Origin of the sequence: Luteimonas panaciterrae, from assembly GCF_020511115.1 — a bacterium.
GTDB classification, from domain to species: domain Bacteria; phylum Pseudomonadota; class Gammaproteobacteria; order Xanthomonadales; family Xanthomonadaceae; genus Luteimonas; species Luteimonas panaciterrae.
Map to the genome: position 1 here is coordinate 1 of NZ_JAJAVH010000016.1, position 56223 is coordinate 56223.

General features: G+C 64.9%; 53 protein-coding genes, 4 tRNA genes and 1 pseudogene (1 of these 58 only partly in view). 25 read left to right on the forward strand and 33 right to left on the reverse strand.

Translation table 11 applies throughout. The features are described 5' to 3' along the window. Positions 1-118: 118 nt before the first annotated feature. From LG367_RS16185 to LG367_RS16240, 12 genes are all read right to left on the reverse strand, one after another. A tRNA-Thr gene (locus tag LG367_RS16185) sits at positions 119-194 on the reverse strand. Between the two features lie 80 nt (positions 195-274). Next, positions 275-348 (reverse strand) — tRNA-Gly (locus tag LG367_RS16190). A gap of 39 nt (positions 349-387) precedes the next feature. Continuing rightward, positions 388-473: transfer RNA gene (locus LG367_RS16195), tRNA-Tyr, on the reverse strand. 78 nt (positions 474-551) lie between these two features. Beyond that, the gene (locus LG367_RS16200) at positions 552-1622 is read right to left on the reverse strand and encodes an isoaspartyl peptidase/L-asparaginase family protein (protein ID WP_264179956.1); all 1071 of its coding nucleotides are present in this window, start codon (positions 1620-1622) and stop codon (positions 552-554) included. A 77-nt stretch (positions 1623-1699) separates the two neighbouring features. Further along, positions 1700-2791 (reverse strand): redox-regulated ATPase YchF, encoded by a 1092-nt coding sequence (gene ychF / locus LG367_RS16205; protein WP_226470308.1) that lies wholly within the window; start codon positions 2789-2791, stop codon positions 1700-1702. An 84-nt stretch (positions 2792-2875) separates the two neighbouring features. Then, the gene (pth, locus tag LG367_RS16210) at positions 2876-3499 is read right to left on the reverse strand and encodes an aminoacyl-tRNA hydrolase (RefSeq protein WP_226470309.1); all 624 of its coding nucleotides are present in this window, start codon (positions 3497-3499) and stop codon (positions 2876-2878) included. 48 nt (positions 3500-3547) lie between these two features. Further along, positions 3548-4198: a 50S ribosomal protein L25/general stress protein Ctc gene (locus LG367_RS16215; protein ID WP_226470310.1), complete on the reverse strand. Its 651-nt coding sequence runs from the start codon at positions 4196-4198 to the stop codon at positions 3548-3550. Positions 4199-4326: 128 nt separating this feature from the next. Next, positions 4327-5286, reverse strand: a complete 960-nt coding sequence (locus LG367_RS16220) for a ribose-phosphate diphosphokinase (protein WP_226470311.1) — start codon at positions 5284-5286, stop codon at positions 4327-4329. A 161-nt stretch (positions 5287-5447) separates the two neighbouring features. Beyond that, positions 5448-5524: transfer RNA gene (locus LG367_RS16225), tRNA-Gln, on the reverse strand. A 57-nt stretch (positions 5525-5581) separates the two neighbouring features. Next, a complete protein-coding gene (gene ispE / locus LG367_RS16230; protein ID WP_226470312.1) occupies positions 5582-6481 on the reverse strand; it encodes a 4-(cytidine 5'-diphospho)-2-C-methyl-D-erythritol kinase in 900 nt (299 codons plus the stop codon). Next, positions 6478-7101, reverse strand: coding sequence for a lipoprotein insertase outer membrane protein LolB (lolB, locus tag LG367_RS16235; RefSeq protein WP_226470313.1), 624 nt, complete (start codon positions 7099-7101; stop codon positions 6478-6480). The genes ispE and lolB overlap by 4 nt, the downstream gene beginning before the upstream one ends. Continuing rightward, positions 7098-8804, reverse strand: a complete 1707-nt coding sequence (locus LG367_RS16240) for a tetratricopeptide repeat protein (protein ID WP_226470314.1) — start codon at positions 8802-8804, stop codon at positions 7098-7100. Before LG367_RS16240 ends, lolB begins: the two co-directional genes overlap by 4 nt. Before the next feature lie 211 nt (positions 8805-9015). Between LG367_RS16240 and hemA the strand changes: the two genes are divergently transcribed. The 4 genes from hemA to LG367_RS16260 all read left to right on the forward strand — a co-directional run bounded on the left by hemA (position 9016) and on the right by LG367_RS16260 (position 13776). Beyond that, positions 9016-10323, forward strand: a complete 1308-nt coding sequence (hemA, locus tag LG367_RS16245) for a glutamyl-tRNA reductase (protein ID WP_226470315.1) — start codon at positions 9016-9018, stop codon at positions 10321-10323. A 64-nt stretch (positions 10324-10387) separates the two neighbouring features. Beyond that, positions 10388-11491 carry a peptide chain release factor 1 gene (gene prfA / locus LG367_RS16250; RefSeq protein ID WP_226470316.1) on the forward strand — a complete coding sequence of 368 codons (1104 nt, stop codon included), beginning with the start codon at positions 10388-10390 and terminating at the stop codon, positions 11489-11491. A 69-nt stretch (positions 11492-11560) separates the two neighbouring features. Beyond that, a complete protein-coding gene (locus tag LG367_RS16255) occupies positions 11561-12013 on the forward strand; it encodes a GNAT family N-acetyltransferase (RefSeq protein ID WP_226470317.1) in 453 nt (150 codons plus the stop codon). 14 nt (positions 12014-12027) lie between these two features. Beyond that, a complete protein-coding gene (locus tag LG367_RS16260; protein ID WP_226470318.1) occupies positions 12028-13776 on the forward strand; it encodes an O-linked N-acetylglucosamine transferase, SPINDLY family protein in 1749 nt (582 codons plus the stop codon). A gap of 1 nt (position 13777) precedes the next feature. Here LG367_RS16260 and LG367_RS16265 read toward each other — a convergent pair whose 3' ends face one another. Further along, positions 13778-15139 (reverse strand): amidohydrolase family protein, encoded by a 1362-nt coding sequence (locus tag LG367_RS16265; protein WP_226470319.1) that lies wholly within the window; start codon positions 15137-15139, stop codon positions 13778-13780. A gap of 154 nt (positions 15140-15293) precedes the next feature. Here LG367_RS16265 and moaB point away from each other — a divergent pair, with 154 nt between their 5' ends. The 3 genes from moaB to ppk2 are packed head-to-tail and all read left to right on the forward strand — an operon-like array spanning position 15294 to position 16994. Next, on the forward strand, positions 15294-15866 hold the full coding sequence (moaB, locus tag LG367_RS16270; RefSeq protein ID WP_226470320.1) for a molybdenum cofactor biosynthesis protein B: 573 nt from the start codon (positions 15294-15296) through the stop codon (positions 15864-15866). Positions 15867-15868: 2 nt separating this feature from the next. Continuing rightward, positions 15869-16204, forward strand: a complete 336-nt coding sequence (locus LG367_RS16275; protein ID WP_226470321.1) for a helix-turn-helix domain-containing protein — start codon at positions 15869-15871, stop codon at positions 16202-16204. Positions 16205-16214: 10 nt separating this feature from the next. Beyond that, complete coding sequence (gene ppk2, locus LG367_RS16280; protein ID WP_226470322.1) at positions 16215-16994, forward strand: polyphosphate kinase 2; 780 nt, start codon at positions 16215-16217, stop codon at positions 16992-16994. 27 nt (positions 16995-17021) lie between these two features. On the opposite strand, the gene LG367_RS16285 is transcribed toward ppk2, so the two are convergent. Further along, entirely contained in the window at positions 17022-17768 is a 747-nt protein-coding gene (locus LG367_RS16285) for a helix-turn-helix domain-containing protein (protein WP_226470323.1), read from the reverse strand. A gap of 114 nt (positions 17769-17882) precedes the next feature. Here LG367_RS16285 and LG367_RS16290 point away from each other — a divergent pair, with 114 nt between their 5' ends. Genes LG367_RS16290 through LG367_RS16300 form a run of 3 tightly spaced genes read left to right on the forward strand, consistent with a single transcriptional unit; the run spans position 17883 to position 19659 of the window. Then, a complete protein-coding gene (locus LG367_RS16290) occupies positions 17883-18314 on the forward strand; it encodes a hypothetical protein (protein ID WP_226470324.1) in 432 nt (143 codons plus the stop codon). Next, complete coding sequence (locus LG367_RS16295; RefSeq protein ID WP_226470325.1) at positions 18311-19189, forward strand: DUF2145 domain-containing protein; 879 nt, start codon at positions 18311-18313, stop codon at positions 19187-19189. Before LG367_RS16290 ends, LG367_RS16295 begins: the two co-directional genes overlap by 4 nt. Positions 19190-19236: 47 nt before the next feature. After that, positions 19237-19659: a hypothetical protein gene (locus tag LG367_RS16300; protein ID WP_226470326.1), complete on the forward strand. Its 423-nt coding sequence runs from the start codon at positions 19237-19239 to the stop codon at positions 19657-19659. Between the two features lie 4 nt (positions 19660-19663). Here LG367_RS16300 and LG367_RS16305 read toward each other — a convergent pair whose 3' ends face one another. The 3 genes from LG367_RS16305 to LG367_RS16315 are packed head-to-tail and all read right to left on the reverse strand — an operon-like array spanning position 19664 to position 21820. Beyond that, on the reverse strand, positions 19664-19948 hold the full coding sequence (locus LG367_RS16305; RefSeq protein WP_226470327.1) for an acylphosphatase: 285 nt from the start codon (positions 19946-19948) through the stop codon (positions 19664-19666). Next, a complete protein-coding gene (locus LG367_RS16310) occupies positions 19941-20549 on the reverse strand; it encodes a TlpA disulfide reductase family protein (protein ID WP_226470328.1) in 609 nt (202 codons plus the stop codon). The genes LG367_RS16305 and LG367_RS16310 overlap by 8 nt, the downstream gene beginning before the upstream one ends. Next, a complete protein-coding gene (locus LG367_RS16315; RefSeq protein ID WP_226470329.1) occupies positions 20546-21820 on the reverse strand; it encodes a YihY family inner membrane protein in 1275 nt (424 codons plus the stop codon). Before LG367_RS16315 ends, LG367_RS16310 begins: the two co-directional genes overlap by 4 nt. Positions 21821-21904: 84 nt before the next feature. Between LG367_RS16315 and wrbA the strand changes: the two genes are divergently transcribed. Genes wrbA through LG367_RS16335 form a run of 4 tightly spaced genes read left to right on the forward strand, consistent with a single transcriptional unit; the run spans position 21905 to position 24978 of the window. Further along, the gene (gene wrbA / locus LG367_RS16320) at positions 21905-22498 is read left to right on the forward strand and encodes an NAD(P)H:quinone oxidoreductase (RefSeq protein WP_226470330.1); all 594 of its coding nucleotides are present in this window, start codon (positions 21905-21907) and stop codon (positions 22496-22498) included. A gap of 10 nt (positions 22499-22508) precedes the next feature. After that, positions 22509-22862, forward strand: coding sequence for a DUF2069 domain-containing protein (locus LG367_RS16325; RefSeq protein ID WP_226470331.1), 354 nt, complete (start codon positions 22509-22511; stop codon positions 22860-22862). 48 nt (positions 22863-22910) lie between these two features. Next, on the forward strand, positions 22911-23399 hold the full coding sequence (locus tag LG367_RS16330) for an asparaginase domain-containing protein (RefSeq protein ID WP_226470332.1): 489 nt from the start codon (positions 22911-22913) through the stop codon (positions 23397-23399). 28 nt (positions 23400-23427) lie between these two features. Continuing rightward, complete coding sequence (locus tag LG367_RS16335) at positions 23428-24978, forward strand: tetratricopeptide repeat-containing sulfotransferase family protein (RefSeq protein WP_226470333.1); 1551 nt, start codon at positions 23428-23430, stop codon at positions 24976-24978. Between the two features lie 84 nt (positions 24979-25062). On the opposite strand, the gene LG367_RS16340 is transcribed toward LG367_RS16335, so the two are convergent. The 6 genes and pseudogenes from LG367_RS16340 to sufT form a co-directional block, all read right to left on the reverse strand. Continuing rightward, entirely contained in the window at positions 25063-26946 is a 1884-nt protein-coding gene (locus LG367_RS16340; protein ID WP_226470334.1) for a M4 family metallopeptidase, read from the reverse strand. 984 nt (positions 26947-27930) lie between these two features. Then, positions 27931-28221, reverse strand: a complete 291-nt coding sequence (locus tag LG367_RS16345) for a proprotein convertase P-domain-containing protein (RefSeq protein ID WP_226470399.1) — start codon at positions 28219-28221, stop codon at positions 27931-27933. 66 nt (positions 28222-28287) lie between these two features. Continuing rightward, a pseudogene (locus tag LG367_RS16350) lies at positions 28288-30054 on the reverse strand (S8 family peptidase); the annotation flags it as partial. 312 nt (positions 30055-30366) lie between these two features. Beyond that, complete coding sequence (locus LG367_RS16355; protein WP_226470335.1) at positions 30367-31884, reverse strand: M20/M25/M40 family metallo-hydrolase; 1518 nt, start codon at positions 31882-31884, stop codon at positions 30367-30369. Between the two features lie 384 nt (positions 31885-32268). After that, on the reverse strand, positions 32269-34521 hold the full coding sequence (locus LG367_RS16360) for a M4 family metallopeptidase (RefSeq protein ID WP_226470336.1): 2253 nt from the start codon (positions 34519-34521) through the stop codon (positions 32269-32271). Between the two features lie 583 nt (positions 34522-35104). Further along, positions 35105-35656 carry a putative Fe-S cluster assembly protein SufT gene (gene sufT / locus LG367_RS16365; RefSeq protein WP_226470337.1) on the reverse strand — a complete coding sequence of 184 codons (552 nt, stop codon included), beginning with the start codon at positions 35654-35656 and terminating at the stop codon, positions 35105-35107. A gap of 99 nt (positions 35657-35755) precedes the next feature. Between sufT and LG367_RS16370 the strand changes: the two genes are divergently transcribed. Then, entirely contained in the window at positions 35756-36199 is a 444-nt protein-coding gene (locus LG367_RS16370; protein WP_226470338.1) for a hypothetical protein, read from the forward strand. Positions 36200-36216: 17 nt separating this feature from the next. Here LG367_RS16370 and LG367_RS16375 read toward each other — a convergent pair whose 3' ends face one another. Beyond that, positions 36217-36945: a helix-turn-helix transcriptional regulator gene (locus tag LG367_RS16375; protein WP_226470339.1), complete on the reverse strand. Its 729-nt coding sequence runs from the start codon at positions 36943-36945 to the stop codon at positions 36217-36219. Next, on the reverse strand, positions 36942-37397 hold the full coding sequence (locus tag LG367_RS16380) for a cupin domain-containing protein (RefSeq protein WP_226470340.1): 456 nt from the start codon (positions 37395-37397) through the stop codon (positions 36942-36944). The genes LG367_RS16375 and LG367_RS16380 overlap by 4 nt, the downstream gene beginning before the upstream one ends. A gap of 633 nt (positions 37398-38030) precedes the next feature. Between LG367_RS16380 and LG367_RS16385 the strand changes: the two genes are divergently transcribed. After that, a complete protein-coding gene (locus LG367_RS16385) occupies positions 38031-38510 on the forward strand; it encodes a hypothetical protein (protein ID WP_226470341.1) in 480 nt (159 codons plus the stop codon). Positions 38511-38528: 18 nt separating this feature from the next. Here the strand turns inward: LG367_RS16385 and LG367_RS16390 are convergent, their stop codons facing one another. Together LG367_RS16390 and LG367_RS16395 are read right to left on the reverse strand one after the other, a co-directional pair. After that, on the reverse strand, positions 38529-39968 hold the full coding sequence (locus LG367_RS16390; protein WP_226470342.1) for an NAD(P)(+) transhydrogenase (Re/Si-specific) subunit beta: 1440 nt from the start codon (positions 39966-39968) through the stop codon (positions 38529-38531). Then, entirely contained in the window at positions 39968-40264 is a 297-nt protein-coding gene (locus tag LG367_RS16395) for an NAD(P) transhydrogenase subunit alpha part 2 (RefSeq protein ID WP_226470343.1), read from the reverse strand. Before LG367_RS16395 ends, LG367_RS16390 begins: the two co-directional genes overlap by 1 nt. A gap of 288 nt (positions 40265-40552) precedes the next feature. Between LG367_RS16395 and LG367_RS16400 the strand changes: the two genes are divergently transcribed. From LG367_RS16400 to LG367_RS16410, 3 genes are read left to right on the forward strand one after another with little or no spacing between them, the layout of a single operon-like run. Next, positions 40553-41119: an RNA polymerase sigma factor gene (locus tag LG367_RS16400; protein WP_425490998.1), complete on the forward strand. Its 567-nt coding sequence runs from the start codon at positions 40553-40555 to the stop codon at positions 41117-41119. Beyond that, positions 41116-41538 (forward strand): hypothetical protein, encoded by a 423-nt coding sequence (locus LG367_RS16405; RefSeq protein WP_226470345.1) that lies wholly within the window; start codon positions 41116-41118, stop codon positions 41536-41538. The genes LG367_RS16400 and LG367_RS16405 overlap by 4 nt, the downstream gene beginning before the upstream one ends. 7 nt (positions 41539-41545) lie before the next feature. Continuing rightward, positions 41546-42004 carry a DUF3106 domain-containing protein gene (locus LG367_RS16410; RefSeq protein WP_226470346.1) on the forward strand — a complete coding sequence of 153 codons (459 nt, stop codon included), beginning with the start codon at positions 41546-41548 and terminating at the stop codon, positions 42002-42004. A gap of 264 nt (positions 42005-42268) precedes the next feature. On the opposite strand, the gene LG367_RS16415 is transcribed toward LG367_RS16410, so the two are convergent. Further along, the gene (locus LG367_RS16415) at positions 42269-43423 is read right to left on the reverse strand and encodes an NAD(P) transhydrogenase subunit alpha (protein WP_226470347.1); all 1155 of its coding nucleotides are present in this window, start codon (positions 43421-43423) and stop codon (positions 42269-42271) included. 124 nt (positions 43424-43547) lie between these two features. On the opposite strand from LG367_RS16415, the gene LG367_RS16420 reads away from it, so the two are divergent. From LG367_RS16420 to LG367_RS16430, 3 genes are all read left to right on the forward strand, one after another. Next, positions 43548-44126 carry a nitroreductase family protein gene (locus LG367_RS16420; RefSeq protein WP_226470348.1) on the forward strand — a complete coding sequence of 193 codons (579 nt, stop codon included), beginning with the start codon at positions 43548-43550 and terminating at the stop codon, positions 44124-44126. A gap of 110 nt (positions 44127-44236) precedes the next feature. Continuing rightward, positions 44237-45154 (forward strand): 5'-3' exonuclease, encoded by a 918-nt coding sequence (locus LG367_RS16425; protein ID WP_226470349.1) that lies wholly within the window; start codon positions 44237-44239, stop codon positions 45152-45154. A 31-nt stretch (positions 45155-45185) separates the two neighbouring features. Beyond that, a complete protein-coding gene (locus LG367_RS16430) occupies positions 45186-45731 on the forward strand; it encodes an NUDIX hydrolase (protein WP_226470350.1) in 546 nt (181 codons plus the stop codon). Positions 45732-45806: 75 nt separating this feature from the next. Here LG367_RS16430 and LG367_RS16435 read toward each other — a convergent pair whose 3' ends face one another. The 4 genes from LG367_RS16435 to LG367_RS16450 all read right to left on the reverse strand — a co-directional run bounded on the left by LG367_RS16435 (position 45807) and on the right by LG367_RS16450 (position 51952). Beyond that, positions 45807-47222, reverse strand: a complete 1416-nt coding sequence (locus tag LG367_RS16435) for a sugar porter family MFS transporter (protein ID WP_425490996.1) — start codon at positions 47220-47222, stop codon at positions 45807-45809. Between the two features lie 112 nt (positions 47223-47334). Next, positions 47335-48276: a prolyl aminopeptidase gene (gene pip / locus LG367_RS16440; protein WP_226470351.1), complete on the reverse strand. Its 942-nt coding sequence runs from the start codon at positions 48274-48276 to the stop codon at positions 47335-47337. 131 nt (positions 48277-48407) lie between these two features. After that, positions 48408-49241 (reverse strand): peptide chain release factor N(5)-glutamine methyltransferase, encoded by an 834-nt coding sequence (gene prmC / locus LG367_RS16445; protein ID WP_226470401.1) that lies wholly within the window; start codon positions 49239-49241, stop codon positions 48408-48410. 14 nt (positions 49242-49255) lie between these two features. Next, a complete protein-coding gene (locus LG367_RS16450; protein ID WP_226470352.1) occupies positions 49256-51952 on the reverse strand; it encodes a M1 family metallopeptidase in 2697 nt (898 codons plus the stop codon). A gap of 485 nt (positions 51953-52437) precedes the next feature. Between LG367_RS16450 and ahpC the strand changes: the two genes are divergently transcribed. The 3 genes from ahpC to LG367_RS16465 all read left to right on the forward strand — a co-directional run bounded on the left by ahpC (position 52438) and on the right by LG367_RS16465 (position 55749). After that, a complete protein-coding gene (gene ahpC, locus LG367_RS16455; RefSeq protein WP_226470353.1) occupies positions 52438-53001 on the forward strand; it encodes an alkyl hydroperoxide reductase subunit C in 564 nt (187 codons plus the stop codon). 206 nt (positions 53002-53207) lie between these two features. Continuing rightward, positions 53208-54788: an alkyl hydroperoxide reductase subunit F gene (gene ahpF / locus LG367_RS16460; protein ID WP_226470402.1), complete on the forward strand. Its 1581-nt coding sequence runs from the start codon at positions 53208-53210 to the stop codon at positions 54786-54788. 28 nt (positions 54789-54816) lie between these two features. Next, positions 54817-55749 (forward strand): LysR substrate-binding domain-containing protein, encoded by a 933-nt coding sequence (locus LG367_RS16465; RefSeq protein ID WP_226470354.1) that lies wholly within the window; start codon positions 54817-54819, stop codon positions 55747-55749. A 91-nt stretch (positions 55750-55840) separates the two neighbouring features. Here LG367_RS16465 and msrA read toward each other — a convergent pair whose 3' ends face one another. Next, positions 55841-56223: the 3' portion of a peptide-methionine (S)-S-oxide reductase MsrA gene (gene msrA, locus LG367_RS16470; protein ID WP_226470355.1), read on the reverse strand. Its footprint extends 268 nt past the window's final position; only the last 383 of its 651 coding nucleotides appear in the window; its start codon lies beyond the right edge, outside the window; the stop codon is at positions 55841-55843.

Below are 56223 nucleotides of genomic sequence, written 5' to 3' on the forward strand. Positions count from 1 at the left end.
CGTTCACGTGGGGCTTGGTGCGCTCGAACTTACCCTTGGCCATGGTTGCTTCTCGTTGAACAGTTGGATGACTGGAATGTTGCGTTGGTGGCCCCGCGCGCAGGGCGCGGGCTTTGTATGGTGCTCACGAATGGAATCGAACCATCGACCTCCTCCTTACCAAGGAGGTGCTCTACCGACTGAGCTACGTGAGCGATGAAATGTGTCCGTGTTGCAGAAAAATCAATGCTTGAAACTGCAATGTCTCAAAGGCAGCAACGCCAAGGAGCAGCAATGGAGCGGGAGACGGGAATCGAACCCGCACTAGTAGCTTGGAAGGCTACAGTTCTACCATTGAACTACTCCCGCGCCGTGATGCTTGACCTGGTTGCTGAAACGCATCGGGCTTGGTGGAGGGAGGTGGATTCGAACCACCGAAGGCGTAAGCCAGCAGATTTACAGTCTGCCCCCGTTGGCCGCTTGGGTATCCCTCCGGTCGTTGCGTAAACCCGTGAAACAGCCCGCGATTTTGACGCTGAGCCGTTTTGATGTCAACGGCTGTTGACGGATTTCTAATTGTCGGACGGGCGTGCCGGGGCTTCCGTCCGCGCCTGCCGCGCCCCGACGGGCATGGGCAGCTTCTCTTCCGCGTAGATCGCCACGTGCGGGATCCCGTCGGCGCCGATCCAGCCCCGGAACATGCCGTCGGTGTTGAAAGGCATGGCAACGCTTCCGTCGGCGGCCAGCACGATGGCGCCGCCGTCCCCGCCCAGGGCGGGAATCTGCCGGTTGATGACCGCCTCGCCGGCCTGCGCCGCGGTTTCGCCACGGTAGGCCATGCGCGCGCAAATCTCATGAGCTGCCGAGACGCGGAGGTAGAACTCGCCCCAACCCGTCCCCGAGACCGCGCAGACGGCGTTGGCGTAGGTCCCGGCGCCAATGATCGGGGAATCCCCGACCCGGCCGTAGCGCTTGTTGGTCATCCCGCCAGTGGACGTGCCCGCGGCCAGGTGGCCCTGGGTGTCGCGGGCGACGGCGCCGACGGTTCCGAAATGTTTCGCGGTGTCCGGATCTGAATAGGCCCGCCCGGCCTTCTCTTCCTTGAGGGCCTTCTGCAACTGCCGCCAACGCTCCTCGGTGCGGAAATAGCCCGGATCGACCAGTTCCACCCCCTGCGCCTTGGCGAAGGCTTCGGCGCCCTCGCCCGTCAGCATCACGTGCGGGGAATGCTCCATGACCGCCCGCGCCAGCAGGATCGGATTCTTGACCCGGCGCACGCCCGCGACGGCTCCCGCCTTCAGCGTGGCGCCGTCCATCAGCGAGGCATCCAGCTCGTTGCGGCCCTCATGGGTGAAGACCGCGCCCTTGCCGGCGTTGAAGTGGGGATCGTCCTCCAGGACGGTGATCGCGGCCGTGACCGCGTCCAGGGCCGGCTTGCCGGCGGCCAGCTGCTCGTGGCCCTTGCGCAGAGCCAACGCCAGGGCCGCCCGAACCTGTTTCTCGGACTCCGGCGTCATGCCCTTGCGGATGACTCCGGCACCACCGTGGATGGCGAGGACCGTGTCGCCGGCAGGCTCGCCCGCGAACGCCGGCAGGCACAGCAGCGCCACGGAGACGGCCAGAAACCCGCGCACCGCCTTCATCGTGCCCTTCCTCCGGAGCGATCTTCCGGAGTCGATTCTAAGGGCTGACCGCCGCTCTAAGACTGGCGATTCCCGCCTCAGACGTTGAAGCGGAAATGCAGGATGTCGCCTTCCTGCACCCGGTATTCCTTGCCTTCCAGACGCAGACGACCGGCATCGCGCGCGCCGGCTTCGCCCTTGTACTTGATGAAGTCGTCGTAGCCAATGGTCTCGGCGCGGATGAAGCCCTTCTCGAAATCGGTGTGGATCACGGCCGCTGCCTGCGGCGCGGTGGCGCCGGCCCTCACGGTCCAGGCGCGCACTTCTTTTACGCCGGCGGTGAAATAGGTCTGCAGACCGAGCAGCTTGTAGGCGGCGCGGATCACGCGGTTCAGGCCGGGCTCGTCGAGACCGAGATCGGTCAGGAAGGCGTCGCGATCGGCGTCGTCGAGCTGCGAGAGTTCTTCCTCGATCGCCGCCGACACCGGCACCACTTCCGCGCCCTCGCCCACGGCGCGCGCGCGCACGGCGTCCAGGTGCGGATTGTTCTCGAAGCCATCTTCCAGCACGTTGGCCACGTACATCACCGGCTTGAGGGTGAGCAGGAACAGATCGCGCACGATCGCCTTGTCGTCGTCGGACAAGCCCAGCGCGCGCGCCGGCTTGCCGGCGTCCAGGCCCGCGCGCACGCGGGCGAGCACATCGACGCGCGCCTTCGCATCCTTGTCGCCGGTCTTGGCCGAGCGTTCGGCGCGCTGCAGGGCCTTGTCCACCGATTCCAGGTCGGCCAGTGCCAACTCGGTATCGATCGTGTCGATGTCAGCGATCGGATCGACTTTGTTGTTGACGTGGATGACGTCAGGGTTCTCGAAGCAGCGCACCACGTGCGTGATCGCATCGACCTCGCGGATGTGCGCGAGGAATTTGTTGCCAAGCCCTTCACCGCTGGCCGCGCCGGCGACAAGGCCGGCGATGTCGACGAATTCGACCGCCGTCGGCACCACCTTCTGCGGCTTGACGATCTCCGACAGCGCGTTGAGGCGCGGGTCCGGCACTGGCACCACGCCGACGTTCGGCTCGATGGTGCAGAACGGGAAATTGGCCGCGGCGATGCCCGCCTTGGTCAGCGCGTTGAAAAGCGTCGACTTGCCGACGTTCGGCAGGCCGACGATGCCGCATTTGATGCCCATGAGAATCCGGGTAGTGAGAAACGGGAGACGGGAGACGTCGCAAGGCAATAGCTCCCGTATCGCGTCTGATGACGCCGGTGATGATCAGTCGTTGTTCTTGCTTTTTCCTCCCGCCTCCCGCTTCCCGTCTCCCGGAACCGTGTGCAACCGCTTCATCGCTTCGTTGATATCGCCCTGCACCGCCAGCGGCAGCACGTCGAGCGCATCGTCGATGGCGCGGGCGATCTCGATGTCGTCGCCGCTCGATGCGCGGCCCAGCACCCAACCGGTGACTTTGTCCTTGTGGCCGGGATGGCCGATGCCGATGCGCAGACGATGGAACTTGCCGTGCCCGAGCAGGCGGATGGTGTCGCGCAGGCCGTTCTGGCCGCCGTGGCCGCCATCGAACTTCAGGCGCGCGACGCCGGGCGGCAGATCGAGTTCGTCATGCACCAGCAATGCTTCTTCCGGCTCGATCTTCCAGAAGCGCAGCGCCGCCAGCACCGACTTGCCGCTCAGGTTCATGAAAGTCGCCGGCTTGAGCAGCCACACCGAACGACCGCCGATCTCGGCCTTGGCGCTTTCGCCGAACAGCTTGCTGTCGATGTTGAAACGCGCGCCGGTCTTGTCCGCGAGCGCGTCGACAAAACGGAACCCGGCGTTGTGCCGGGTCCGTGCATGTTCGGGACCGGGATTGCCCAGCCCGACGATGAGTCGCAAGCCTGCCATCGAGAGAAACAGCCGCCGCGTCCGTCACGGGCGCGGCGGCGGCGACGATTACTTGTCGCCTTCTTCCTTCTTCTCGCCGTTGGCGGCTTCTTCGCCTTCCGCGGCCGGCTCTTCTTCGACGCGGGCGTGACGAGCCACCACGACGGCGACGTCATGGTCGGCACCGAGCTTCAGCTCGGGGATTTCCACGCCCTTGGGCAGCTTGATCTGCGACAGGTGGACGGTGGTGCCGAGCGCGAGATCGCTCAGATCGACCTCGATGTACTCCGGCAGGTCCTTCGGCAGGCAGCTCACTTCGATTTCGTTGAGCTCGTGCGTGACCACCACTTCGGCGGACTTGCCGGCCGGCGACTTGTCCTCGTTGAGGAAGTGCAGCGGCACGGAAACGCGGATCGCTTCGTTCTCGCTCACGCGCTGGAAGTCCAGGTGCATGATCAGCTGCTTGAACGGATGGCGCTGCATGTCGCGCAGGAGCACTTTCTGCACCTTGCCGTCGACTTCCAGATCGAGGATCGACGAGTAGAACCACTCGTGCTGGCTAGCCAGCCAGGTCTTCTCGTGCTCGAGCTGGATGCTCTGCGGATCGGCGTGACCGCCGTAGATGACAGCCGGAATCTGCGCCGCACGACGCAGGCGGCGGCTCGCACCTTTCCCCTCGTCCTTGCGACCAGCGGCCGTGATTGTGTGTTGGGTTGCCATTGCTGTTTACTCACTTGTTTGCGATGAACCGCCTCGCGGCGGGGATGAGACTCTTCCGCGACCAGAAGAGCCCTGAAGCGCCGGCCGAAGCCGGTTTGCGGAGCGGCCAGGCCGCCTCGCGAATTGCGTCAATCCAAATACAGCGAACTCACCGACTCACCGAACGCGACCCGGCGGATCGTCTCGGCGAGCAGCTCGGCGACGCTGAGCTGGCGGATGCGGCCGCAGCCCCTGGCCGCCTCGGTCAGCGGGATCGTGTCCGTGACCACCAACTCGTCGAGCTGCGATTTGTTCAAGTTGTCGATCGCCGCGCCCGAAAGCACGGGATGCGTGCAGTACGCGACCACCTTGGTCGCGCCCTGCGCCTTCAGCGCCGCCGCCGCAGCGCACAAGGTGCCCGCGGTATCGACGATGTCGTCGACGAGCACGCAGATCTTGCCCTCGACGTCACCGATGATGTTCATGACCGTGGCCACGTTCGCCTTCGGACGGCGCTTGTCGATGATCGCGAGGTCCGCGTCGTCGAGGCGCTTGGCGATCGCGCGGGCGCGCACCACGCCGCCGACGTCCGGCGAGACCACGATCAGGTTGTCCGTGCCGTGCGCGCGCCAGATGTCGGCGAGCAGCAGCGGCGAGGCGTACACGTTGTCGACCGGGATGTCGAAGAAGCCTTGAATCTGGTCGGCGTGCAGATCCACCGTCAGCATCCGGTCGGTGCCGGCGGCGGTGATCATCTTCGCCGCCACCTTGGCCGTGATCGGCACGCGCGAGGAGCGCAGGCGCCGATCCTGCCGCGCGTAGCCGAAATACGGCACCACCGCGGTGACGCTGCCGGCCGATGCGCGCTTGAGCGCGTCGATCAGCACCAGCAGCTGCATGAAGTGCTCGGCGGTGGGCGCGCAGGTGGGTTGCACCACGAACACGTCCTGCCGGCGCACGTTTTCCTCGATCTCGACCTGCACCTCGCCGTCCGAGAACGTCGAGACCAGCGCCTTGCCCGGCCTCACCCCGAGTTCGCGACACACCGCCTGCGCCAGCGGCTTGTTCGCATTACCCGAGAAGATCAGCAAGTTGCTCTCTTCTTTCATTTTCCTGCTCCGCATCGCTCTGACCGAAGGGGCTCACTAGAACCACATGCCGAAACATGCGGGCTGATTTTGAAAATCCCGCACACGATGATCGACGTGCGAGCTTTTCTTGTGGAAAGCCCGCGCATGAATGCGCGGACTCTTGCGGAGGGACCCGCATATGGCAGGGGCGGCAGGATTCGAACCTGCGAATGCCGGGATCAAAACCCGGTGCCTTGGACCTCTTGGCGACGCCCCTGCACTGGAAACTGCTGTAGGAACGCTCCTACGAATTACAAACTCACGACTTACGAATTCATGACAGCCGATACGTTTCGAGCGCATCCAGCAACGGCGATCGCGACGCGCCTTCCACCACCCAGGCCTTGAGCCCGGAGGGAAGTCGCGTCAGCGCAGCCTCCGCGGATTCGCGGTCGGCGAATTCGACGAAGCAGCCGCTCCCCGACCCGGTCAGACGTGGCGAACCCACCTGCGACAGCGCGGCGAACACAGCCTCGACGGCCGGTTCGCGGCGGCGCAGCACGGGCTCAAAAGCGTTGCCCAGTGAAGCAGCATTGCCGAGCCTGGAACCCGAAACGAAGTCGGATATTGTCGCGGGCGGAGCATTCCTCGTCAATTCAGATGCTTGGAACAAGGCCGCGGTGGCGGCATGGACGCCGGGATCGGCCAGCAGATACCAGGCCGGGGGCAGGTCCAGCGCCGTGAGCGCCTCGCCCACCCCTTCGGCCCAGGCGTTGGTGCCGCGGACGAAGACCGGGACATCGGCGCCCAATTGCAGGCCGAGAGCGGCCAGGCGGTCGGTATCGAGTCCGGCGCCCCAAAGCTGGTTCAGGGCCACGAGCACGGTGGCAGCGTCCGAAGAGCCGCCGCCGAAGCCGGCACCGGCCGGAATCGCCTTTTCGACGACGATGTCGGCACCTTTCCGGGAATTAGATTCGGATTTCAGCAATTTGGCCGCTCTGACAGCAAGATCGTCGGCTTCCGCCACGCCATCCACTGAAGCGCCGTGCCGCGCGACCACGCCATCGTCGCGCACCCGCAAACGGATCGAATCCCCCCAGTCCAAGAGCCTGAACACGGTCTGCAACAGGTGATACCCGTCCGCCCGGCAGCCGGTGATCCGCAGAAACAGGTTCAGCTTGGCCGGCGCGGGCCAGGCGGACCAGCCGGTTTGATCATCGGCCGCGTGGGTCATTGCTCGGTCGCGCCGTTCCAGGTGTCGACCACCAGCTTCACCCGCGCCCGATCGCGCCGGGCATCGAGCCGCTTCGGCAGATCGCCCTGCTTCGGCCATTCGTAGTCGATGCCCCATCCGGCCTGCTCGATCTTCACCGGCCGGCCATCCCAGCCCGGTTCGATCTTGGGCTCGGCGGCACCCTGGGCCTGCAAGCCGCGCAGCCAGTCGGCGAGCGCCGTCACCGGAATATTCCAGCCGGTGGCCTGGAACAGCAGTCCGGCCGCATCGGGACCTTGCCGCGTGCCGCCTTCGAGGCCTTCCAGGCGCGCGCCGTCGGGGCCGCCGGTCAGGCGCCAGCTCTGGCGCGTGATCGGAGCGCTGAGCGCGACTTCGTAACGATCGCCCTGCTGGCGCCATTCGATACGGCCGCTACCGCCGTTGCGGCCGTTGGAAACGGCGATGCGCCCTGTGAACGACCAATCGCTGATCGCGCGCAGCCGCGTCGCGCGCGCGGCTTCGCGCGCGCCCGCGTCGGCGAGGACGCCCTGCGGCGGCACCTGTCCGCCCCGACGTGGCGTCGTCGTACACGCGGCAAGGGCGAGCACGGCCGCGGCAAGCACGAAAACCCGCAGCGTCATGCGCCCGTCTTCTCCAGCGCGCGCTTGAGCGCACGATTGTCAGGATCGAGCTTGCGCGCTTCGTCGAAATACTTGCGCGCCTCGTCCTTCTTGCCGCTCATCCACAGCACTTCGGCGATGTGCGCGGCGATTTCCGGGTCCTTCGACAGCGTGTAGGCGCGACGTAGTTCGACCAGCGCCTCCTCCTTGCGGCCGAGGCGATACAGCACCCAGCCGTGGCTGTCGATGATCGCGCCGTTGTCGGGTTCGGCGACGCGCGCGCGATCGATCAGTTCCAGCGCCTCGGCATAACGCGTGGTGCGGTCGGCGAGCGTGTAGCCGAGCGCGTTGAGCGCGCTAGTGTTGTCGGGTTCGGCGACCAGGATCTTGCGCAGATCGGCTTCCGCGCGCGGCACGTCGTCGCGGCGCTCCCACATCAGCGCACGCGAATACAACAGCGCGCTGTCGTCGGGATAGGCGGCCAGACCGCGCGCGTAGGCATCGAGTTCGCCCTGGTCGTCCTGGTCTTCCTTGCGCAGTTCCGCTTCCAGCAGGTAGGCGTTGCTGCGCGTTTCGTCGTCGATGGAAGCGTCCGACTGCATCGCGCGCAGGTCGGCAAACGCCTGGTCCTTGCGCTTGATGTCGTGCAGCAGCTTGGCCGAGTGCAGCCGGGCACGCATGCGATCCTGTCCACCCGGGATGCTGCCGTACCAGTTCAGCGCCTCGTCGTAACGTTCGAGGAATTCCGCGACCTGCCCGAGCAGCAGGCGGCGTTCGGAATCGGGACTGGCGGAATCGCGATTGAGTTCGTCGTAGAGCGCCTGCAACGCCGGCTTGTCCTTGGCCTTGTCGAGCAGCACGGCGCGCAGGCCCCAGGTGTCCTCGGTCTGCGGTCCGTTCGCGAGCACGTCGGCCGCGGTCTTGGGATCGTCGAGGTTGTTGTATTCGCTGGCGACGAGCATGCGCAGTTCCGGCATGAGCAGCGCGCGCTCGTCGATCGCGGCCAGTGCCTGGCGTGCTTCCTCGGGCTTTCCGGCCTGACGCAGCTGGTTGGCGTGCAGCAGGCCCACGCGCGGTTCGTTGGGGAAACGCTTGATCACGTCCTTGACGACGCGCTCGGCCAGCGCGGGCTCGCCCAGCTGCTGTGCCAGTCCGCCCACGGTCAGCCACGCCTGCAGTTCGTTCGGGACGGCGCCGGCGTCGACCAGCTGCCGCAGCAGGTCGGCGGCCACCGTCGGATTGCGGGTGCCGGAGCCGATCGCGCGGACCGCCTCGCGCCAGCCATCCGGATCGGAGTCGCGCATCATCGCTTCCAGCAGCTTGCGCGCAGTACGCACGTCGTCGTTGCGCAGCGCGAGGATGGCCTCGGCCTTGCGCATCCCCAGCGACGCCGGCGCGCGCTGGCGCCACAGCGCCAGGGCCTGCTCGCTGCGGGCGTTGTCCTTGGCGAGCAGGCCGATGCGGGTGGCGCGCTCGGCCAGTCCGGCATCGCCGTCGGCGCTGCGCGCGGCCTGCAGGTACCAGTCGACGGCTTCCTCCAGCCGCCCGGCCTGCAGGGCGTATTCGCCGGCCAGGGTCGCGGTCAGGGTGTCGGCGGCCGGCGTCTTGGCCGAGCGTGAAGCCTTCGTTTCACCGGCCGGGCGGTCCAGCGCCAGCGCAGGGGGCGCCAGAACGACGGCGGAGAGCAACAAGGGGAGTGGGAAGAAAATCCGGGGAAAACGCATCGGGCACTGCCAGGCCGTAGAATGACGGCCTCATGAGAGGGAGCTTATCGCACGCAACTGAACGAATGAGGCCTCGCGCTTAACCGATGCTCCATCGACATCGGTCGTGAGACCGAGCCGGCGGACCGGAAGTTTCGAACGCCATCACAGTTGCACCACAGCCGGTATGGCGCCATTTCCACTGTTGTCATAGCAAGCCCACCAGCCAGCCATGAGCCTGTTCGTCCTCGGCATCAACCACCAGACCGCACCGGTCGCCCTGCGTGAGCGCGTCGCCTTTGGCGACGACGCCGTGCCGGGCGCCCTGTCGGCGCTGCGTGCGCTGCCGGGGGTCCATGAAGTGGCGCTGCTGTCCACCTGCAACCGCACCGAGCTGTATGCCGAAGCCGACGGCGACGGACAGGTGCTGACGGACTGGCTCGCCACGCACCCGGCCGACGGCAGCGGCGACCTGCATGCCTATCTCTACCGTCATCGCGACGCCGACGCCGTGCGTCATCTGTTCCGCGTCGCCACCGGCCTGGATTCGCTGGTACTGGGCGAGCCGCAGATCCTCGGCCAGGTGAAGCAGGCCTGGGCCTCCGCGCGCGGTGCCGGGACGCTCGGCGGACAGCTCGACCGCGTCTTCCAGCACGCCTTCGTCACCGCCAAGCGCGCGCGCACCGAAACCCGCATCGGCAACAGCCCGGTGTCGGTGGCCTCGATGGCGGTGCGGCTGGCGCAGGAATCGTTCGCGCGGCTGTCGGATTCGGTGGTGCTGCTGATCGGTGCCGGCGAAACCATCGAACTGGTCGCACGCCATCTGTCGCAGGCCAAGGTGAAACGCCTGCTGGTCGCCAACCGCACCTACGTGCACGCGCAGGAGTTGGCCGCACGCCACGACGGCGTGCCGCTGCCGCTGGAGGAACTCGGCCACCATCTGTTCTCGGCCGACATCGTCTTTTCCGCCACCGCCGCACGCGAGCCGATCCTGTCGCGCGCGCAGGTCGCGACCGCGCTGGCCGCGCGCCGGCACCGGCCGATGCTGCTGCTCGATCTCGCGGTGCCGCGCGACATCGCCACCGATGTCGCCGAACTCGACGACGTGTTCCTCTACACCGTCGACGATCTCGAACGCGCGGTGGAGGACAACCGTCGCGGCCGCCGCGAAGCCGCCGACGAGGCCGAGGCCATCGTCGAACTCCAGGTAGCCCGCTACGCCGAGACGCTGGCCGCCGGCAGCCGCAACGAACCGCTCAAGCGCCTGCGCGCGCATGGCGAATCCACGCGCAGCGACGTACTGGCCAAGGCCAAGCAGCAGCTGGCCGCCGGCCACGCGCCGGAAGCCGTGCTCGAATTCCTGGCGCACACCTTGACCAACCGTCTGCTGCATCCACCGACAGCGGCGCTGCGCGAAGCGGCGGTGACGGGCGATATCGATCTGCTGCGCGCGGTCGACAAGCTGATTCCGGAAAGCGGAAATCAGGCATCGGAAATCGCTGAAAGCGGAACATCGAAAGTGAGTGATCGGGAATCGTAGCGACGACAATTCCGTTCCTGTCGCCCTCGTTTTCCGATCCCTCACTTCCCGGTTCCCACATCCCATGCTCCCTACCCTGCGCCGTAAGCTCGAAGCCCTGGCCGAGCGCCGCGACGAACTCGAACGATTGCTCGCCGATCCTGGCGTGGTCGGCGATCAGGAGCGCTTCCGCGCCTACTCGCGCGAATTCGCGCAGCTGGAACCGGTCGCGCGCGCGCTCGCGGACGAGGCGCGCGCGCGCGAGGACCTCGCCGCCGCCGAGGCGATGCGCAACGATCCCCAGCTTCAAAACGAGCCCGGCCTGCGCGAGCTGGCCGACGAGGAGATCGACGCCGCCAACACGCGATTGGCCGAACTCGACACCGCATTGATGGCCCTGCTCGTCCCGCGCGATGCGCGCGACGACGGCGACCTGTACCTGGAAGTCCGCGCCGGCACCGGCGGCGACGAAGCGGCGATCTTCGCCGGCGATCTGTTCCGCATGTACTCGCGCTACGCCGAACGCCAGGGCTGGCGCGTGGAAGTGGAATCGGCCAATCCCGGCGAACACGGCGGCTTCCGCGAAATCATCGCGCGCGTCGAGGGACGCGGTGCCTACGCGCATCTGAAATTCGAATCCGGCACACATCGCGTGCAGCGCGTGCCGGAAACCGAATCGCAGGGCCGCATCCACACCTCCGCCGCGACGGTCGCGATCATTCCGATCGCGGAAGACAGCGCGCCGATCGAGATCAATCCCGCCGATCTGAAGGTCGACACCTTCCGCTCTTCGGGCGCCGGCGGCCAGCACGTCAACAAGACCGAATCGGCGATCCGCATCACCCACGTCCCGAGCGGGGTTGTCGTCGAATCACAGACCGAACGTTCGCAACACGCCAACCGCGACAAGGCCATGAAGCGCCTGCAAGCCATGCTCGCCGAGGCCGAAGCGGCGAAACAGGCCGCGGCCACCGCCGAGACGCGGCGCCTGCAGGTCGGCAGCGGCGATCGCAGCCAGCGCATCCGCACCTACAACTATCCGCAGGGACGCATCACCGACCATCGCATCGAGGGGCTCACGCTCTACGATCTGCCCAACGTGATGGAAGGTGCGCTGGATGCGTTGATCGAGCGTCTGTCGCGCGAACACCAGGCCGACGAGCTGGCGCAGTTGACGGCTGCGGCCTGAGTTTTCTCGTCATTCTCGCCTGCGCGGGAATGATGAGCCCTGGGCTCCTCGTCATGAGAAACTGGAGCGATGAAGACCTCCATCCGCCGCGCCACCCTCGACGATCTCGATGCTCTCACGCCCCTGTTCGATGCCTACCGCGGTTTCTATGAGCAGCGCTCGGAACCCGAACTCGCGCGCGACTTCCTGCAAGCGCGCCTGCAACGCGGCGAATCGGTGATCTTCCTCGGACACATCGACAACACACCCGCCGGCTTCACCCAGTTGTATCCGATGTTCTCCTCGGTGCGCGCCACGCGCATCTGGATCCTCAACGATTTGTTCGTCGCGCCGGAGGCACGCCGCCACGGCGTTGCCCAAGGCCTGCTGCAGGCCGCCGCGGATTTCGCGCGCGCGGACGGCGCCGCCCGCCTCGAACTGGAAACCACGCCGGACAACCTCACCGCGCAGGCGCTGTATCGCGCGCAAGGGTGGCAGGCATTCGACGACACCTTGCGCTTCCGCCTGCCACTCGTGGATTGAACGGAGCGCACGCGATGCCCCATCGCGACGACCCGCGTCGCCTGGCCGCCAGACGCGCCATCGAGCGCGAACCGCGCAATGCCATGGCCTGGGTCCTGCTCGCGGAAGCCGAGCTGGATGCCGGCGACGCCAACGCGGGCGCCGCCGCGGCGCAGCGCGCGATCATGCTCGCGCCCGGACACCCGGAAGCACTCGCGCGGCTCGGTTACGCGCAATGGATGCAGGGCCGCCACGCCGAAGCCGCCGCGAGCCTGCGCGCGGCCTCACGCAATGCGCCGAACCATCCCGGCATCGCGCTCTGGCTCGGCCATGTCCTGGAGGACGTCGGCGAAGCCGAGGCCGCCAACGACGCGTACACACACGCCTATCGGCTCGCGCCCGATCCGGCGATCGCCGCCTATCTGTTGGCGTGGCGGCGCCGGCTCTGCGATTGGCGCGATCTGGATCGGTTGACCCAACAAGTACGCGAAGCCGTGCGCCAAGGCCGCGCCGTAATCGAGCCCTTCGCTTTCCTCAGCGAAGACGCCAGCGCCGCCGAGCAATTGCAGTGCGCACGTTTGCGCGCAGGCGCAATCGCGGGCAGCGTGCGCCCGCTACCCGCGTCGGCACCGGTGGCGGGAGCACAGATCGCAAGAGCACCGCTCCGCATCGGATTCCTGTCCAATGGTTTCGGCGCGCATCCGACCGGCCTGCTGACGGTCGCGTTCTTCGAAGCGCTCGCCGCGCATTCCGACATCGAGACGCATCTGTTCGCATTGAATCGCGACGACGGCAGCGAAGTACGCCGGCGCCTGCAAGCCGCGGCGCACACGCTGCACGATGTCGCGCAGCGCCCGCACGCGCAGGTCGCCATGAACATCCGCGATACCGGCATCGAAATCCTCTTCGACCTGCGCGGCTGGGGCGGCGGCGGCACGCCGGAAGTGCTGGCGATGCGTCCGGCGCCGCTGCAGGTGAACTGGCTCGCGTATCCCGGCACCTCCGGCGCGCCGTGGATCGATTACGTGCTGGCCGATCCTTTCGTCCTGCCGTCATCGCTTGCGGCATCGTTTTCCGAACGCTTGGCATGGTTGCCGCGCTGCTTCCAGCCTTCCGACACCCGTCGCGCCATCCCACAACCACAACCACGCGGCGCCTATGGCCTGCCGGAACATGGTGTGGTGTTCTGCTGTTTCAACAACAGTTACAAATTGAATCCATCGAGCTTCTCGCGCGCGCTCGCGGTGCTGGCGCAGGTGGAAGGCAGCGTGCTGTGGCTACTGTCCGGCCCCGGCAGCGCTGATGCGCGCTTGCGCGCGGCCGCGCAGGCGGCCGGCATCGACGCCTCACGACTGGTCTTCATGCCGAAGCAACCGCAGGCCGAATACCTCGCGCGCCTGCAACACGCCGATCTGTTCCTCGACACCAATCCCTATAACGCCCACACCACCGCATCGGATGCCTTGTGGGCCGGCTGTCCGGTACTGACGCGGCCCGGCGACACCTTCGCCGCGCGCGTGGCCGGCAGCCTCAACTATCATCTCGGCCTGGACGAGATGAACGTGCGCGACGACGCCGAGTACATCGCGCTCGCGACCGCGCTCGGCCGCGACCCCGAACGCCTGTCCGCGCTGCGCGCGCGTCTACGCGAGCGAGTGACCACATCCGGATTATTCGAAATGACCGCCTTCGCCGCCGACTTCGCCTCCATCGTGACGCGCATGGCGGAACGCCGTCGCGACGGCCTCGCGCCCGCCGATCTGGCCGACACGGCTCGAAGCTGACTCAATCAAGCGGCTTCCTGAGCCGCTCGGCCTGTTCGACCCAGACTGCCTCGGAAATCCCAAGCACCTTGCCTCGCGCCTTGAGCAACCGACCGCCGACGATGACGGTCTCGACATTGCGCGGTTGGCCGTTGAAGACGATCTGACTGGGCCAATCGACCTTGGGCGCGAAATTCGCCGCCTCCGGATCGATCACGATCAGGTCCGCGCGCTTGCCCGGCGTCAGCGATCCGATCTCGTGTTCCAGCCCCAGCACTTCCGCGCCTCCGAGCGTCGCCATGCGCAACACCTGCGCCACCGTCGGCGGCGTCGTTGCACTCAACCGGCTCGCGCGCTGCAATCCGACGGCCGCGCGCATCAGGTTGAACATGTCTGTGGTGTCGTTGGTGCCGCCATCCAATCCCAATCCGATCTTGATCCCCGCCTGCAGCAATTCCGGCATCCGAATCACGCCAGAAGCCAGGCGCATGTTGCTCAACGGGCAATGAGCGACGCGCACACCGCGACTGGCGAGCAGAGTGATCTCCTCGTCGGTGAGATGGATCGCATGGTTGACCATCAAGTTCGACTTGATCGCCCCGGCCTGCTCCAGCGAAGCAATCTGGCCGTTCTGGCGATCGGCGATGTTTTCGTGCAGATGCACGTTGGTATCCACACCGAGTTCATCGGCCAACCGCACCATGCCGGCCAGCACCGCTTCGTTGCCACTGCGCGCGATGCCGCACAGTTGCAGATGCGCCAGCGGGTTGTGGTCGATCACCTCTTGCTTCACCCGCCTGATATTGCCCTCCTGCGCCGGATCGAAGCAGTAGGCGAACACGAAGCGCAGTCCTGAGTCGGTCAACGCGCGCAGATCCGCATTGGCGAATCCGGCGTTGAACGCGTGCGACCAGTCGGTAACGGTCGTCACACCCGTGGTGATCGCATCGAAAATGCTCAAGCGCACGGCGGCGTAGGTCTGCTCCGGCGTCATGCGTGGTCCGACGTCGCGCATACACGCGGACAGCCAACCGACCACGGTCTGATCGGTGCCGCAGTCGCGGATCATCGACTGCCATAAATGGGTATGGGTATCGACGAATCCCGGCATCACGATCTTGCCGCTGGCATCGATCACCGTGGCGCCGGAGGCCGGCAGTTTCTTGCCGACCTGCACGATCCGGCCGTCCTCGAGCAGGACATCCGCCTTCTCGAGCGATCCCAGCTCGCCCTGTCCCAGCTGCGGGTCCATGGTCAGCACCAATTCGGCATTGCGCACCAGGATTCGTGATCCCTGCGCGTTCGCGAGCGAAACGCAACCCAGCGCGAGCAGCAAGGCGGCGGCGAAGCGGCCCGCCAGCCGCCGCTGTCGTGATTTCATCATCTCTTTCTCGTCGTGGAGGCCAGATCGCGCAGCTTGGTGCATGGCGCATCCACGGAAGATCAAGAAACAATCCCCGCGATATGACAGCGAGAGGGCTTCCGCTGCCGGGTCCGGCCATTGACCCAAGCGGGCCGGCAAGGCCTACACTTCGCCCATGACCGCTTCCCCCGACTTCATTCCCCTGCGCCTATGCCTGCTGACGGTATCGGACACGCGCACCCTCGCGAACGACAGCTCCGGCGATTACCTCGCCCAGGCCCTTGGCGCCGAGGGCCATGCGCTGCACGAGCGTCTCGTGCTTCCCGATGATCGCTACCAGTTGCGCGCCGTGGTGTCGCGCTGGATCGCCGACGTCGCCGTCAACGGCGTCCTGGTCACCGGCGGCACCGGCTTCACCGGCCGCGATTCCACGCCCGAAGCGCTCGCGCCACTGCTGGACAAGGAAATGCCGGGCTTCGGCGAACTGTTCCGCGCGATCTCGTTCGAGGAAATCGGCACGTCGTCGCTGCAGTCACGCGCGTTCGCGGGACTGGCCAACGGCACTTTCGTCTTCTGTCTGCCAGGTTCCACGTCGGCTTGCCGCACGGCGTGGGAGAAGATCATTCGCGCACAGCTGGATGCGCGCACCAAGCCTTGCAATCTCGCTACGCTACGGCCCCGCTTATTGGAAAGTCCGCATATGGATGTGCGGGCTTTTGATCAGGGACGATCAAAGGACCCCTCTTGAACATGCCTATCGCTACGACTCTACGGTTACTTGCCAAGGCACGCGGCCTGAGCGCCACCGATATCGCCACCGCGATTCCGCGCGCAGGTGCGGCCACTGTCTCCGCCTGGCTGCGCGGCGAAAAATTGCCCGGCAAGGATCAGCTCGACGCGCTTGCTCGCACTTTCGGCGTGCCGGCCGGCGCGTTGCTCGCCGAACTCGCCAGCCAGCTCGATCCGGCGCGCACCAAGGGCGAGCATGCCCTGCTCGCCGCCTATCGCGCGCTCAACACACGCCAGCAAGGCGCGCTGCTGGAAGTCGCGCGCAGCATGGCCGACCGCAAACCGAGCAAGCGATAGGCGAACGGTGATGAAGAAACTCAAGCGCAAGGAATACGAAGAGCTGCTGGAGCCGTTGCAGAACGAGCTCGCCGCGATGGCGCGCTGGCTCGCGCACTCCGGCCGCCGCGTGGTGGTGATCTTCGAAGGCCGTGACACGGCCGGCAAGGGTGGCGCGATCGGCGCGATCACCGAGTATCTCAATCCACGTCAGTGCCGCGTGGCCGCACTGCCGAAACCCAACGAGCGCGAGGCCACGCAGTGGTATTTCCAGCGCTACATCTCGCATCTGCCTGCCGCCGGCGAACTTGTTCTGTTCGATCGCAGCTGGTACAACCGCGCCGGTGTCGAGAAGGTGATGGGATTCGCGAAGGATGCGCAGGTACGGGCTTTCCTCAAGCAGGCGCCGGTTTTCGAGAAGTTGCTCGTCGACGACGGCACCCTGCTGTTCAAGTACTGGCTGTGCACCGACCAGGCCGAGCAGGAAGAGCGCTTTGCCGAACGTCTTGAAGACCCGCTCAAGCGCTGGAAGCTTTCGCCCATCGACTTGGAAGCGCGCAAGCATTACGCCGACTACACCAAAGCACGCGAGGCGATGCTGAAGGCGACGCACACCAAGCATGCGCCATGGACCCTGGTCGATTTCAACGATCAGCGACGCGGCCGCCTGACCCTGATCCGCGATCTGCTCGCGCGATTGCCGGAAACGAATGTGCCAGAAAAGAAAATCGATTTCGAGAAACTGACCGGCAAGCCACAGAAAGAACGTTTCGGCATCCTGAAGCCGATCACCTCTTTCAATACGGACTGATCGGCGCCTCTCCGATGAAATGACGCGTTATCGCCCTTCCTGCGATCGGCGATAAGGATGAAACAGCTGTAGCAGCCACGGCTTCTGCGCCAGGATCAAGCTCACACCCATGCGCTCCTGCGCAGGCAGCGTGGCATCGCGCGCCAGCAGGCTGTCGAATTCCTTCGCCAGTTCGCCCAATCGCTGCCGCAGATGCTTGATGCCGGCGCTGCTCAGGCTGCCGCTGAGCAGGAACAGCGCATCCTGTTCGCCATCGAAGGGATCGGCGAAAAAATCGCCGAGCAGGTGATGACGGAAATAGCGTTCCATCGGCCCGTCCGAAAGCCAGCGGAAATTGCGCGTGGTCAGCGGACGGCCGCGATTGCCGGGCATCAGTTCGATGATGCCGAGACGATCCAGGCGCACCAACAACGCCGTCCACTGCGGCGTGGTGAAGGTGAAATGCGCCTGCACGTCTTCCTGGCGCCAGCGGTTCAAGGTCAGGAACATCGCCAGCAGCAACTGCGGATCGTCCACCAGCGCCTGTTCCTGCTCCTCGCTCAGGCTGGCCAGCGAGACGCGCCCGCGCGCCGCCTCCGCGCTGAGTTCGGCCAGACCGACGTCGAGCACGTCGCAGATTTCCTCCAGCCGCTGCAGGCTCATCGCCCGCAGCGAGAACATGCGCTTCACCGCGGCCTCGCTCAGGTGCAGACGCAGGGCCAGATCGCGGTAGGTCAGCGACTGGGCGCGCAGAATCCGCTTCAGGGCCTGGATGAGATCGACGGCGACGGTCATTGAGTATCGAAATCCTATTCCTGGCGGCGATCCTGGCGAAACCTCGTCGATGATTATTGACCGGCCCCGAACGCGGGACAAGGCTGCGCCGCAGTCCACCGCCGAGTCGTCGCCATGTCGCGCCCATCCGCATCGCCGCTTCGATTCACTCTCGCCCTGGGCTTGCTGATCGCCACCCTGCCCGGCTTCGCCGCTGTGCAGTCCGATGCTGTCAGCCGCCAGTCCACCGCCAGCCTGGATGCCTCGATCGAGGTTCCGGCCGCGGTCGCCACGGCGCTGTCCGAGGGGGCCAAGTTCGTCGTCACCGGTGTCGCCGCGAGTGGCGAAACGGTCGCGATCACCGTGTCTGCGGTCGGCACCGGCGTGTCCTTCGTGGTGCGCGTTTCGGCCGAGGCGGCCGGGAGGATGGCGCTGGTGGCCGGCGTCGCGGTCAGCGTCACCGTGGTCGCGACAGGATGGTTGCTGAGCGCGGGCGGTGAAGACCTATGCTTCATCCCCAACGAACCGGCACGCGAACTGATCCATACGCGCAGGCTCGACTCATGAAACGCTTGCTCATGATCGACCTGGTCAGAAGCATCGTGTCCAAGACAAGTTTGTCCAAGACTGGTCTGATCGCCTGCGCCGCGATCGTCTTCCTTGCAATCCCTGCGCCGGGACACGCCGGAACCGCATGTGACGAGCGGATCATCGATGCGGCGAAGCTGGCGGACGCCGCGGAAACCGCATTGCGCACCGCGGCGGCGCTCGATCGCGGTGAGGCGCCGATGGCACTGGTCGCACGCGTCGGCACCGATCTTTCCGCGCATGGCCTGGTCTACAGCCACATCGGCTTCGCGTTGCGCGATCATCCGGACGGCCGCTGGACCGTGCTGCATCTGCTCAACGATTGCGGCACGGATCGTTCGGACCTACACGCGCAAGGATTGGTGAATTTCTTCGCCGATGATCTTGTGAACCAGGATGCGCGCATCGTCTGGTTGCAGCCCGAGATTTCAGCACGGCTGGCCGAACACCTGCGTGCCTTGCCGCGTCAGGCCTTGCATCAACAAAACTACAACCTCATCGCCAGACCAGGCAGCGCCGACTATCAGAACTCCACTGCCTGGGTGCTGGAGACGCTTGCAGTCGCACTGCCGGCTTCGATCCCCGCAAAGAATCGTCGCGAGGCGTATGCATTCGTGCGAAACGATGGCTTCACTCCCGACCGCATCCATATTTCCTACGGCAAGCGCATCCTCGGCGGCCTGTTCTCGGCCAACGTCGCTTTCACCGACCACAGCGTCGGCACGCGCCTGTCCGGCGACTATCCGGTGGTGACGGTGCGCTCGATCTTCCATTATCTCGATTCGCGCGGCTATGCAATCAAGCAGACCGAATGGCGCAACGGCGTTCTGCAAGCCACACCGGGACCAGGTTAGTGGTCTCCGTGCCGACCTCCGCCTCTCAACCGAATCCGGTCACCCCTATGAAACGCACCACTTTCGTATTCGCCAATGCCACGATGGCGGCACTGCTGGGTTATGGCGTAAATCTCTTCACCGGGGTTCTTGATCTTTCCGATCCGGAAGATTCGGGACTTTATTGGACAATGTTGCTATTGGCGGCGGTATCGGCCGGACTCTCTGCCTTCTTCTTTTCCAGCGGCGCGCAACCTTACCGGGCTCGCCGTCTGCTGCAAGCGGTGGTCATCTGCGTGGCCGCCTATGTGCTGTATTCCGCGCTTCTGGTGGTCTGGGGCATGATCTTCGGAACCTTGGATCCCCCTGGCGCCCTGACGGTAGCCGGTTTCTCCCTCCAATACACCGGTCTGCCGGCGCTGGTGTTCGAATACATCTTGCTCTACGTGGCTGAGCGCCCCCGCCCCACACCGGCCCGCGATCCGGCATGAGCCATCAACTCGTGACGAAACCGTCGCCAGCGTCATCCATGCGCGCGGGCTCACGCGCGAGCGCATCCACACGCGCATGCGGGGGACCGTGGCGCAACCATTCGGCTAGTGTTTCCAGCGCCGCGGCATCGCCTGCGGCAAGCACTTCGACGCGGCCGTCGGCAAGATTCCTGGCATAGCCGCGCAATCCGAGCCGCGCCGCCTGTTCGCGCGTGGAAGCGCGGAAGAACACACCCTGCACCTTGCCTGCGACATAGAAGCGTGCAGCCGATTCAGTGCGTTCAGGCACTCGGCTTGCCTCCCACCGTGGCGATCTCGGTTTCGATTTCCTTCGCGGTGACCGGGCCGAGGAAATGCTTGGCGATCTTGCCATCCGGTGCGATCAGATAGGTCATCGGCAAACCACGCGGCGTGGCGAAATCCGTCGGCGGATCGTAGACATCGACAATCGCGATCGGATAGACCACCGGATGCTTCTGCAGGAAATCCTGGAGTTCCTTCGGCTCGATCTCCTCGTAGGCGAGTCCGATCACGTCGATGTTCTCGCGCATCGCATCGAGCGCCGACAGCTCCGGCATTTCCTTACGGCACGGCGCGCACCAGGTGGCCCAGAAATTCACCACAACCCACTTGCCGCGGTGCGCGGCGAGGTCGAACTGCTTGCCATCGAGCGTGGCGATGCGCAGGGTTGGGATTTCGGGTTTTGCCGCCGCGGTGTCGTCGGCTGGCTTGGCCGGTTGCGCGACGGGCGGTGTCTGATCTTGCGATGGCTGCGTCGTCGCAGGTTCCGCGGCCGGCTTCGGCGTTTCCTTGCCTGCTTCCGTTTCGGAGCGTTTGCAGGCGGACAGCGCGAGTGCGGCGAAACAAACGGCGAGCAGAACACGTTTCATGGGGATTCCTTGGGAAGATCGTACAAACCGGAGACGCGACGCTTGAGCAGATCGCGCAGGGGAACGCGCAGTTCGTCCAGGATGCCGATGGCCGTCACGCCCAGCGCATCGTCGCGACACGGCAGCATGGCCTCGCCGACCGGGATGCGCAGGTTGCAGGCTTCGTAGAGTTCGGCGAGCGTCAGGTCATCGAGGTCGCGCGCGAGCACCCACTCTCCGGATTCCGCGCGCGTCAGCAGGCGGATCTCGCTGAGCTGGAACAACACCTGCTGCACCAGGGTATCGGTGAGCATTGGTTCCAGCTCCTGAATCTCGTCACTGTGCAGGCCGCGGCCTTCCTGCCGTGCGTTGACGAAACGGCCCAGCATGCGCAGCAGCGCGTAGATTTCATAGCCGACAGGCAGGCGCATCGAGGCCGGTTGATAGCGGAATGCGGAGATCGACGAGGCGAACGAGGCGCCAAGCAGCACCGCGATCCAGCTGAAGTAGATCCACAACAGGAAGATCGGCGCCGAGGCCAGTGTTCCGTAGATCTTCTGGTAGGAACCGAAATTGACCAGATACAGACCAACGCCCCACTTCATGATTTCCAGCAGGATCGTCGCCAGCAGGGCACCGGCGACGGCATATCGCCAGCGCACGGTGCGATGCGGCACGACACGATAGAGCGCCGTGAACGCGGCCAGCTCGATCAGCATCGGCGTCAGACGCAGCATCGTGCTTTCCAGCCATTGGCCGGATGCGGTCTTGAAGATTTCCAGGGCGAAGAAGCGCGTCGACAGCGCCAGACTGGCGGTGGCCACCAGGGTGCCGAGCGTCAGCACGGTCCAGTAAACGAGGAAACGGCTCAGCTGCGGCCGCGCCGCCTTCACACGCCAGATCCGGTTGAAGGCGGATTCGATGCTGTTCAGCGTGATCAGCAGCGAGACGACCAGCGCGATGACACCGACGGCCGTCAGCTGCCCGGTGTTCTGCGAGAACTGCAGCAGATAGCTTTCCACCGCCCGCGCCGCGCTGGGCACGAAATTGGAAAAGACGTAATTGCTGAGCTGGGTACTGAGCCGATTGAACACCGGGAACGCCGACAGCACGCCGAACACCACCATTGACAGCGGCACGAGCGCGAACACGGTGGTGTAGGACAAGGCGCCCGCCGATTCGAACAGGCGGTCGTCGAGAAAGCGGCGCCACAGAAAGCGCAGGAAGGTGCGGTTGCGGGCGCTGTCGCGCAGGCGGTCGCTCCAGCGATTGAGGGTATCCAGCGGTTCCATCAGCCGAAGGGTAGCAAAGTGCGCGTTCGGGTTCGCTGCATCGCGGCCCTGGCTCCCGGCCGCCAGCCCTGCAACACTATCGCGATGGCCGATATCCTCATTCTCTATTACAGCCGCGGCGGATCGGTGGCGAAGCTGGCGCGGCACATCGCGCGCGGCATCGGCGAAGTCGCGGGCATGCACGCACGCCTGCGTACGGTGCCGCCGGTGGCCGCGGTCACGCAGGCGGCGGCGCCACCGGTGCCCGAGGAAGGCGCCCCCTACGTGAGCGCACAGGACCTCGCCGAATGCGTGGGCCTGCTGCTGGGCAGCCCGACGCGGTTCGGCAACATGGCCGCGCCGCTGAAGCATTTCATCGACGGCCTGGGCGCGGAATGGGCCAGCGGCACGCTGGTGGGCAAGCCGGCGGCGGTGTTCACTTCCACCGCGACGATGCACGGCGGCCAGGAATCGACCCTGCTGTCGATGATGCTGCCACTGCTGCATCACGGCTGCGTGCTGGTCGGGCTTCCCTTCACCGAGCCGGCGCTCACCACCACGCGCGGCGGCGGCACGCCCTACGGCGCCAGCCACATCTCCGGCGCACAGGACGATCCGACGCCGAGTGACGACGAGTCCGCGCTCGCGCGCGCGCTCGGACGCCGCGTCGCGCAGATCGCGGCCAGGCTTTCGACATGAGCACGCTGATATGAGCCTGCGCCCCGCCCGCATCGTTCTGGCATTGGCGCTGTTCGCGCTCTCGGTGCTGTTCTCGTTGTGGTTCTATGAAGACCGTCATCGCATCGCCGTCCTGCTCATCTTCGTGCTGCCGCCACTGCTGTTGTTGATCGGCGTACTGCGCGGTGGCGCCAAGGCGGCGTTCTGGAGTGGCGTCGTCGGCCTGTTCTGGTTCTCCCACGGCGTGATGGTGGCCTGGAGCCGCCCCGCCGAGGGCGGCTACGCATGGTGCGAGATCGTGCTGGCGCTGCTGATTATCGGCGCATCGAGCTGGCCGGGCCTGAAAGCGCGTTTCAGCAAGCCCAAGCAAAAGCAGTCGGAGTAAAATTCACCCTTCGCAGGCGTGTGCCCTGCCCCACTTCCGGACATCCGCATGGACGAGCTGCTCATCGTCACCACCGGCGGCACCATCGACAAGGTGTATTTCGACGACAAATCCGACTACCAGGTCGGCGAGCCGCAGATCGGCCACATCCTCGAGGAACTGGGCGTGGCGTTCCGCTTCCGGGTGATTCCGATCATCCGCAAGGATTCGCTGCACATCAGCGCCGAGGATCGCGAGCTGATCCGCGCCACCATCGCCGCGCAGCCGACCAGGCATGTGCTGATCACGCACGGCACCGACACCATGGTCGACACGGCGAAGGTGCTCAGCGGCATCGAAGGCAAGACCATCGTGCTGACGGGCGCGCTGAATCCGGCGCGCTTCCGCGGCTCCGATGCCGAATTCAACATCGGCTGCGCGGTCGGCGCGGTGCAATCGCTGCCACCTGGCGTGCACATCGCCATGAACGGCCGCATCTGGGATCCGCTGAAGGTGCGCAAGAACGTCGCCGCCAATCGTTTCGAGGCATCCAATTAACGCGATGGATGCCGGCGGCGATCCACGCATGGCCGGATTGCCGGCCGATGCGGTCCAGCGCCTGCATGGCGCGGCGCGCGCGATTCGCGATGGCGCGTTCGACATCGCGCAGCGATTGCTCGGCGAAGTGCTCGATGTCGCGCCCGAACATCCGGAAGCCCTGCGGCTGAGCGGCATCCTCAACAATCAGCGCGAGCGATATGCCGATGCACAGGCGTTTCTGTTGCGTGCGCTGGCGCAGCGCCCGGATGATCCCTACATCTTCATGGATCTCGGCAGCGCGCAGCAGGGCCTGGGCGAGCGCGATACCGCGCATGCCTCATGGCAACGCGCCTGCGAACTGGCGCCACACGAACCGATGCCCTGGTTCAACCTCGGTCGCAGCCTGCAGCTGGAAGGCAGCACCGAAGCTGCGGTGGGTGTACTGCAACGCGCCTCTGAACTTTCTCCGGACCTGTTGCCCGCGCGCATCCTGCTCGCCGATGCGCTGGCGCATCTGGGTCGTTTCGATGAGGCCGATGTGGAGTACCGTGCCGCGCTGCAACTGCATCCGGCCTGCGGCGACGCCTGGCGCGGGCTCGCCAACATCAAGATGCGGCCGCTGTCCGAACGCGATCGCGAGGAACTGGCACTGCAGTTCCGTCGCGCCAACATCGCCGAAACCGATCGCATCGCGATGGGCTACGCACTGGGCAAGGTCTACGAAGACCATGGCCGGTATCCCGAAGCATTCTCGGCTTTGAACGAAGCCAACTTCCGCATGCGACGCTTGTCGCCCTGGGATGCCGACGGCTTCCACACCTATACCGATGCCGTGATCGCCGCGAGCGAGACGCTACCGGCGCCATTGGACGCGACCTTGGGACGCGAAGCGATCCTGATCGTAGGCCTGCCGCGCTCGGGCTCCACCTTGTTCGAACAAATCCTGGCCGCGCATCCGCAGGTGGAAGGCGCCAGCGAACTCAATGATCTGGGTGAGGTGATCCGCGACGAATCGATCCGTTGCAACGAGCCTTTCCCGCGCTGGGTCGCCGCCGCCACCGCGCAGGATTGGCAACGGCTGGGACAGGACTATCTGCAGCGCACGGTGCGCTGGCGCGCGAACCGTCCGTACTTCACCGACAAGATGCCGGAGAACTGGCTGTACGCCGGCGTGATGCGCGCCATGTTGCCCGGCGCGCACATCATCGACACGCGACGCGATGCGCTGGAAACCGCCTGGTCGTGCTTCAAGCAGCAGTTCTATCGCCTGCCGCACTTCGCTTGCAGCCTGACCGACATCGCCGCATACCTGCGCGACTGCGAGCGCGCGATGACGCATTGGCGCAATGCCGATCCGCAGCACATCCGTACCCAGTCCTACGAAGCCTTGCTTGCCGATCCCGAGAACGAGATTCGCGCACTGCTCGACTTCTGCGGCTTGCTCTTCGATGCGCGCTGTCTCGATTACCACCAGGCCACACGCAGCGTGCGCACACCCAGCGCTTCGCAGGTGCGGCAGCCGTTACGTCATGACACGGCGCGTTCCGCGCATTACGGGCCCCTGCTCGATCCGCTGCGGGCAGCTTTGCAAAGCTGATCCATATTTCGTTCGCGGAAAAAATTGCGGCCGTCTCACGACGGCCGCAATCGTGTTGCATGCCCTCTCGGGCCTTGAAACGACTCAGTTCGGTGAACGCGTGGCCTTCAGGTTGATACCGGAAGCCGCGGTATAGCCGCGCACGCGAATGTAGTACGTGCTGCCCGAGGTCGGATTGTTGAAGGTGCAGGTCTCAGTGTTGCCGCCGGTGTACGGACGGCAGTTGTAGGTGCTCGTGGTCGGTGCCGAACCCACTCGCACGTACAAATCACCATCGCCCGTGCCGCCCGAAGTGGCGACGACCAGCTTGGTCGTACCCGCCGGGATTCCCACGGTATAGGTCGACGACCAGGCACCGGAAGCAATCGCCGGCAGGTTCACATCGAGCACGACCACGCCATCAGTGGGAGTTCCGGCGCAGCTCACGCCGACCGACGTGAACGCCGCGGTGACGTCAGCCTTGGTGAGGCCGAGATCCGTCGCCGCGGTCTCCACGCCGCAAGCGCCCTGGTTGAAGTTCGTGCTGGAAGTCCAGTACAGGTCGTTGGCGCGTGCGAACACCTTGAACGCATTCACGGTGCCCCAGCCCGGCTTCTGTGCCAGCAGATAAAACGCCTTGTTGTACACACCGGACGAATAGTGCACGTCCAGACCGTTGTAGTAATCGGCGGCGTTGTCGATCGACTGGCCATCCTGCGGCGGATTGTTCATGTAGCGCAGGGCCTGACCGGCCGCCTTGAAGATCTCGGCACCCACCCAGAAGTCGTTGCTGCCCTTGAAGTAGAACTCGGCCGCTTCACCGGCGATGTCGGAGTAGGCTTCGTTGATGCCGCCCGACTGACCGGAATAGGTCAGGTTGGAGTTCTGCTCGGTGAAGCCGTGCGAGACTTCGTGCGCCGAAACGTCGAGACCGACCAGCGGATAGAACGTGCTGGCACCGTCACCGAAGGTCATCGACGAACCGTTCCAGAACGCGTTCTGATAGTTGTTGCTGTAATGCACGCGCATCATCAGCTGGAAGGTCAGCGGCGGCTTGCCGATGTAGGCGTTGTACATGTTGTAGACGACACCACCGAAATAATGCGCGTCGTTCAGCGGCGAATAGGCGCCATTGATCGTCTTCACGGTGTTGCGCGGGCAGGTGTACGAGAACGCGGTGCTGCCGCTGGTGCCGTGGTTGAGGTTCACGGTCTTGACGTTGGTGTTGTTCATCGTGCATGTGGTGCCGCTCTGCGTCACGTCCAGGTAACCATAGTCGGTGCCGTACTCGTACTGACCGGTCTTCTGATTGCCGCCGGGGCCGGTACCGATCAGGGCATGCTGCAGGTTCTCGTAACGATGCAGGACCTGACCCGAGTTGGCATCAAGGATGATGACCGGACGCGTCGGCTTGCCGCCCTGGGCACTGTCGGCGAAGAAGGTCACGACATAGGCCAGATGCGCGCGGCCGTTGTCGTCGACGTAGATCATCTTCGTGCTTTCCTCGCGCTCGATACGCGAGGCGAGCAGCTGCTGGCCGAGCGCGATGCTCTTGCCGAGGTTCAGCGCCTGCGTGCGGCTCAGTTTCGACGCGGTGCTGGTGATCTCGCTTTCCAGGCCGGTGATGCGCGTGCCGAACAGGTTGCGCGCATTGCCCTTGCCGTCCTCGCTCACGACGATCTGCTCGCCGTAGATCGGGATGCCTTGATAGGTCTGCTGATAGCGGTGATAGGTTCCGAGCTTGTCATGCCGTGTGCGGATTTCGCGCAGCGAGGATCCGGTGTCGAGGCCGACGAGTTCGGCATGACGATCGGCAGCCTTCGCGGCCACACCCAGGGAAGCGCTGGCCCTGGCGTACTGGCTGTTGAGCTGCGCGAGATTGGCTTTCTGCAGGTCGTCGCGATTGGCGGCTTGTGCCGAGAGCGCCGACAGGGCGAGCGCGAGCGGGGTGACGGCGATGAGCTTCAGGGAACGATTGCGGGAATTCACGATCTGTATCTCCTCAAGGTTGGATTTGCGATCGCCCGAATGGGCGTCTCTCTCTGTGCTATTCCAACTGCACGTCGATGCGGCTTTGCATGCCACGCGACGTTTCCGCTGCTGTTCGAGAACACCTCTCCTTCCCATCCCCAATGGGTCAGGTGTCCTGCGCAGCTCTTGGGGTTACGCGGTGTTGTGTCCGACGAATGTGATGCCAATGCACATCCACGCTGTATCCAGCGCGGCAGCGCCATGATCGATGCCGGAGACCCACGCCCACGCGCCGGCACCACGCGTCATCACCATCGGCCGGGAAGCCGACGGCGGTTGCCGCGAAGTACGCAAACGAATAGACATGAAGGTTCCGACCTCCGCACGATCAGCCATGGAGAGCTGCACGTCGGGTTCGAGTCGAACCATCCTCCCGACGTAAAAATGGACGCAAGACGTTCCGCGTCCTGAAACGACCTTATCGAAGGTTTCAAACTCGATTCACGCCGCAGTTGCAGCAAAAACGAGCGTGAAATCGTGATGGCACCCCCAAAACAACCATAAGAACAATTTCACGTGCAACTGATCACGACGCACGTGTAGAGCGCGTGAAAACGTAACGTGCGCGAATTCGCACATTGATTGGTCCGCGTGACAAAAAAAGACCCCAGGGCTACCGGGGTCGGAGAGGCCCGACATTGTCGATGCGCTCGCTTGAGCGCAACGCTTCGGGATTCGAACGTGGCGTTGCCGCGACTGCTTGCGGACTCGAGAACCTGACGCTAAGCGACACCACCAGTAGCGATCAAGCTGCAGTGCAATACGACGAAGCAATCAACATGAAGCAACCGACATCATGAGAGTCAGGCACGAACCAGGATCTGCATGGCGCCGGCAATCTGATCTCGATTGCATTCGCATCCATTGTCACCATCAGCCGCAGTCGCAAAACAAAATCCCGGCGCCAGGCCGGGATTTTGTCCGATGCCTGCCGGCATCACCTCAGAACGTGACGCTCCAGCTATTGATGTAACCGGTGTCGCCGCTAGCGTTGTCGTTCACCCGCAACTTCCAAGTGCCGTTGAGCGCTTCGCTCGACAGGTTGAAGGTGAAGGTGCCCGTCAGGTTGTCGGCGCTGCCGCCCGCGTAGTTACTGATGTTGTACAGACTGCCGTCCGGCGCCACCAGATCCACCTTCAGATCTCCACGATAGGTGTGGACGATGTTCACCGAGACCGACGCATTGGTCGGCGCGTTGCCAGTGCGGCCGGACACGGCAATCGGGCTGTCCACCGTCGCGTTGTCGCTGATGGTGTAGTCCGTGTTGTTGGTATAGGTCTGCGCGCTGCTGCCGGCGGTGTAGCTGCCGGTCAGGCTGAGACCGGAGAACGTCGAGTAACCGCGCACCAGGACGTGATACGTGCCGGTTTGGGCCGTGGTGATGTTGCAGGTCTCGGCGTTGGTGCTGCCTTCCGACTTGCAGTCGTAGCTGGACGTGGACGGCGCGCTGCCGAACTTCACGTACAGATCGGCATCGCCGCTGCCGCCGGACGTCACGAACTTCAGATTGCTGGCTCCAGCCGGAACGCTCAAGGTGTAGCGCAGTTCGGTGCCCGCGCTACCGGACAAGCCAGTCACCGCCACACCATTGGCCAGCGTGCCACCGGTCGGCGGCGGCGTGGTGCCCGTGGCCGCGTCGACCGCCGCCTTGGCATTGACGATGCCGGCACCAATGGCTTTGTCCGGCGTGCTCGGGAATGGCCTGACGCTGCCCTTGATCAGACTTTCGATCTGCGCCGGTGTCTTGGCGCCGCCATTGGCGGTGGCCGCAGCCTGCATCAACGCCACCACGCCCGCGACGTGCGGCGTCGCCATCGATGTGCCGCTGTAGCTGGCATACGTTTCCGAACCCTGCGTCTTCGAACCGGAGTTGAGCGTCGAAAGAATGCCGGTGCCCGGCGCGGCCAGGTCGACTACCGATCCATAACTGGATTCCTGGAAGCCGGTGCTCCAGATCGAACGCTTGCCCTGGCTGTCCACCGCGCCCACGGTGATCACGTTGTTGCAGTTGGCCGGATTGTTTTCCGAGGCGTCGTTGGCATCGTTGCCCGCGGCCACCACGACCGTGGTACCGCGACCAACCGCACCATTGATCGCATTCTGCGTGGTGGTGTCGCAAGCGCCGTAGCCGCCGAGGCTCATGTTGATGACCTCCGCCGGATTGGCGTTGGCCGGCACACCGCTGACCGTGCCGCCCGATGCCCAGATGATGGCGTCGGCGATGTCGGAGGTGTAGCCGCCACAACGTCCGAGCACGCGGATGGGCGAGACCTTCGCACCGTAGGCGACGCCGGCGACACCCTTCGAATTGTTAGTGACCGCAGCGATGGTCCCGGCGACATGCGTGCCATGCCAGCTGGAGGAGGAAGACGGCGGCGCGTTGGAACCGCAGTACGAGTTCTCGTACCAGTCACCCGGATCGTTGGGGTTCGAATCACGGCCGTCGCCGTCCACCGACACGTCGGTGTCGCCGATGAAGTCGTAGCCGGCCACGAGGTTGGCGCTGAGATCGCTATGCGGCGTGATGCCGGTGTCGATCACAGCCACCACCGTGCCATTGCCGTTCGTGATGTCCCATGCCTGAGGTGCGTTGATGCCGGCATCGGCGTCGGTATAGCCCCACTGCTCGCCATAGCGAGTGTCGTTGGGCGTCAGCAGCGCATGCATCATGCGATCGACCTCGACGTATTCGACGTTCGGGTCGGCGGCGATCTGCCGCATCAATGCTTCGGCCTCGACACGATTGAGTTTGCGGTCTGACTTCAGCACGTCGGATTGGATCGCCAAACGGCGCAGATGCGTCAGACCCAGCGCCTTGCCCTTCGCGGCGGGCAGTGCACGCGCGGCCGTGCTGGCGGCGCGACGCACGGTCGCGACGTCGGCCGCCTCCGGGCTGCCGCTGCGATATTTGACGATGAAACGGTCGAAATGCTCATCACTCTTCAATCCGTTGAGATTGATGCGATCTGCGGCGAACGAAGACATGGATACCAGAGAAGACAACGCCACCGCGGTAGCGGCCGCGAGCGCATGCACGCGCACGCGACGATTCGAAATTTCAAACATGAGAGCACAACTCCTGAACGTATGTGTGTGCCGCGAGCGCGGCAGACAAGGCCCAACGGGAACAGACACGGCGATGGCCGCATCTCCCCTTTCCTCATTGGGAACCTGGACGGGAACCCGGAAACCGGGTTCCCGTCCGACGCTAAGGAAGGCTTATCTATCGTTCAAGCTGCAGTCGCAGCATTCGATTCCGCAACGCAATTCGAGGCAATCACCCTACCCTTGCGATTGCATGCGGACAGAAACACGCTTCTTTTCACAGTTGCGTGTTCGCGCATGCAACAGACATCATCTTCAATATGGACGCAGTGCTCAGAACGTGACGCTCCAGCTGTCGATCTTGCCGGTGTCCTGCGATGCATTGTCGTTCGCGCGCAGCTTCCACGTTCCGTTCAATGTTTCACTCGACAGATTCAACGTCACCGTCTTGTTGATGTTGTCGGTACTGCCGCCGCTGCGGTTGTGGATGTTGTACAGCGTGCCGTCCGGCGCCACCAGATCGACTTTCAGATCGCCGATGTAGGTGTGCACGATCGCCACCGTCACCGAGGCGTTGCTCGGCGCGCTGCCGGTGCGTCCCGACACCGAGATCGGGCTGTCGACTGTGGCGTTGTCGTTGATGGTGTAGTCGCCGGTGTTGCTGTAGGTCTGCGTGCCCGGGCCCGGGCCAGGACCGCCACCACCGGTGGTCTTGCCGAGTTCACCGAGGAAAGCCAGGCCAAGCTTTGCGAACTTCGCGCTGTTGGCCGCGCTGTTGCCCATGTTGGTGAGCGTGTCACTGGAGGTATGGATGTATGGGAAGTACTCGCCTGTTTCGTCGCCGGCCTCGAACATCATGGCCGCGGGGAAGCCGGCGCTGGTCCAGGAGGCATGATCGGAGCAGCCGTAACCGCAGGTGTAGGTGCCACGCGTGAGCCCAAGCGGCTGGAGATACGTATCGAACAGGTCGGTGAGGAACTGCTTGAGCGCCGTATTGCTGTTGTCGGTGATTAGCTGCATGTCGACGCCCGTGCCGACCTTGTAGTTGGTCATGTCGAGCTGGAGCACGCCGACGACATTCTTGCCCTGCGTCTTGAACGATTGCGCGATCGCGTTGGAGCCACGCAGACCGACTTCCTCGGCGGCATAGCCCATGAACATGACGGTGCGCTTCGGCTTCCATCCGCTGGCAGCGGCGACGCGAATCACTTCGGTAAGCGTGGCGATGCCGGATGCATCATCGTCGGCGCCCGGCGCGTTCATGTTCGAGCCGCTGCCGCTGGAACTGATCGAATCCAGGTGTGCGCCCAGCACGACGATTTCGTTGGGTAGTTCATTGCCCTGGATGGTGAGGATCACCGACGGCTGCGTGGAGCAGGTGCTGCACGTGGTGAACAACGCGGCTGAGGCGTCGGTACGGCCGCTGACCAGGCCTGCCCAGGTGTCGCGAATCCAGTTCGCGGACTGTTGACCGGTCGTGGTGGAGTAATAGCGGTTGTTGTACGAGGTCGAGAGGTGGCTGATGGTGCTGAGGATGTTCGACGCCTGTACCTGCGACAGCCACGGGTTGACCGTCGTCTGGTTGTCGATGGTGTAGCTGACGAGCGCGGCGCGCTGTACGGCCTGCGTGGTCTGATCAGAGCGGATGAAGGCTTCCGCCTCGGCCAGCGTGTCGAAAGCGAAGAACCCGCCGCAGCGCTTCTCGCGCGTGTGGATCGTCTCGCTGATCGCGGGCAGCTGATGCGCCTTGACTTCCGAGATCACGAGGGAATGACCGAAGCTGTCCTTGCGCGCGAGGCCAGTGCGCGCGGAACTCTGGATGCCGGCGCGATAGGTTGCGTCCGAACTCACCAGATAAACCGGTGCGAGTGCATCTTCTCCAGTGGCTGCTCCAGCGCCTGATACCGAATGACCGATCACGTTCTGCGCCGAAGCGCTTGCGAAACAAAGCGGCGCACAGACCGCCAGCAACCCTGCAAAGGTTCGAAGTGATTTCATGAAGTCGCTCCTGCTCTTCCGTTGACGAGTGTCATCGGATATGGATGGTTGGTTGGATGCGATGATGGCCTCGTGAAATGCGAGGCATAGCGACGCTAAGTGACGCTTGCAACGACGATCAAGTTGCAGTCGCAGCATTCCGGCCGCATCAAGCGTGAGATGGCTCACGGTTCGCGCCAACAAAAAACCCCGGCACGTGGCCGGGGTTTTTCGCTGTTCTCGCCGACTAACGGCGGATCAGAACGTGACGCTCCAGACATTGAGCTTGCCGACGTCGCCGTTGGCGTTGTCCTTCACGCGCAGATTCCACGTGCCGTTCAACGCCTCGCTCGACAGATCAACGGTGTAGGTCTTGTTGATGTTGTCGGCACTGCCGCCGGTGCGGTTGTGCAGCACGTACACACTGCCATCGGGCGCGATCAGATCGACCTTGAGATCGCCGATGTAGGTATGCGTGATATCGACCTTCACCTGGGCGTTGTTCGGCGCGTTGCCGGTGCGGCTGGCGACCGCGACCGGGCTGCGGAACGAGCCGTAGTCGGTGATGTTGAAGTCGGTATCGTTGGTGTACGTCTGCGTACCGCCGCCGCCACCGCCGCCGTAGTCGCCCACCAGGGTCACGCCCGAGTAGGACGAATACGCCTTCAGGCGCACGTAGTACTTGCCCGCGGTCGGCGTCGCGAACGTGCAGACCTCGCTGTTGCCGCTCTTGTAGGGACGGCAGTCGTAGCTGGTGTCGGTCGGCATGCTGCCCAGCTTCACGTACATGTCGGCATCACCGGTGCCGCCGGAGATCGTGAAGGTGAGGTTGGACGAACCTGCCGGCACGTCCAGCGTGAAGGTCAGCGCCTTGCTCGTCGCCGCGGCAAGACCCGTCACCGCCACGCCCTTTTCCAGCACGACCGGATCCGGATCAGGCGGCGGGCCGCCACCGCATTCGACATCGACCGCGGCGAACGCCGCCGTGACGTCGGCCTTGCTCCAACCCTGATCTTCCGCCGCGGTTTCGACGCCGCATGCGCCCTGGTAGAAGTCGGTGGTGGTCGTCCAGTAGTCGCGGTTGGCCACTGCGAAGGCGAGGAATGCCTTCTTGGTATCCCAACCGGTGGTGTGCGCCAACGTGTAGAAGGCCTTGTTGAAGACGCCGGACGAGTAATGCACGTCGAGGCCGTCGTAGTAATCGTTGGCGCTGCCGATGGAGTCGCCGTCCAGTGTCGGATCTTCCATGTAGCGCAGCGCCTGTCCGGTGGCCTTGAAGATCTCGGCGCCGACCAGGAAATCGTTGCTGCCCTTGAAGAAGAATTCAGCGGCTTCGCCGGCGATATCGGAGAAGGATTCGTTGATGCCGCCCGACTGGCCTTCGTACTCGAGACCGGAGTTCTGCTCGGTGTAACCGTGCGAGACCTCGTGCGCGAGCACGTCCAGGCTGACCAGCGGATAGAACGTGTTGAAACCATCGCCGAACGACATCGTCTGCGTCGACGGGCTCCAGAACGCGTTCTCGTAGTTGGTGCTGTAGTGCACCTTCAGCGTCACCTTGCCGGTGAGCGGGGACGCGTTGAGGTAATCGCTGTACATGTCGAAAACGACATGGCCGAAGTAGTGCGCGTCGTTGAGCGGCGAATAGGCGCCGTTGATCTCCTTCACCGTGTTGCGCGGGCAGGTGTACGTCCAGGGCGTGGAGCCGCTGGTGCCGCCGTTGAGATTGATCGTGGTGACCTTGTCCGAGTTCATCGTGCAGTTGGTGCCGCTCTGCTCGACGTCGAGGAACCCGTAGTCGGTCCCGTACTCGTACTTGCCGGTCTTGATGTTGCCGCCAGGGCCGGTGCCGACTTCTGCATGCTGCAGGGCGTCGAACTGCCTGAGGACGTTGCCGTTGTCGGCGTCGATGAAGATCACCGGATTGGTCGCGGCGCCGCCCTTGGCGGAATCGGCGAAGTACGACACTTTGTATGCCAGACGCGCGCGGCCGTCGTTGCCCACGAAGACGACCTGCTCGCTGCGCTCTCCCTCGACACGCAGAGCGAGCTGGCGATCGCCAAGATTCACGCTCTTGGCGCGCGACAGTGCCTGGCTAGCCGTCAGCTTCGGCTTGGCACCGGACAGTTCGCGCTCCAACCCTTCGATCTTCTGGCCGAACAGCGTGCGGACGCGTCCATTGGCGTCTTCGCTCACCACGACCTGTGCGCCGTACACCGGAAGACCTCGGAACTGCTGCTGGTAGCGGTAGTTGCGCACACCATTCGGCAACGTGTGCGACTTCAGCGGACGCAGCGTCGACTCCGCACCGAGCGTCAGCAGTTGCGCATGGCGCTGTTCCGGCTGCTTGAGAACGCCGACCGCGGCCACGCTGGCGCTCGGTCCGGCATTCAGTTGTGCGATGTTCTCTCGATGCAGGTCCACCTTCGTCGCCGCTTGCGCGGACAGGGCGGCGCAGGCGAAAGCGAGAGGGGTGATTGCAAACAATCGCAGAGGATGTTTCTTGATCACGTCTGTGGTTCTCCTAAGGGTTGGATATGCGACCGTCCATCCGGGCGGTCTCTCTCGAGCGTTTCCAACTGCGGAACGTCCGCCGGCCCCCTCCCGGGCGCGAAGTCCGCACTGCTGTTCGAAGGTCCGGCGCTGCACGATGCCCGGCAGGTGCCGGCATCTCCGGGCCCTGCGCAGTTTCAGTTCTTGCCTGACATCACCTTCGACGAAGAGACACCAACCCATGCCCAGGCTCCTGCCGGCACGGCTGCGAGGCGGTGGCGAGATTCCCCGGAAGCGCATTCGATGCCGACCGTTCGCGGCGCGTCCATGCACACGCGCGGCCGCAGCCTGCGCGCCTGAGGACGGCCTCGGGTTGGGTACGGCATCAAAACCCCCGGATTCAAACCGCATCGCGGACCGGCGGCGTTGTCGAAACGGCACCGCCGGAATAAAGACACGTGAAGATCACGTGTCCATGAATCGACCTTAAAGGACAACGGGGGTGCGGTCCATGCCGCAAACGGCGCGATACGACATTCCTCGCGCGCCACTCATCACAGTTTTACGACGCGACCGTTACAGCCGCAACGGAATAACGGACCTATAACATCCCGGTTTCGAGACGCGCCGCTTCCGACATCATGTTGCGATTCCAGGGCGGGTCGAAGACGAGTTCGACGTCGGCCTCGGCGACCGTCGGGATCATTTCCAGCTTGCTGCGCACATCGTCCACGAGGATGTCGCCCATGCCGCAGCCAGGCGCGGTCAGGGTCATCTTCACTTCCACGAATCGGTTGCCGTCGTCGCGACGGGAGACGTTGGCTTCGTAGACCAGGCCCAGGTCGACGACGTTGATCGGGATTTCCGGATCGAAGCAGGTGCGCAGCTGTTTCCAGACCAGCACCTCCACCGCTTCGTCGTCGGCGCCGTCGGGCAGCGACAGCGGCGACGGCGGTTCCTTGCCGATCGCATCCGCGTCGTGCCCGGCGATCCGGAACAGATTGCCCTCGATGAAGACCGTGTAGCTGCCGCCCAGCGCCTGGGTGATGTAGCCGATGCTGCCGGCCGGCAGGGTCACGGCCTCGCCTTGCGGCACCAGGACGGCGGCGCAATCGCGTTCGAGTCGGACGGGTTCGCTGCTGCGGGAATACATGCGGGGGAAATGGTGGCGGCGGCAACGCCGCGCAAGGTGCGCATTGTATCGGCGGCATAGGCGGTATGCTGTTCCGTTTTGCGACCGGCACCGTTCCGCATGGCCTCCGCTCCGCCAGCACCCCGACCCGCTTCCCGACCGCCTTCCCGCTTCCCGACGCCGCTGACGCTGGTGCTGCTGCTGATCATCAGCTGCGGCATCGCCGCGGTCTGGGCGCTGGTCTCCCTGTACACGGGCAAGCAGAGCACCTGGATGGCCGTGGTCGCCGCCTTCGACGCCGTATGGGTGCTGCGCGCCTGCCGCGTGCGCGCCGGCTGGGGGCGCGCCGCCAGCGCGGTGCTGGGCACGATCGTGGCCGTGGCCTTCGCCAACTGGAGCATCGCCGCCACCCGCATGGGCCTGCCGCTGGGCATCCCGCCCTGGGATTCGTTCGTGCGGCTGGGGAGCGACCACGCCTGGACGCTGATCTCGCTCACCAATTCGGCGCTGGACGTCGCCTGGATCGGTGCGGCGCTGGTGGTGGCGGCCGTCGCCGGACGCTGACCGGGCCGCGACAGCCGCTAGCGCAGCACCACCGACAGCTGCTGCTTGAACAGCCGCTCCGGGATGTAGTTCAGATAGCCCAGATAGATCGCCTGATCGATCAGGGCACCCTTGTTCTCCACCGCGAACTTGCCCTTCATCGCGTCGATGTGGTTTTCCACCGTGCGCGGGGACAGAGTGAGGATCGCGGCGATCTCCTTGATCGTCTTGCCGCGCACGAGGAAGAACAGCACTTCCGCCTCGCGCTGGCTCAGCTTGATCGCGCCGCGCTGATGGTGGTCGAGGATGTAGCTGCCCTGCCCGGTCAGATGGCTTTCGAGCTGGATGCCGGTCTGCACGCGCCCCAGCAGCGAGCCCAGCTCGACGGTATGGGCCGAAGTGATGTCGGCGAGGTGGAAGATCGTGCCGACCACCTTGCCGTTCTCCTCGTCGACCAGAGGCGTCTTCGTGGACAGGTAGGCACGCCATTCGCCGCCGGCGAAAGGATGGATGTCCAGCACGCGCAACGGCTGCATGCTCAGCATCACTTCCTTGTCCTGCGCCCGGAACAGATGCGCGCAGGCCACCGTGTCGCAAGGCATGTCGAAATCGGTGCGGCCGATCGCTTCGAGATTGTGTTTCAGCCCGACGGCTTCCGTGTAGCGCGAATTGGCGTAGAGGAAGACCGAGTTCTCGTCCTTGCAGCCCCAGAGTCCGGGCATCTGGTCGAACAGCGAACGCAGCCGCGCGTCGATCTCGTGGGTCATGCCGGCGCCTCCTCTCGCGCGGGTGCGGACGGCACCACGAACCGGTCGCTGCCGAGATGATCCGGACTGCAGGCGAACAGCAGGATCAGCGGATCTGTGCCGGTGTTTTCCAGCTGGTGGGCCATGCCTGGCGGAATGCGGAACAGCGCGCCGCTGCCGATCGGCTGCGAATCCACCTGCGCAGGCGCCTCGGGATGCCAGGTGCGGATCGTGCCGACACCGCCGAGGATGATGTAGATCTCGTCGCCCTGTCGGTGGTAGTGCGGATTCACCGAACGGCCTGGCGCGATCTCGGTGATGTAGTAGCTGCAGGCCGGGTCGTCGAGAACGTTGGCGATGCGGATGCCGGCGGTGTCATCCTGGCGCGTATCGCTGGCCAGCAGGCTGAACGCGTTGCGGATGGTCAACGGTACGAACGAGGTTGCGTTGGCAGCGGAAGAACGGGCCTTCATGCCCGGAGTATGGCATGCGTCACGGTGCGGATCATGGCGAGGCGGGCGGTGCCGAACGTGCCGAAAAGAAAGCGGCACATCCCTGTGCCAATCCGTGCCCCAATGGGCCAGGGCTAGCCTACTTTTTACGCGGATGCGGGCGGTACGGCATCCGGGCAAATCACGCTTGTCGCCTTTGCGAAAATCTGTTAACTATCACGCTTCCCGCATGGCCACCTGCCGCGATTTCCGCGGACGGACGCAGTCCCGATCCATCGAAGCGGTAGGCGGCGACCTGTTCTTGGCGCTAAGCACGGCGGAGAATTCCCCCAGGGTGCCGGCCACGATCTGGTGATATTCGGTATCAACGGTAGAGCCGTTGTCTTGATCGTGTGTGTAGACATCACCACGATCCTCCGTCGTTATATTCAGACGGGTAGTCTCCGAGGGGCGGCGAGTCGACTCTGCGCGTTGAATTCGGCAGACAACCGTGACAGGAAGCCCAATTCAAACTGGGGCCGCTCCTGACCTTCCCATGCAAAATCGATACGCCTGTGCATGGATGCTTGCGAGTCACCGGGTTACGAGCGGATCGCGCACTGGCGGCAACGGCATTCTTTGCGCAATATCGCCAAAGTCACAGGGGAAGACGGCATGAACGACACACTGCACGGCACGCGCGCGTCCAGGCCATGGCGATGGCTGCTTCTAGGCGGAATCGTGCTCGGCACTCTCGATGCGATCTTCGCGATCGCGTTCTGGTATCCGAAAGGCGTCACCGCCACGCAGATCTTCCAATCCATCGCCAGCGGCCTGCTCGGCAAGGCCAGTTACGAAGGCGGTGAGGCAACGGCGTGGCTCGGCGCCGGTCTGCACTACTTCATCGCGACGACGATGGTGGTGGTCTATTACCTCGTCGCGCGCTGGTGGCGCATGCTCGTTCGCCATCCCATCGCCTACGGGTTGCCGTATGGCATGGCGCTGTATCTGGCCATGAACTTCGTCGTGCTGCCGCTTTCCGCTGCCGGAATGCCGAAGTTCAACAACCTGCCGTGGGTGGGCAGCAGCATCGTCATGCACGCGATCTTCGGCGTGATCTGCGCGCTCACGGCGCGCAAGGCCATACGAGGCTGATGCCGACGACGGCGTGGCTCAGTGCCCGCCGCCGTCCAGTGCTTTCAATTCGCTGACCAACGCGTTCGCCATCTCGCTGCCGTCGCCGTACAGCATACGGGTGTTGTCGGCGTAGAAGAGCGCGTTCTCGATGCCGGCGAAGCCGGTGCCCTTGCCGCGCTTGATGACGATGGTGTTCTTGGAATTCACCACGTCGAGAATCGGCATGCCGTAGATCGGCGAGGCCGGATCGGTCTTCGCCACCGGATTGACCACGTCGTTGGCGCCGATCACCAGGCTCACGTCGGTGTTGGCGAACTCGGGGTTGATGTCGTCCATGTCGGCGATCAGATCGTAGGGCACGCCCGCTTCGGCCAGCAGCACGTTCATATGGCCCGGCATGCGGCCCGCCACCGGATGGATGGCGAATTTCACCTTCACCCCACGCTCCATCAGCTTCTGCGTCAGCTCCCAGATCTTGTGCTGCGCCTGCGCCACCGCCAGGCCGTAGCCCGGAACGATCACCACGCGCTCGGCATACGCCATCATCGCGGCGACGTCACCGGCCTCGATGGGCTTCTGCGTGCCGGTGATCTCCTGCGCTTGCCCGCCACCGCCGAAGTTGGAGAACAGCACCGACTTGATCGAGCGGTTCATGGCCTTCGCCATCAACCGTGTCAACAGGATGCCCGCCGCACCGACCATCATGCCGGCGATGATCAAGGCTTCGTTGCCGAGCACGTAGCCTTCGAACGCCACCGCCAGACCGGTGAAGGCGTTGTAGAGCGAGATCACCACCGGCATGTCGGCGCCGCCGATGGGCAGCGTCATCAGCACGCCGAGCGCGAGCGCGGCGACGAAGAACGCGACGATCACCGGCACGCCGAGCGAGTGGATGGCCAGAGCGCCCAGCACCACCGCGGCCAGCGCCACCAGGCCGTTGAACATCTGCTGCCCGGGGAAGGTGTAGCGCTTGTCCATGCGGCCTTCGAGCTTGGCCCAGGCGATGATCGAGCCGGTCAGCGACACCGCGCCGATCAGCGCGCCGATCACCGCGAGCACGAGCGTGACGAGCGGCGGCTCAATCGACATGCCGATCGGCGTGCCGGTCACCGCATCGACTTGATAGACGCTGTTCAACGCCGAGAACTTGAACAGTTCCACCGCGCCGATCGCCGCCGCCGAGCCGCCGCCCATGCCGTTGAACAGGGCCACCATCTGCGGCATGTCGGTGATCGCGACCTTCTTGCCCCAGACCCAGGCGACCGCGGTGCCGATGGCGGTGGCCACGACGATCAGGCCCAGATTGTGCAGACCGGGCAGGAAGAATGTCGCCACGGTGGCGATCAGCATGCCCACGCCCGCCCACTGGATGCCGCTGCGCGCGGTCTTGGGCGAGGCCATGCGTTGCAGGCCGAGCAGGAACAACGTGGCGGCGACGAGATAGCTGGCCTTCACCAGAACGGACAGCCACACCATCACTTCTTCTCCGGCTGCTTGGAGGACTTGAACATGTCCAGCATCCGCTCCGTCACCACGTAGCCGCCGGCGGCGTTGCCCGCCCCGAGCAGCACGGCGAGGAAGCCGATGACTTTTTCGAGCGTGGTGTCGGCGTGACCGAGCACCACCATGGCGCCGATCAGGACGATGCCGTGGATGAAGTTGCTGCCGGACATCAGCGGCGTGTGCAGGATCACCGGCACGCGCGAGATGATCACGTTGCCGGCGATGGCGGCCAGCATGAAGATGTAAAGCGCCACGAACCCGTCGCTCACCGCTTGTCTCCCCGCAACCGAAGTTCCCCGCATCATAGAGCCAGTCGTGTGATTTTGGGGACGTCGCGGGATCGGGGCGCGCACATGGCTGTCAACCGATGCCGCGACCAGACGTTTCCATTGCAACCAACCCGATCCGTTCGCAGACCCGATGACATGGCCTCGGCCGCGCGCCCGCAAGCGAAAACCCCGCCCGTTTCCAGCGGAATCCCGGCTGATTTGCGGAATGTTTCCCGGCATGCGGCCGGCACCGGCGCCGCGACAGCCGCGGTTGCGCGTGGGCACCTTATGCTCGTGCCGGTGAGCGCAGACGCTGCCCGCCTCGATCCCCCGCCCGCGCCGGAGGCGGTCAGCCTGGACCAGTTCCTGGCCGACACCGGGCCGCGCGCGTTCCGCTTCGCCGAGCTCGGCCTGCGCCACCGCGAGGACGCGCTCGACGTCGTGCAGGAGGCGATGATGAAGATGCTCGCCTATCGCGACCGGCCAGCCTCGGAATGGTCGCCGCTGTTCTGGAGCATCCTGCGCAGCCGCATCATCGATGCCCAGCGGCGCCGGACGTTCCGGCTCGGCTGGCTGTTCAACGCGGGCGATGCCGGCGACAGCACGCCGGATTGGGCCGACGACCATCAGCCGGATCCGGCCCGGGCGCACGACAGCCGCGAGGCCTACGCGCAGTTCGTCACGGCGCTGCGCGAACTGCCGCGCCGTCAGCGCGAAGCGTTCACGCTACGCGTGCTGGAAGAATTCGACGTCGCCGATACCGCGCGCATCATGGGATGCAGCGAGGGCTCGGTGAAGACACACCTGTCGCGGGCACGCGAAGCGTTGCAGCGGCGACTGGAGGATTTCGCATGAACGATACGCCTGAAAACCAGATGCATCAGAACGACCAGGATTCTAAGGAGCACGCTTTCAAAGAGCATGCTTTCGACGCCGCGATGCGGCAGCGCTACGCCGAGGCGACGACACAAGTGTCGGCGCGGACCCAGGCGCAATTGCATCAGCGCCGTCGCCAGGCGCTCTCCACGCCACGACGGGCGGCCTCACCCCTGCGCCGTTATGGCTTGGCGGGCGCGACCGCATGCGCGGCATTGTTCGCGGCCGTGCTGGGCCTGCAATGGCAGCAGGAAAACCGAGTGCAGCCCACGCTCGCGGCACCATCGGCCCCCATCAGCGCGGACGCCGACGATGACGACGGCGGCCTGTACGACCAGAATCCTGATTTCTATCTTTGGCTGGCCTCCCAGGACGCCCAGTCCCTCGCGATGGAGTGACGCATTCATGACCCGCCTCGCCCCCCGTCGGCTTCTCTCTGGCATGTTCCTCGCGCTGCTGCTGGGCGCCCATGCCGTGAACGCGGCACCGCCGCCCCTTCCGCCTCCGCCGCCACCCGGCTCAGTATCGATGCCGGACTGGGAGCACCTGTCGCGGGAACAACGCGAACTCCTGCTGGCCCCCGTGCGCGAGCGCTGGAATTCGAATCCGGACGAGCGCGCACGCATGTTCGAACGCGCGCGACGCTGGCAGGAAATGACGCCGGAACAACGTGTGCGCGCCCATCGCGGCATGAAGCGCTGGGATCACATGCCACCGGAGCAGCGCGAGCAGATGCGCGCCATATTCGAGAAGCTGCGCGCATTGCCGCCCGAGCAGCGCAAGGCACAGATGGAGCGCTTCCGCGCGATGACGCCGGAGCAGCGCAGGATGTGGCTGGAGAAGCAGCAACTGACGACGCCGTAGACACCGAGGCGACATCGATCGCCTTGAGTGTGTTCGTCAGACGGATGTGAAACATGCAAAGAGCCCTCCTCATCAAGAAGGGCTCCAAAGCAAACCTGCAGAAGCGCACTAATCGTTCTTGCGCTGTTCGGTGGTATCGCTGGACTTGCGCACCCTAGAAGTTCTCCTTGTGCTCGTTGTCCTTTGCTTCCTGCTCGTGGTGCTTCTGATCTTCCCCTTTCAACCGCGTGCCGCCGTGCTCCTTTCTACTCCTTCGGCAAGCGATCACGCCGGAGCGGCGGCGGCCTCGGCGACGCGGGCCGATTCGGGCACTGCCGGCCACACGGTCTTGGCCAGCAATTCATCGTTCCAATCGAAGGCGAGCGCGCCGTTCTTCACCAGCAGCGAAACGAAATTGAACACATTGCGCGCGTACATCTCGCTTGCATGCAGCGCGCCGCTGCTGGCGAGGTTGAGCGGGCCGGCAATGGTCACGCCATTGCTGTCGATCGTCTCGCCGGGCTTGGTCAACTCGCAATTGCCGCCGGTCTCGGCGGCGAGGTCGACGATCACGCTGCCCGGCTTCATCCCTTCCACCATCGCGGCGGAGATGATCTTCGGCGCCGGACGCCCCGGCACCGCGGCGGTGCAGACGATCACGTCGATGCCCTTCAGATGCTCGGCGAGCCGGCGCTGCTGCTCGGCGCGCTCCTCGTCGGTGAGCTGGCGCGCGTAGCCGCCCTCGCCCGCGGCGCTCACGCCGAGGTCGAGGAACTTGCCGCCCAGCGATTCGATCTGCTCGCGCGTTTCCGGGCGCACATCGAAGCATTCCACCTGCGCGCCGAGCCGCTTCGCCGTCGCCACCGCCTGCAGACCGGCGACGCCCGCGCCCACGATCAGTACCTTCGACGGCCGGATCGTGCCGGCGGCGGTGGTCAGCATCGGGAAGAAGCGCGGCGCCAGCTGCGCGCCGATCAGCACCGCCTTGTAGCCGGCCATGCCGGCCTGCGAACTCAGCACATCCATCGCCTGCGCGCGCGTGGTGCGCGGCAGCCGCTCGAGCGGGAAGGCCAGGATGCCCTTCGCGCGCAACGCGTCGGCGCGCGCGGGATTGGCATCGGGTTGCAGGCTGCCGATCAGCACCGCCCCTTGCTTCAGCGTCGCGATCGTCTCGGGCGGCGGCGCTTGCACGCACAGCACCAGATCCGCATCGGCCAGCGCCGCCGCATCGACCAGCTCCGCGCCGGCCTCCGCGTAGGCCTGATCGGCGATGCTCGCGCCCGCGCCCAGGCCCCGCTCGGCACGCACGCGCGCACCGGTGGCCACCAGCTTCTTGCAGGTTTCCGGCGTCAATGCCACGCGGCGTTCACCCGGCGCGGTTTCACGCACAGCTGCGATCAGTACCGTTCCAGTCTGGACGACTCCGGTTTCCACTGCCATGCAACGCTCCGCTGGGGGGTTTGCCCTCATCCTAGCGAATCGGATCGGCCCCCGCGATGTCCCGGTGGCAGAATAGGAACTCGTTTTATCCGAAACCATCGTACTTAAATAGGCTCACCCCCACGTGACCCCACTCGAAGTCCTCGACGCCCGCCGCTCCGTTCCCGCCAAGCAACTCGGCGAACCCGGGCCGGACGCCCCCACCCTGCTGCGCATGCTGCGATCGGCCGTGCGCGTTCCCGATCATGGCAAGCGCGTGCCATTCCGCTTCCTGCGCATCAGCGGCGATGCGCGCCAGGCGCTGGGCGAAGCGCTGGTCGCGCGCACGCTGGAACTCCAGCCCGACGCGCCCGAAAGCGCGATCGACAAGGATCGCCACCGTTTCTCGCACGCGCCGCTGGTGATCGCGGTCGTCGCCGTGTTCGATGCCGACGACACCCAGATTCCCGAACAGGAACGTCTGCTCAGCGCCGGCTCGGTCTGCTTCGCCCTGCTGCAGGCGGCGCAGGCACTGGGTTTCGGCGCCAGCTGGCTGACCGGCTGGCCGGCTTACGACGCCAAGATCCTGCAACTGCTCGGACTCGGCCCGCAGGAGCGCATCACCGGCTTCGTCCACATCGGCACGCCGAAGCTGGAGGCGCCGGAGCGCGAGCGTCCTGATCCGAGCTCGCTATTGAGTGATTGGGTGAGCGACCGCGCTTAACCGATGCCCTATCGGCTGCGGTCGCGAACGCCCGGCCATGAATGGCCGGGCCGGGCGCTCCGAAGACGGAAAGTTGCGCCACGGACGGCATCCGAGTCTTATTGCCGATTATGAAGAAGCCGCTGCATCTGATCGACGCCAGCCTGTACGTCTTCCGCGCCTGGCATTCGATGCCGGACGAGTTCCACGATGCCGACGGCTGGCCGACCAATGCGGTGCACGGCTTCGCGCGCTTCCTGATCGAACTGCTCGAACGCGAGCGCCCGCGCCACATCGTGGTCGCCTTCGACGAAGCCCTCGACAGCTGCTTCCGTAATGCGCTCTATCCCGCCTACAAGGCCAATCGCGCACCGGCACCGCCGGAACTCAAGCGCCAGTTCGCCTACTGCAAGGCGCTGTGCGACGCGCTCGGACTGGTCGTGCTGGCGCACAGCGACTACGAAGCCGACGATCTCATCGGCAGCGCGCTGCATGTCGCGCGCGACCATGGCCACCGCGGCATCATCGTCTCGGCCGACAAGGATTTGTCGCAGCTGCTGTTCGAACATGACGAGCAATGGGACTTCGCCCGCGGCCAACGCTGGGGCATGGCCGGCGTCAAGGCGCGCCACGGCGTGGAAGCACATCAGATCGCCGACTACCTCGCACTGAGCGGCGACGCCATCGACAACATCCCTGGCGTCCCCGGCATCGGCGCCAAGACCGCGGCCGTGCTGCTCGCCCACTTCGGCAGCCTCGACGCCCTGCTCGAACGCATCGACGAAGTGCCGTACCTGCGATTCCGCGGCGCCGCGCAGGCGGCGATCAAGCTGCGGCAGCATCGCGAGCAGGCGTTGCTGTGCCGGCAGCTTTCCACCATCGCGCTCGACGCCCCCCTGACCGGTTTCATGCCACCGTTCCTGCGTAACCAGGCCGATGCCGCCACCCTGATCGCGCTCTGCGAGGCGATGCGTTTCGGCCCGCTGACGCGCAAACGATTGCAAGCCGTGACCGACGTCGACTTAACGGCGTCATCGAATCCGTCGTAGCATCACGCAACCAAATTTTGCTCGACATCCCATGACCGACACCCCTGAAATCCTCTACCAGGGCGAATGGCTTCGCCTGGTGAAACGCGACCACTGGGAATCCTGCGAACGCACGCATGGCAAAGACGGCCTGGCCGTACTCGTCATCGCGGTGACGCCGGATGACCACGTCCTGTTCGTCGAACAGTACCGCGTGCCGCTCGGCGCCAGGACCATCGAGATGCCGGCCGGACTGGTCGGCGACGACGACGCCGAGGACACCCTGGAAGACGCCGCCCGCCGCGAACTGGTCGAGGAAACCGGCTGGGAGGCCGGCCGCGTCGACGTCCTGCTGATCGGCCCGACCTCGGCCGGCATGAGCAACGAACGCATCGCCTTCGCGCGCGCCCGCGATCTGAAGAAAGTCGGCGAAGGCGGCGGCGTCGGCAGCGAGAACATCACCGTCCACAGCGTGCCGCGCGCGAGCGCGCCCGCGTGGCTGATGCGCAAGCACGCCGAAGGCTTCGAGCTGGATCTCAAGCTCTGGGCCGGGCTGTGGATGATCGAGCACAATCCGGATGGTTCGCCGGCGATCTGAAACGCTTCACTCCGTCGAACGAAAGACCGGACTTCACGAACACCGCACGGCATCCACCGTGCGGTGGCGCCATCCTCAATCCCGCATCTGCTCCAGTTCCATGCCCTTGGTCTCGCGTACCGCGGCAAGCACGAACGCGAACGAGAGCAGCGCGAACGCCGCATAGAGACCATAGGCGAAGCTGAGGCCTATCTCGGCCAGCTTCGGGAACGTTGCAGTGATCGCAAAGTTGGCCAGCCACTGCGCGGCCGCCGCCACCGCGAGCGCGATGGCGCGGATGCGGTTGGGGAACATCTCACCCAGCAACACCCACACCACCGGTCCCCAGCTCACACCGAAGAAGATCACGTAGAGATTGGCGGCGACGAGGGCGACAGGCCCCCACGGATGCGGCAACTGGATGTCGGCACCACCGCCCGCCGCCTGCGAGAAACACCACGCCATCACCGCCAGCGTGATCGTCATGCCGGCCGAACCGATGATGAGCAGCGGCTTGCGGCCGATGCGATCGACCAGCGCGATCGCGACCAGTGTCACCAGCACGTTGGTGATCGAGGTGGCGACGGTGATCTTGAACGAATCGGCTTCGCTGAAGCCGACCGAATGCCACAGCGTCGACGAGTAGTAGAAGATCACGTTGATGCCGACGAACTGCTGGAACACCGACAGCAGGATGCCGATCCACACCACCGGCAGCAGTCCGCCACCGGCCTTGCGCAGATCGCTCAGGCGGGGTCGATGCTCCGAGCGCAGACTGGCATCGATCTCGTCGACCTTGTGGTGAAGCGCCTCATCGTCGGTCAGGCTCAGCACCTGCCGCAACACGCCAGCGGCCGCGGTCTTCTCGCCCTTCGCCACCAGATAGCGCGGCGATTCGGGAACGCGCAACACCAGCAATCCATACACCACCGCCGGCAACGCGGCGACGAGGAACATCCACCGCCACGCATTCAAACCAAACCACAACGGCTGCGCCGCGCCGCCGGCCAGATGCGCGAGCAGCGCATCCGAAGCCAGCGCGACGAAGATGCCGAGCACGATGGCGAGCTGCTGCAGCGAACCGAGCCGCCCGCGCACGTGCGCGGGAGAGATTTCGGCGATGTACGCCGGCGCGATCACCGAAGCGATGCCCACGCCCATGCCGCCGACCAGGCGCCAGAACACCAGATCCCAGACGCCGAACACCAGCCCCGAGCCCACCGCGCTCACGGTCAACGCCACCGCCGCCACCTGCATGGTGCGCACGCGACCCCAGCGGTCGGCGAGCGGCCCGGCATACCAGGCGCCAATGGCCGAGCCCAGTAGCGCGCACGACACCGCGAAGCCGATCAGCGTCGCGTCGAGCTTGAAATCACCGCGGATCGCGTCGACCGCGCCATTGATGACCGCGGTATCGAAACCGAACAGGAATCCGCCGAGCGCCGCGACCGCGGCGATGGCGACGACACGAGCATTGGTACGCGCCAAAGGCGATGTCGCAACTGCATTCACGGTGATTCTCCTACGGGCCTCGGCCCACTGAGAACGCCACCTGCGTTCGCGCCGAACGTTACCGGGTTATCGGCCGGACGTCATCGCATACGTATGCGCCGCGGGCAGGCGGTCACGCAAACCGGTCGGTCGCCCGAACCAGCGCGTCAACGTTCTCCGCCTCGAAAGCGGAATGGCCGGACGCGGGCGTGATGGTCAACTGCGACTTCGGCCACGCTTTGTGCAACTCCCAGGCGCTCTGCACCGGGCAGACCACGTCGTAGCGACCGTGCACGATGACGCCCGGGATGTCGGCGATCTTGTGCGCATCGCGCAGCAGCTGATCCTCCACCTCGAAGAAGCCGCCATTGACGAAGTAATGGTTCTCGATGCGGGCGAAGGCGAGTGCGAATCTGGCGTCTTCGTGCCCCGTGACGAAATCCTGGTCGACGTGCAGGAAGGACGTCGCGCCCTCCCACACGCTCCATGCGCGCGCGGCGGCCAGCCGCACGGATTCGTCTTCGCTGGTCAGGCGGCGATGGAAGGCGGAAATCAGGTCATGACGCTCGACCGCGGGGATGGCGGTGATGTAGTGCTCCCACGCATCCGGGAACAGCCGCGACGCGCCTTCCTGGTAGAACCATTCCAGCTCCCAGCGGCGCAGCATAAAGATGCCACGCAGCACCAGTTCGGTCACGTGTTGCGGATACGTCTGCGCGTAGGCGAGCGCCAGCGTCGAACCCCATGAGCCGCCGAACACCTGCCATTGCTCGATACCGAGCTTGACGCGCAGCTTCTCGATATCGGCGACCAGATCCCAGGTGGTGTTGTCGACCAGATCGGCATGCGGCGTCGAACGTCCGCTGCCGCGCTGGTCGAACAGCACGATGCGGTACTTCGACGCATCGTGGAAGCGGCGCATCTTGGCGCTGCAGCCCGCGCCGGGGCCGCCATGCAGCAACACCACCGGCTTGCCGTTCGGATTGCCGCATTGTTCGTAGTAGAGCGTGTGGCGATCGTCGACCTGGAGCGTTCCAGTGTCATAGGGTTCGATGTCGGGATACAGGTCGCGCATGCGGCACCTTCGATCAGGGATTGTCGGAGTGTAATGGATGACAGGTAATGAATGAGGAAAGCCATTGCTCGTCATTCCGCGAAAGCGGGAATGACGAGCGGAAGAGATCGATCACTCCTTTCACCCGTCGCTCAAACGCGAACCCGCCCTATCGTCACCCGATCGCGGGCTTCCAGGTCGCGCAACGTGGAGACATCGACGAATCCAGCCGCGATCAACAGCGCGCGCACCGACTCGCCCTGCTCGTATCCATGCTCCAGCAACAACCAGCCGCCAGGCCGCAAATGCTCCGGCGCATCACGAGCGATGACGCGGATGGCGTCGAGGCCGTCCGTGCCCGAAGACAATGCGAGCCGCGGCTCGTAACGCAAATCGCCTTCGCGCAGATGCGGATCGTCTTCCGCGATATAAGGCGGATTGCTGACGACGACGTCGAATTTTTCGCCAGCCAGCGACGAGAACCAGTCGCCGCGACGGAATTCCACATTGCGGATTTCGTGGCCATGCGCATTGGCGAGCGCCAGTGCCAGCGCGTCCTCACTGACGTCGACCGCGATCACGTGCGCGCGCTTGCGCTCGCTCGCAAGCGCAAGCGCGATCGCTCCGGTCCCGGTGCCAAGATCGGCGATGCGCGCTTCGCGATCCGCCGGGATGCGTTCGAGCGCGGCTTCGACCAGCAATTCGGTTTCCGGGCGAGGAATCAGAGCCGAGGCCGTGGTTTCCAACTCCAGCGTCCAGAAACCACGCCTTCCCGTCAGATAGGCGATGGGTTCGCCGGCCTCGCGTCGTGACAGCAGGGTCTGGAAGCGCTCCAGCACCCCCCCCTCGATCGCATCATCGCCATGCGTGTAGAGCCAAGCACGGTCGTAAGCGCGCAGCGCGTGCAGCAGCAACAGCTCCGCCTCGGCGGGCTCGATGCGTGCACGCGCTTCGCGCAGGCAGGCAGTGATCGTCGGTGTCGCGATGTGCCTGCCCTCGCTTATTTGCCCGCGAACGTCGGCGCCTTGCCCGCGCGCGCGTCCACCTGCGCGGCGCAGAGCTCGACTCCCTCGATGGCCTGCGTCAACGCACGCGGGCCGCCTTCGATGGTTTCCATGCGCTTGGCGAACTTGGTCTGCAATTCCTGTGCCTCCTCGCGGCTGCACATGCCCATCGCGTAGAGATCGAGCAGACGCGCACCCGCTGGCGCCAGCTTGGCTTCCAGCGTCTTGAAATTGCCGTCGAGCCACTGCCGCAGCGCGATGCGGGTTTCGGGTTTCTCGCCCTGGCCCATGAGGATGTCGGGAATCTCGTTCCTGCGCAGCAAGCCTGCCTCGAGCGCCAGCGCGCGTGCGCGTTCGGCCAGTTGCGGATCACGCGAACTGCCGAGCGCGGCGGCCAGATCGCCGCGCAGTTCTGGATCCTGCGTCGCGCGCAGATGCTGTTCGGCGGAATCGAATGCCGCCTTGCCGCCGTCCTGCACCGCCACGGTCATGGCGAGGCCGCGGATGTCGCGCGGCGCGGCATCGGGCTTCAGCTTGCCGTCGCCGTCCAGACCGAGCACGGCGCGCCCTTGCGTGGCGAGCTGTTTGCGGACCGCCGCATCGTCGAGCGTGCGCGCGAAGAAGCCGATCAGCCTGCTGCGCAGGATGCGGGTATCGTCGGCTTCCTTGCCCTGGAACGACGTTCCCAACTTCTCCAGGCGTGGCCGGTAGATGTCGGCGATGCCGGCGCGGAATGCCGCGCGGGAGGCGTCATCCTTGAACAGGCGTTCGTCCATCCACCTGACCTCGCCCATTCCCGTCGTCACCGTCTGACGCACGTCGGCGTTCGCGAATTGCGGCAGCGTCTTGACCAGATCGCTCGGCGTGAGATCACCCGCGTCGTAAGCGGCGATGGCCGAGTCGGCGAACATGCGCTGCTCGCGTTGATCGAGCTTCGCGAAGGCGCCGGACAGCGCCTGCTGCAGCTTCGGCGCGAGCGAGAAACGGTAGTAGCCATCGCCGTGCGCGTTCGGCATCACCCAGGCCGGACAGCTTTGTGCTTGCTTGAGTTCGACACGCGTCTGCGCCTCGGTCACCAGCGTGCATTCCTCACGCACGGCGTTGCCGTCGGCGTAGCGCACGCACAGGGGAATGCCCCATGTCTGATCACGGCTCGCGCTCGAACCGAGCGGCAGATAGCGCTGCTGCTGCACCGTGATCGCGGGCTTGCCCGCGCCGCAGGCCAGATCGACCTTCACGAACGGCACGCCAGGCTGATCGATGAAGCTGGCGAAAGCCTTGGCGACGCGCTCGGGCTCCTTGCTCTGCTCGGCCACCGACTGGATCAGCTCCGCGCTGGTGGCATTGCCGCGCGCATGCGCCTGCAGGTAGTTGCGCACGCCGTCGCGGAATTTGTCCTCGCCGATGTAGTGCTCGAACATGCCGAGCGTGGCCGCGCCCTTCTGATAGGTGATGCCGTCGAACGCGGACTGGATGTCGGTGAAATCCTTGATCGGCTCGTGGATGCGACGCGTGGTGGCGAGCCGGTCGGCGTCCATGGCTTCGATCACGCCTTCCAGCAGATCGCGATCGATGTGCGATTCGGGCCGGAGCTGGCCGTGGATTTTGTTGCCCATCCAGGTGGCGAAGCCCTCGTTGAGCCAGATGTCGTCCCACCAGCGCATCGTCACCAGATCACCGAACCACTGGTGCGCGAGTTCGTGCGCGCTGACACCCCAGTAGGCCTGGAGCAATCTCGCGCTGGAATTCTCGTCCGGGAACATCAGCACATCGCGATAGACGATCAGCCCCGCGTTCTCCATCGCGCCCGCCCAGAAATCCGGCGCGGCGACGTTGTCGAGCTTGTCGAACGGATACGGGATGCCGAAATAATCTTCCAGCCCCTTCACGATCGCCGGCGTGTGCTTGAGCGAATACGCCATGCGCGCACCCTGCCCCTTCGCGGCGATGCCGCGCAGCTTCAGCGGCGTGGTACGCGAGCCATTGGGCGCGATGTCGGGACCGACGGGGACATCCCAAGGACCGACCGCGAAGGCGATCAGATAGCTCGGCAAGGCTTCGGTGCGGCGGAACGTCACCTTCTTCCAACCGTCGGCCAGCTGTTCGGTCTTTTCCTCGGCCGTGTTCGCCACGGCGACGTCGTCCTTCGGCACGATCAGCGTGATGTCCCACGGCTGCTTGAAGCTCGGCTCGTCGAATCCGGGGAACGTGTTGCGCGCGCCCAGCGGTTCCATCTGCGTGACCACGTAGTCGCTGCCGTCCGGCTTGACGCGGTAGGCGCCTTGCAATTCACCGAACGGGGCGTCGTATGCAATCTCGATCGTCACCTTGCCCGCCGGAATCTGTTCGCCCGCGCTGAGCTTGAGCACGCCGGAGACGTCGGCGTTCTCCGTCTTCAACGCGATGCGTTTGCCATCGGCGAGCACCGCCTCGGCCTTGTCGATCTTCAGATCGCGGCCATGCATCCAGATCGTGTCGGTCGCTTCCGCCACGTTCGCTTCGATGCGGGTCTTGCCGCTGAAGCGTTGCTGTTTCGGATCGAGCTTGAGTTCCAGTTGCACCAGCGACGGCACCACCGTGCGCGGCAGCGGTCCCTTGGGCACCTGATCGGCGGCATGGGCGATGCCGGCACAGGCCAGCAATGCACTCGTCAACGTACTGATCCGGAACGTTTTGCTGCGAAGCAGATGCATGGTCTGGCCTTGGCGGTAAAAGGCGCGAGCGTACGTCGGACAGGGGGATGCGGCATGTGTCGTTAGTTACATCGCACCCGCATCGTGCGGCTGCACCACCGATCGCACCATGCATCAGCCGTGCATTCTCTTTTTGCCACTTCGCCCGTGAACAATCCGGCGATGCTTGCGAGCCAGGCATGCCGTCAAATCGCTCGACAAGCAGCGGCATGCGATCGGCCACCATCGAGCTTCGCGCTCGCTGCGCACCCGGCGCCCTTCCGGACTGGCCAGCTCATGCGAAATAGAGCCCGACCCGGCACCCCGCCCCACATCCCACGCGAAATGTGCGAAAGCACAATCCGATTGTTTCAATAGGCAAAACCTATTGATAGTATATCTATTATCAATTTCACATATCGATAGGCACCGCCTAAGCTACTTCAACGCCGCGGCCAGACCCGGTGCCTCTCCCTCCCCCTTCACCCACCTGTAAAGGAACCTCGATGTCCCTGATCAATACCGAAGTGCAGCCGTTCAAGGCTACCGCCTACCACAACGGCGAGTTCGTCGAAGTCACCGATGCCTCGCTGAAGGGCAAGTGGTCCGTGTTCGTGTTCTACCCGGCTGACTTCACCTTCGTCTGCCCGACCGAGCTGGAAGACCTCGCCGATCATTACGACGAGTTCAAGAAGCTCGACGTCGAGGTCTACGGCGTCTCCACCGACACCCATTTCGCCCACAAGGCCTGGCACGACACCTCCGACGCGATCGGCAAGGTGAAGTACCCGCTGGTCGGCGATCCCACCGCCAAGCTGGCGCGCGCCTTCGACGTGCTGATCGAGGAAGAAGGCCTGGCCCTGCGCGGCACCTTCATCATCAACCCGGAAGGCGTGATCAAGACCGCCGAAATCCACGACAACGGCATCGGCCGCGACGCCAGCGAGCTGCTGCGCAAGATCAAGGCCGCGCAGTACGTCGCCTCGCATCCGGGTGAGGTTTGCCCGGCCAAGTGGAAGCAGGGCGAGAAGACCCTGAAGCCGTCGCTGGACCTGGTCGGCAAGATCTGAACCTGCAACACCGTGGCCGGAGCACGCTTCGGCCACGGACTCGCACCAAGCCCCCTCAGGTGCGAGTGAAGAGGCGCGAAGGCGGGCCGGTGCCGTCCCCCTCCCCCGCATCCCGCTCGTTCTTCGCCCCTCTTCACTCTCTCCTATCGCTTCGCGGCGTAATCCCCCCAGCCAGTCGAAGCCAACGCAAGATGGAATCCATCCCCATGCTCGACGCCGAACTCAAAACCCAGCTCAAGGCCTACCTCGAAAAGATCACGCAGCCGGTGGAACTGGTGGCCGCGCTCGACGAGAGCGAGAAATCGCACGAGATGCAGGCGCTGCTCGACGATCTGGTGGTGCTGTCGGACAAGATCACCCTGGTCGAACATCGCGGCGGCGACGTGCGCATTCCGTCGTTCTCGATCTCGCGTCCCGGCGAGGATCTCGGCATCTACTTCGCCGGCATTCCGCTCGGTCACGAGTTCACTTCGCTGGTGCTGGCGCTGCTGCACGTCGGCGGACATCCGTCCAAGGCGAGCGCCGAAGTCCTCGAGCAGATTCGCCATCTCGAAGGCGAGCACGTCTTTGAAACCTACATCTCGCTGTCCTGCCAGAACTGCCCGGACGTGGTGCAGGCGCTCAACCTGATGGCGGTGCTCAATCCGAACATCCGCCACGTCACCATCGACGGCGCGCTGTTCCAGGACGAGGTCGACGCGCGCGAAGTGATGTCGGTGCCGACCGTCTACCGCAACGGCCAACCATTCGGCCAGGGCCGCATGGGCGTGGAGGAAATCATCGCCAAGCTCGACACCGGCGCATCCAAGCGCGAGGCGGCGAAGATCGACGCGCGCGATCCCTTTGACGTGCTGATCGTCGGCGGCGGCCCGGCCGGTGCCGCGGCGGCCGTCTACGCCGCGCGCAAGGGCATCCGCACTGGCATCGCCGCGGAACGCTTCGGCGGCCAGGTGCTCGATACGCTCGGGATCGAGAACTTCATCTCGGTGCCGGAAACCGAAGGTCCGCATATGGCGGCGCAGCTCGAGCAGCACGTGCGCCAGTACGACGTCGACATCATGAATCTGCAGCGCGCGGAAGCACTCGTGCCCGGCCCGGACTACACGACGGTGAAGCTCGCCAACGGCGCGTCGCTGAAAGGCAAGACCGTGATCCTCTCCACCGGCGCGCGCTGGCGGCAGATGAACGTGCCCGGCGAGGAGCAGTACCGCAACAAGGGCGTGGCCTACTGCCCGCACTGTGATGGCCCACTGTTCAAGGGCAAGCGCGTGGCGGTGATCGGCGGCGGCAATTCCGGCGTGGAAGCGGCGATCGATCTCGCCGGTATCGTCCGGCACGTCACGCTGATCGAGTTCGATGCCCAGCTGCGCGCCGATGACGTGCTGCAGCGCAAGCTCAAGAGTCTCGGCAACGTCACCGTGATCACGTCGGGACAGACCACCGAAGTGCTCGGCGACGGCCAGCGCGTCAACGGCCTGATCTACAAGGATCGCGTCGGCGGCGATGCGCATCGCCTCGAACTGGAAGGCGTGTTCGTGCAGATCGGCCTGCTGCCCAACACCGAATGGCTGAAGGGCACGGTGGCGCTGTCCCCGCGCGGCGAGATCGAAGTCGATGCGCATGGCCGCACCTCGGTGCCGGGCGTGTTCGCGGCAGGCGATGCCACCACCACGCCGTACAAGCAGATCGTGATCGCGATGGGCGAAGGCTCCAAGGCGGCGCTGAGCGCGTTCGATCACCTGATTCGCACCACCGCGCCTGTGGAAACGGAAGCGGCGGCCGCCTGAACATGGCACGCATCGGAGGGATGCGGTTATGAATCTGCGCGATCTCAAATATCTCGTCGCCCTTGCCGATCACAAGCATTTCGGCAAGGCGGCGGCGGCGAGCTTCGTCAGCCAGCCGACGCTGTCGACGCAGATCCGGAAGCTGGAAGAAGAACTCGGCGTGGCGCTGGTCGAACGCGCGCCACGCAAGGTGATGCTGACCCCGGCCGGGCGCGACGTCGCCGAACGCGCGCGCCGTATCGTCGCCGACGTCGAACAGATGCGCGAAGCGGCGCGACGCAGCCAGGACCCGGAAGCGGGCACGGTGCGCCTGGGCATCTTCCCCACGCTCGGTCCGTATCTGCTGCCGCATGTCGTGCCGCTGATCCGCGCGCGTTTTCCGCAGCTTGAACTCTTGCTGGTCGAAGAAAAGAGCGACGTGCTGCTGACGCAACTGCGCGAAGGCCGTCTCGATGCCGCGCTGCTGGCACTGCCGCTGCACGACGATCAATTGCATACCGAATTCCTGTTCGAGGAACCGTTCCTGCTCGCGGTACCGGAATCGCATCCGCTGGCGCGGCAGGATTCGCTATTGCTGAAGGAACTGGCCAACCAGCGCCTTCTGCTGCTGGAGGATGGTCATTGCCTGCGCGAGCAGGCGCTGGATGTCTGCCATCTGTCCGGCGCCACCGAGAAGAGCGAGTTCCGCGCCACCAGCCTGGAAACGCTGCGGCAGATGGTTGCCGCCAACGTCGGCGTCACGCTGCTGCCGACACTGGCGGTGAAGCCGCCGGTGGCCCGATCGGAAAGCATCCATCTGCTGGGTTTCCGCGATTCCCATCCGAGCCGCGAGATCGCCATGATCTGGCGCAAGAGTTCGGCGATGGATGCGTTCCTGCGGCAGCTGGCCGAAGTTTTTCGCGATCTGCCGAAGGACTTGCTCGAAGAACCGACGAAAGCGCTGCCGGGACGCGCGGCTTAAAGCTCTGCCCTTCCGCGAAGCGGGATTGGCGTAATCCTCTCGCTCGTCATTCCGGCTTTCGCCGGAATGACAAGTAAAAGCGACAGACAGCTCAGGCTTCCAGCCCGATCTGACAACTCACGCCGGTACCACCCAATCCGCAGTAACCATGCGGATTCTTCGACAGATATTGCTGGTGGTCGTCCTCGGCGTAATAGAACGTCGGCGCGGGGAACACGATTTCCGTCGTGATCTCGCCATAACCGGCTTCACTCAGCCTGCGCTGATAGGCGTCACGACTGGCGACAGCGGCGTCGTACTGCGCCTGCGTCTCGCAATAGATCGCGGAACGATACTGGGTGCCGGCGTCGTTGCCCTGGCGCATGCCCTGGGTGGGATCGTGGTTCTCCCAGAACACCTTGAGCAGATCGTCGAAGGACACCTTCGCCTCGTCGTACACCACCAGCACCACTTCGGCGTGGCCGGTTTCGCCGC

What these genes read in the sequence shown, in the direction of transcription:
- LG367_RS16200 (WP_264179956.1), bottom strand. Translation starts at nt 1,622, where the DNA reads ATGAAGGCGGTGCGCGGGTTTCTGGCCGTCTCCGTGGCGCTGCTGTGC.
- ychF (WP_226470308.1), bottom strand. Translation starts at nt 2,791, where the DNA reads ATGGGCATCAAATGCGGCATCGTCGGCCTGCCGAACGTCGGCAAGTCG.
- pth (WP_226470309.1), bottom strand. Translation starts at nt 3,499, where the DNA reads ATGGCAGGCTTGCGACTCATCGTCGGGCTGGGCAATCCCGGTCCCGAA.
- LG367_RS16215 (WP_226470310.1), bottom strand. Translation starts at nt 4,198, where the DNA reads ATGGCAACCCAACACACAATCACGGCCGCTGGTCGCAAGGACGAGGGG.
- LG367_RS16220 (WP_226470311.1), bottom strand. Translation starts at nt 5,286, where the DNA reads ATGAAAGAAGAGAGCAACTTGCTGATCTTCTCGGGTAATGCGAACAAG.
- ispE (WP_226470312.1), bottom strand. Translation starts at nt 6,481, where the DNA reads ATGACCCACGCGGCCGATGATCAAACCGGCTGGTCCGCCTGGCCCGCG.
- lolB (WP_226470313.1), bottom strand. Translation starts at nt 7,101, where the DNA reads ATGACGCTGCGGGTTTTCGTGCTTGCCGCGGCCGTGCTCGCCCTTGCC.
- LG367_RS16240 (WP_226470314.1), bottom strand. Translation starts at nt 8,804, where the DNA reads ATGCGTTTTCCCCGGATTTTCTTCCCACTCCCCTTGTTGCTCTCCGCC.
- hemA (WP_226470315.1), top strand. Translation starts at nt 9,016, where the DNA reads ATGAGCCTGTTCGTCCTCGGCATCAACCACCAGACCGCACCGGTCGCC.
- prfA (WP_226470316.1), top strand. Translation starts at nt 10,388, where the DNA reads ATGCTCCCTACCCTGCGCCGTAAGCTCGAAGCCCTGGCCGAGCGCCGC.
- LG367_RS16255 (WP_226470317.1), top strand. Translation starts at nt 11,561, where the DNA reads ATGAAGACCTCCATCCGCCGCGCCACCCTCGACGATCTCGATGCTCTC.
- LG367_RS16260 (WP_226470318.1), top strand. Translation starts at nt 12,028, where the DNA reads ATGCCCCATCGCGACGACCCGCGTCGCCTGGCCGCCAGACGCGCCATC.
- LG367_RS16265 (WP_226470319.1), bottom strand. Translation starts at nt 15,139, where the DNA reads ATGATGAAATCACGACAGCGGCGGCTGGCGGGCCGCTTCGCCGCCGCC.
- moaB (WP_226470320.1), top strand. Translation starts at nt 15,294, where the DNA reads ATGACCGCTTCCCCCGACTTCATTCCCCTGCGCCTATGCCTGCTGACG.
- LG367_RS16275 (WP_226470321.1), top strand. Translation starts at nt 15,869, where the DNA reads ATGCCTATCGCTACGACTCTACGGTTACTTGCCAAGGCACGCGGCCTG.
- ppk2 (WP_226470322.1), top strand. Translation starts at nt 16,215, where the DNA reads ATGAAGAAACTCAAGCGCAAGGAATACGAAGAGCTGCTGGAGCCGTTG.
- LG367_RS16285 (WP_226470323.1), bottom strand. Translation starts at nt 17,768, where the DNA reads ATGACCGTCGCCGTCGATCTCATCCAGGCCCTGAAGCGGATTCTGCGC.
- LG367_RS16290 (WP_226470324.1), top strand. Translation starts at nt 17,883, where the DNA reads ATGTCGCGCCCATCCGCATCGCCGCTTCGATTCACTCTCGCCCTGGGC.
- LG367_RS16295 (WP_226470325.1), top strand. Translation starts at nt 18,311, where the DNA reads ATGAAACGCTTGCTCATGATCGACCTGGTCAGAAGCATCGTGTCCAAG.
- LG367_RS16300 (WP_226470326.1), top strand. Translation starts at nt 19,237, where the DNA reads ATGAAACGCACCACTTTCGTATTCGCCAATGCCACGATGGCGGCACTG.
- LG367_RS16310 (WP_226470328.1), bottom strand. Translation starts at nt 20,549, where the DNA reads ATGAAACGTGTTCTGCTCGCCGTTTGTTTCGCCGCACTCGCGCTGTCC.
- LG367_RS16315 (WP_226470329.1), bottom strand. Translation starts at nt 21,820, where the DNA reads ATGGAACCGCTGGATACCCTCAATCGCTGGAGCGACCGCCTGCGCGAC.
- wrbA (WP_226470330.1), top strand. Translation starts at nt 21,905, where the DNA reads ATGGCCGATATCCTCATTCTCTATTACAGCCGCGGCGGATCGGTGGCG.
- LG367_RS16325 (WP_226470331.1), top strand. Translation starts at nt 22,509, where the DNA reads ATGAGCCTGCGCCCCGCCCGCATCGTTCTGGCATTGGCGCTGTTCGCG.
- LG367_RS16330 (WP_226470332.1), top strand. Translation starts at nt 22,911, where the DNA reads ATGGACGAGCTGCTCATCGTCACCACCGGCGGCACCATCGACAAGGTG.
- LG367_RS16335 (WP_226470333.1), top strand. Translation starts at nt 23,428, where the DNA reads ATGGCCGGATTGCCGGCCGATGCGGTCCAGCGCCTGCATGGCGCGGCG.
- sufT (WP_226470337.1), bottom strand. Translation starts at nt 35,656, where the DNA reads ATGTATTCCCGCAGCAGCGAACCCGTCCGACTCGAACGCGATTGCGCC.
- LG367_RS16370 (WP_226470338.1), top strand. Translation starts at nt 35,756, where the DNA reads ATGGCCTCCGCTCCGCCAGCACCCCGACCCGCTTCCCGACCGCCTTCC.
- LG367_RS16375 (WP_226470339.1), bottom strand. Translation starts at nt 36,945, where the DNA reads ATGACCCACGAGATCGACGCGCGGCTGCGTTCGCTGTTCGACCAGATG.
- LG367_RS16380 (WP_226470340.1), bottom strand. Translation starts at nt 37,397, where the DNA reads ATGAAGGCCCGTTCTTCCGCTGCCAACGCAACCTCGTTCGTACCGTTG.
- LG367_RS16385 (WP_226470341.1), top strand. Translation starts at nt 38,031, where the DNA reads ATGAACGACACACTGCACGGCACGCGCGCGTCCAGGCCATGGCGATGG.
- LG367_RS16390 (WP_226470342.1), bottom strand. Translation starts at nt 39,968, where the DNA reads ATGGTGTGGCTGTCCGTTCTGGTGAAGGCCAGCTATCTCGTCGCCGCC.
- LG367_RS16400 (WP_425490998.1), top strand. Translation starts at nt 40,553, where the DNA reads ATGCTCGTGCCGGTGAGCGCAGACGCTGCCCGCCTCGATCCCCCGCCC.
- LG367_RS16405 (WP_226470345.1), top strand. Translation starts at nt 41,116, where the DNA reads ATGAACGATACGCCTGAAAACCAGATGCATCAGAACGACCAGGATTCT.
- LG367_RS16410 (WP_226470346.1), top strand. Translation starts at nt 41,546, where the DNA reads ATGACCCGCCTCGCCCCCCGTCGGCTTCTCTCTGGCATGTTCCTCGCG.
- LG367_RS16415 (WP_226470347.1), bottom strand. Translation starts at nt 43,423, where the DNA reads ATGGCAGTGGAAACCGGAGTCGTCCAGACTGGAACGGTACTGATCGCA.
- LG367_RS16425 (WP_226470349.1), top strand. Translation starts at nt 44,237, where the DNA reads ATGAAGAAGCCGCTGCATCTGATCGACGCCAGCCTGTACGTCTTCCGC.
- LG367_RS16430 (WP_226470350.1), top strand. Translation starts at nt 45,186, where the DNA reads ATGACCGACACCCCTGAAATCCTCTACCAGGGCGAATGGCTTCGCCTG.
- pip (WP_226470351.1), bottom strand. Translation starts at nt 48,276, where the DNA reads ATGCGCGACCTGTATCCCGACATCGAACCCTATGACACTGGAACGCTC.
- LG367_RS16450 (WP_226470352.1), bottom strand. Translation starts at nt 51,952, where the DNA reads ATGCATCTGCTTCGCAGCAAAACGTTCCGGATCAGTACGTTGACGAGT.
- ahpC (WP_226470353.1), top strand. Translation starts at nt 52,438, where the DNA reads ATGTCCCTGATCAATACCGAAGTGCAGCCGTTCAAGGCTACCGCCTAC.
- ahpF (WP_226470402.1), top strand. Translation starts at nt 53,208, where the DNA reads ATGCTCGACGCCGAACTCAAAACCCAGCTCAAGGCCTACCTCGAAAAG.
- LG367_RS16465 (WP_226470354.1), top strand. Translation starts at nt 54,817, where the DNA reads ATGAATCTGCGCGATCTCAAATATCTCGTCGCCCTTGCCGATCACAAG.